This is a genomic window from Micromonospora sp. C95, from assembly GCF_018070465.1.
GTDB lineage: Bacteria > Actinomycetota > Actinomycetes > Mycobacteriales > Micromonosporaceae > Micromonospora.
In genome coordinates, this window is record NZ_JAGPXT010000020.1 from 55877 (window position 1) to 112143 (window position 56267).

A 56267-nucleotide genomic window follows, 5' to 3' on the forward strand; every position below is an offset into this window, starting at 1 on the left:
AAGGCGGGCGGCCGACCGGCGACGCCGCCGGGGCACCGGTGATTGAGCCGACGCGGCGACCCAACCGGGGCGATGTGGGCTGAACGTCCCGTTTGCTGGACCTGGTCGAGCCCAGCTGGCAGGTCGGTTTGGCGACGGCGTGCAGGCGGGCGTACACTTTCTGATCGGCGCGCAGCGTCCACTCCGTCATGCCCACCAGCGCTTCGGTGGGTCGCGGAGCCGCGGCTGGCGCGGGAAGCCTGATCTTGGTCAAGCACCCGTGTAAGACGTTGTGAGCCGTCCGGAGTAACCGACGTCAGGACAGCGGAGGACATGCCGAAAAAAGACGGAGCCATCGAGATCGAAGGTCGGGTCATCGAGCCCCTGCCGAACGCCATGTTCCGGGTGGAGCTCGCCAACGGCCACAAGGTGCTGGCTCACATCAGCGGCAAGATGCGGCAGCACTACATCCGCATCCTGCCGGAGGATCGGGTCGTCGTCGAGTTGTCGCCGTACGACCTGACCCGCGGGCGCATCGTCTACCGCTACAAGTAAGCCTGACGGCGGCCGGGAAACGTCCCGTGTCCGTCTTCGACGTCCGGTGTCGCGCCTCGCGACGCCGGGCCAGATGGGAAGTAAGGCAACCGTGAAGGTCAAGCCGAGCGTCAAGAGGATCTGCAACAAGTGCCGGGTGATCCGCCGGCACGGCCGGGTCATGGTCATCTGCACCGACCCGCGCCACAAGCAGCGCCAGGGCTAACCAGCCCACACATCACACATGCTCGTCCCAGCCGCGAGCGGTACGCAGCGCGTACTCAATCGTGGTTGACCCCCGGTCGAAGGCCGGGGCCCGCTCGGGCAGCGACCGATCCCGGTCGCCGGTGCCATTGGCGCCGGAGGGACAGGGACGGCCGGTAGCGGGGTGGGACGGGTCCACACCTTCGCCAGCACACCACGAGGAGTACGCCCGCACATGGCACGTCTAGTCGGCGTCGATCTTCCCCGCGAGAAGCGGATGGAGATCGCGCTCACCTACATCTTCGGCGTGGGCCGCACCCGCGCCCTGGCGACGCTCAGCGCTACCGGCATCTCGCCGGACAAGCGCGTCCGGGACCTCACGGACGAGGAGCTGGTCCAGCTCCGCAACCACATCGAGGCCAACTACAAGGTTGAAGGCGACCTGCGCCGCGAGGTCGCCGCTGACATCCGCCGCAAGGTCGAGATCGGCTGCTACGCCGGCATCCGGCACCGCCGGGGCCTGCCCGTGCGTGGCCAGCGGACCAAGACCAACGCGCGGACCCGCAAGGGCCCGAAGCGGACCGTGGCCGGCAAGAAGAAGCCCGGCAAGAAGTAGTTCTTTCAACCGGAATTCTGGTCGTTCTCCGTCGAGGTAGGCCGGACTCCTACCGGAACCGGTGTCTACGAAATCAACGGGGCGAGAAGCCAGAACCCATTCAGGAGCGCACAGACTTATGCCACCGAAGGCTCGTGCCGGGGCCGCCGTCAAGAAGGTCCGGCGCAAGGAACGCAAGAACGTCGCCCACGGGCAGGCGCACATCAAGAGCACCTTCAACAACACCATCGTCTCGATCACCGATCCGACTGGTGCCGTCATCTCCTGGGCCTCCTCCGGCCAGGTGGGCTTCAAGGGCTCCCGCAAGTCGACTCCGTTCGCCGCGCAGCTCGCCGCCGAGGCCGCCGCGCGTCGGGCCATGGAGCACGGCATGCGCAAGGTCGACGTGTTCGTCAAGGGCCCCGGCTCCGGCCGGGAGACCGCCATCCGTTCGCTGCAGGCCGTGGGCCTTGAGGTCGGGCAGATCTCCGACGTCACCCCGCAGCCGCACAACGGGTGCCGTCCGCCGAAGCGTCGTCGGGTCTGAGAGGTAGAGAGAGATGGCTCGTTACACCGGTGCTGACTGCCGCCGTTGCCGGCGGGAGAAGATGAAGCTGTTCCTCAAGGGCAGCAAGTGCGATGGTCCGAAGTGCCCGTTCGAGTCCCGGCCGTTCCCGCCCGGGCAGCACGGCCGCGGCCGCACGAAGGAGACGGAGTACCTGCTCCAGCTCCGTGAGAAGCAGAAGGCCCGCCGTGTCTACGGGGTGCTTGAGAAGCAGTTCCGCGGCTACTACGAGGAAGCCGTGAGCAAGAAGGCCAAGACGGGCGAGGTGCTGCTGCAGATCCTCGAGTCGCGGCTGGACAACGTGGTCTACCGGGCCGGCTACGCCAAGTCCCGGGACATGGCCCGTCAGCTGGTCAAGCACGGCCACTTCACGGTGAACGGCAAGAAGGTCGACATCCCGTCGTACCGCATCAAGGAGCACGACATCGTCGAGGTCCGGGTCAAGAGCAAGGAGCTCACCCCGTTCATCGTGGCCCAGGCCGAGGCCGGCTCCAAGACCGTTCCGGCCTGGCTGGAGGCGATCCCCAGCCAGATGAAGATCCTGGTGCACTCGCTCCCGGCCCGACAGGTGATCGACACCCAGGTCCAGGAGCAGTTGATCGTCGAGCTCTACTCCAAGTAGGGCTCGTTGCGGTGGCCCGCCCGGTCGGGCGGGCCACCGGAACAGTTTGTGTCGTGGGCGTCATATGGCGGGCGCCCCGGAAGAGAAGAGAAGACATGCTCATCAGCCAGCGACCGACCCTCTCCGAGGAGTCGATCAACGAGACCCGGTCCCGGTTCACCATCGAGCCGCTGGAGCCGGGCTTTGGCTACACCCTGGGCAACTCGCTGCGGCGTACGCTGCTGTCGTCGATCCCGGGTGCGGCTGTCACCTCGATCAAGATCGACGGTGTGCTGCACGAGTTCACCACGATCCCCGGGGTCAAGGAGGACGTGGTCGAGCTTGTCATGAACATCAAGGAGCTCTGCGTCAGCTCCGAGCACGACGAGCCGGTCAGCATGTACCTGCGTAAGCAGGGGCCGGGCGACGTGACCGCCGGCGACATCCAGCCGCCGGCCGGTGTCTCCGTGCACAACCCGGACCTGAAGCTGGCCACCCTCAACGGCAAGGGCCGGCTCGACATGGAGCTGACCGTCGAGCGGGGGCGTGGCTACGTCACGGCGGCGCAGAACAAGCAGGCGGGCGCGGAGATCGGCCGGATCCCGGTCGACTCGATCTACTCCCCGGTGCTCAAGGTGACCTACCGCGTCGAGGCGACCCGGGTCGAGCAGCGGACGGACTTCGACCGGCTGATCATCGACGTCGAGACCAAGCCGTCGATGGGGCCGCGTACCGCACTGGCCTCGGCCGGTTCGACGCTTGTGGAGCTGTTCGGGCTGGCCCGTGAGCTGGACGAGACCGCTGAGGGCATCGACATCGGCCCGTCTCCGCAGGACGCGCAGCTGGCGGCGGACCTGGCCCTGCCGATCGAGGAGCTGGACCTGACCGTCCGCTCCTACAACTGCCTCAAGCGCGAGGGCATCAACTCCGTTGGTGAGCTCATCGGGCGTACCGAGGCCGACCTCCTCGATATAAGGAACTTCGGTCAGAAGTCGATCGACGAGGTCAAGATGAAGCTCGCCGGGATGGGTCTCGGGCTGAAGGACTCGGCTCCGAACTTCGACCCGGCGCACGTCGTGGACGCCTTCGGCGAGGCCGACTACGACACCGACGACTACCGCGAGACCGAGCAGCTCTAGTCCGCGCTGCCGCCACACCTGAGGAGCACCAAGCATGCCCACGCCCACCAAGGGCCCCCGCCTCGGCGGCAGCCCCGCGCACGAGCGGCTGATGCTGGCCAACCTGGCCACCGCGCTGTTCCAGCACGGCAAAATCCAGACCACCGAGACCAAGGCCCGGCGGCTGCGTCCGCTCGCCGAGCAGCTGATCACCAAGGCGAAGCGGGGCGACCTCGCGTCGCGCCGACGGGTGCTGACCGTGGTCAAGGACAAGGACGTGGTGTACGCCCTGTTCGACCAGATCGCGCCGCGGTACGCCACCCGCAACGGCGGCTACACCCGGATCGTGAAGACCGGTCCGCGCAAGGGCGACGCCGCGCCGATGGCGATCATCGAGCTGGTCGAGGAGCTTCAGGTCGCCGAGCCGAAGGCGAACAAGAAGACCGCCGGTCGCAAGGCCGCCCAGCAGGACAAGGTCGAGGCGCTGGCGCCGGCCGACGAGGCCCCGGCGGCCCGGTCGGCCGACCAGGACGCCGAGCCGCCGCAGTCGGCCTCCGGTGACACCGCCGCCGCCCGCGAGGACAGCGACCTGGCCACCGAGGAAGACAAGGCCTGATCCAGGCCGGCTGGACAGGCTCTGAGGCCGTTGTCGGGCCCGGCATCCCCACGGGGGTGCCGGGCCCGACTCGTCGAGGAGGTACCACGTGGACGAGCGCACCCGGGTGCGACTGGACGTCGCGTACGACGGCACGGCCTTCTCCGGCTGGGCCGCGCAGCCGGGGCGACGCACGGTCGCGGGAGTGCTCGTCGAGACGCTGGATCTGGTGCTCGGCGCCGGCATCGCTACCGGCTTGACCGTTGCCGGTCGTACCGACGCGGGGGTACATGCCAGCGGGCAGGTCTGCCACCTTGACCTGCCCGGCGATGTCTGGCGGGCGTACGAGGAGCGGCTGTTGCGCCGGCTGGCCCGGCTGCTCCCGACGGATGTGCGGGTGCGGGCGATGGTTGCGGTGCCGGACAGCTTCGACGCCCGTTTCTCGGCGACCTTCCGCCGCTACGAGTACCGGGTGACCGACGCGCCGTGGGGGTGCGATCCACTGCGCCGGCACGAGATCCTGGCCTGGCCCCGGGCACTCGACCTGGACCTGCTCACCACCGCGGCGGCCGGACTGGTCGGCGAGCACGACTTCGCCGCGTACTGCCGGCGCAAGGAGAACGCCACCACGCTGCGGGAGGTGACCAGGTTGGACTGGCGGCGGGACGCCGACGGGATCCTGGTCGCCACCGTGCAGGCCGACGCGTTCTGTCAGGCGATGGTCCGCAGCCTGGTCGGCGCCATGCTGGTCGCCGGCGACGGTCGCCGACCGGTACGGTGGCCGGCCGACCTGCTGGCCCGTCGGGAACGGGCCAGCGAGGTGACCGTGGCACCGGCGCACGGGCTGACCCTGGTGGCAGTCGGCTACCCGGACGATCCCGCCGGGTACGCGCGCCGGGCCGAGGCGACCCGACGGCTACGGGTGCCCGCCGAGAGTTGAACCATCGGCCGCGTCACCCGTCGTCGACGGTCGGTCAGTCCTCGGTGGACTCGTCCTGGTTGCCGGTGTCGTCGGTGGGTTCCTCGGTCGGCTGACCTGCCGTCCCGCCGTTGGCACGCCGCTCCAGCACGCCCTGGTTGAGGTGCTGTTCGAGCATGTCGAAGAGGATCTCGCGGACCCCGGTGTCACCGGAGCGGATGGTGGCACCGTCGGTGCGGGCGACCACCGCATAGGCGATGTAGTGGCCGCGTACCTGCCAGCCGACCCGGGCCGGTGCGGTGGCGACGACCTCGGTGCCGTCGCCCGCCGACATGCCGCGGAAGCGGCCCTGCCGCTCGTCGAGCAACTGGCGGATCCGGTCCCGGGCCCGCTCGGCACTGGACCGGTCGGTGAGGTTGAACAGCCCCGTGGTGACCAGGTGGTCGCCGTCCGGTGCGCGGAGGGTGGCCCGGACGACCTGGTTGCAGCCGAGCCGGACCAGCAGGTCCGAGACCTCCCCGGTGGCGGCCACCGGGCAACTGGCGCTGGACTGGGTGCGGAGCACCTCGTAGCCGTTCCCGCCGTCGCCAACGGTGAGCGTGCTGGCGGGGAAGACCTCGCGGGCGGTGAGCGGCGCCTGGTCGGTGTCCCGCGAATCGAGGTCGCTGGCCTCGGCGGGCACCGTGCCGCGGGTGGTGTCCGGTGCGGCGCTGGGTCCGGCCTGCTGTCCGATCAGGGTCCGACCGTCCAGCAGGGTGGCGGCGGTGAGACCGCAGAGAGCGAGCAGCACCAGCGCCGCGGCGCCGCCGACCAGCACCTGCCACGCGCGACCGCCACCTCGGCGGGGCGGCGGCGCGACGGTCGTCGTGCCCGGCTCCGGCGGTGCCGCCGCCACGCCGACCGGCGTCGGTTCGTCGGGCGCGGCCGGCGCCGGGTCGTACCGTGGTGCCGGTTCCTGCTGTGTGTCGGGAAACGCCGCCCGTGGCGGCGCCGACGACGGCAGCATGATCTGGTTCGGGCGGGCCAGCGACGGGGTGGGGAAGCGCGACGGGGACGGCCCGGCCGGGGGCGGCGGGCCGGGCTGGGGCAGAGCGCCCTCGGGCTCGTCGTCCCGGTACGGGACGTATGCGTCCTCATCGGAGTCGTACCGATACACCATGTCGTCCAGAGTAGGGATTTTTATCCCTTTAGTAGGTATTTCGCGCAAATGCAGTTGATGACCGTGTCGGCGCGACCACGGCGGCCGTACCTTCGGCCCGATCCGCACGCGGTGCGAGAATGTCCGGCGTGACCGGGGAGCACTACTTCACCGCCGAGCCGAACGCGCCTGCCCAGGCGCGCGAGGTGCAGTTCACCGTCGCCGGCCGCGACTACACCCTCGCCTCGGCGTCCGGGGTCTTCTCGGCCACCCGCCTCGACCCGGGCACCGCGGTGCTGCTGCGCAAGGCCGAGCTACCCGGCATCGCCACCACCGGCGACCTGCTCGACCTCGGTTGCGGGTTCGGCCCGATCACCTGCGTACTCGCCACCGTCGCGGCCACGGCGACGACCTGGGCGGTGGACGTGAACGAGCGGGCGCGCCAGCTGACAGCCGAGAACGCCGCCCGGCTCGGGCTGTCCGACCGGGTACGGGTGACGGCACCCGAGGAGGTGCCCGCCGACCTCCGCTTCGCCCAGATCTGGTCCAACCCGCCGATCCGGATCGGTAAGGACGAGCTGCACCAGATGCTGCTGCGCTGGCTGCCCCGGCTCGCCCCGGCCGGGGTGGCCTGGCTCGTGGTGGCCCGCCACCTCGGCGGTGACTCGTTGCAGTCCTGGCTGGTCGAGCAGGGCTGGCAGGTGGCTCGACACGCCAGCCAGAAGGGTTTCCGGGTGTTGCGCGTCACCCGTTGACCGGGTAATCGGTTGGCCCGCCGCGCCGGCTCAGGCAGGATGCCCGCGTGGGATACGTGGACGTGGCGGCGGTCGGGCATGTCCTGCCGGACGGGCGGGAACTCTTCGCCGACGTGTCGTTCCGGGTCGGTGAGGGCGCCAAGGTGGCGCTGGTCGGGCCGAACGGTGCGGGCAAGACGACGTTGCTGCGGATGGTCGCCGGTGACCTGCCGGTGTCCACCGGCGCGATCGCGCGTACCGGCGGGCTGGGCGTCATGCGCCAGTTCATCGGCATGATCGGCGACGAGTCGACGCTGGCCGACCTGGCCCTGTCGCTCGCGCCGCCGCCGCTGCGCGACGCCGGGCGCCGGCTGGCCGAGACCGAGGCGGCCATGCGCGACGCCGAACTGCGCGGCAAGTACAGCACCGCCGCCGGCAAGGCCCAACTGGCGTACGCCGACGCGCTGGCGGCCTGGGGGGAGACCGGCGGGTACGACGCCGAGGTGCTCTTCGACACCGTCGCCACAATCGTCCTCGATCTGCCCTGGGACACCGCCCGGCAGCGCCTGGTCCGGACCCTCTCCGGCGGGCAGCAGAAGCGCTTCGCGCTGGAGTTGTTGCTGCGTGGCCCCGACGAGGTGCTGCTGCTCGACGAGCCGGACAACTTCCTCGACGTGCCCGGTAAGCGTTGGCTGGAGGCGCGGCTGCGGGAGTCGGCCAAGTCGGTGCTCTACGTCTCGCACGACCGGGAGCTGCTGGCGCACACCGCCGACCGGGTGGTAGCGGTGGAGGGCGGCAGCGCCTGGGTGCATCCCGGCGGCTTCGCCAGCTGGCACGCGGCACGAGTGTCCCGGCACGACCGCCTCGACGAGCAGCGCAAGCGGTGGGACGAGGAGCACCAGAAGCTGCGCGAGCTGATGCTGATGTACAAGCAGAAGGCCGCGTACAACTCCGGGATGGCCTCGCGCTACCAGGCGGCGCAGACCCGGTTGCGCAAGTTCGAGGAGGCCGGGCCGCCGCCCGTACCCCCGAAGGAGCAGGACATCCGGATGCGGCTGGCCGGCGGACGGACCGGCAAGCGCGCCCTGGTCTGCGAGCAGCTGGAGCTGGACGGCCTTACCTATCCGTTCGACCTGGAGCTGTGGTACGGCGACCGGCTCGCGGTGCTCGGCGCCAACGGCACCGGCAAGTCGCACTTCCTGCGGCTGCTGGCCCGGGGTGGCACGGACCCGGACCCGGCGAACGGCCCGGTCGACGGTGCGGCGGCGCTCGCCCCGGTGGCGCACGACGGCATGGCCCGGCTCGGCGCGCGGGTCCGACCCGGTCACTTCTCCCAGACCCACGACCGGCCCGAGTTGATGGCGCGGACGCTCGTGGAGATCCTCTGGCGGGGCGACGAACACCGGGCTGGCATGGACCGGCACGCGGCCATGGCGGCGCTGTCCCGGTACGAGCTGGCGGGGCAGGGGGATCAGCGCTTCGGCACCCTCTCCGGCGGGCAGCAGGCCCGCTTTCTGGTGCTGCTGCTGGAGCTGTCCGGCGCGACCATGCTGCTGCTCGACGAGCCCACCGACAACCTCGACCTGGCCTCGGCCGAGGCGCTGGAGGCCGGACTCACCGCGTTTGCCGGCACGGTGGTGGCGGTCACCCACGACCGCTGGTTCACCCGCACTTTCGACCGCTTCCTGCTGTTCCGCGGCGACGGCGAGGTGGTCGAGACCGACGAGCCGGTCTGGGACGTGGCCTGACCCGTAGCCGGCCGCGGTCGGCCCTGCGACCAGCCGACGAGGCGACATATGGTGATCTGGTGAGTGAGATGACCTATCGCCGGTTGGGCGACTCCGGGCTCGTGGTGTCCGTCGTGGGGATCGGCTGCAACAACTTCGGCCGCAAACTCGACCCGGACGGCACGCGCGCGGTGGTCGACGCGGCCCTCGACGCCGGGATCAATTTCTTCGACACCGCCGACATCTACGGCGAGCCGCACGGCGCGTCGGAGGCGCAGCTCGGCGCGGCCCTCAAGGGCCGCCGGGACGACGTGGTGCTGGCGACCAAGTTCGGCATGTCGATGGCCGGCAGCAACGGCCGCGACTTCGGGGTACGCGGCTCGCGTCGCTACGTGATCCGGGCGGTCGAGGCGTCGCTGCGTCGGTTGGGCACCGACTACATCGACCTGTACCAGTTCCATGAGCCGGACCCGGGTACCCCGATCGACGAGACGCTGTCCGCGCTGGACGACCTGGTCCGCGCCGGCAAGGTGCGGTACCTCGGCAACTCCAACTTCGCCGGCTGGCAGATCGCCGACGCCGACTGGACGGCGAAGACCCGGGGATTCGCCCGGTTCGTCAGTGCGCAGAACCACTACAGCCTGCTCAACCGGGACGCCGAGATCGAGGTGCTGCCGGCCTGCGACCGGTTCGGGCTGGGCATGCTGCCGTTCTTCCCGCTGGCCAACGGGCTGCTCACCGGCAAGTACAAGCGGGATGAGGCGCCGCCGGCCGGCAGTCGCCTGGCCGGGGGCGGGCGGTACGCCCAGCGGCTCGCCGCCGCCGACTGGGACACCATCGAGGGCATCGAGGCGTACGCCGCGCAGCGGGGTGTGCCGATGCTGCACGTGGCGATCGGTGGGCTGGCCGCCCAACCGGCGGTCACCTCGGTCATCGCCGGAGCCACCACACCCGAGCAGGTACGCGCCAACGCCGAAGCCGGCACCTGGCACCCCACCGAGGAGGACCTGAAGGCGCTCCGCACGGTCCTCGACAGCTGACCCCGTGCCTTGCCCCTTGCGTTGATCATGAGGTTGACGGCGAAGTCGATCTTCGAAGTTGCCGCCAACCTCATGATCAACGGGGCTGTGTGGAGGGGCCCCGCCCGGCAGGTGCCGGGCGGGGCCGTGGGGTTACAGGTTGCGGTTGGGGGCCAGGCGGGTGGGGTCGCCGCCGAGGCGGCCGGCGCCCTTGACGGACTCGCCGTCGTTGGCCTTGACGCCCGTCTTGCTGGCCGTGCCACCGAGCCGGACGATCATGGCGTCGGCGTCCCGGATCAGCACGTCCCGGATCTCCGCCTCGCCGACCAGTTCGGCGTCACCGGCCAACGTCCGGAACGCGGTGAGCTGTTTGATCGCCCGCTTGTCGTTGCCGCTCGCCTCCGCCGTACGGGCGTTGGAGAGCCGCTTCGACAACTGGTTGTACGCCTTGTTGCCGAGTCGGCCCGTCGCCTTGAACCGGTCCAGCAGGTTCTGCATGTCCCGGAACGAGGTGGTGACGAAGAAGCGGACCGTGGTGGTGGTGTCGTTGCCCGCCTTGTCGGTCGCCGTGACGGTCAGCTCGTGCATGCCCAGCGGCAGCTCGTACATCGCCTGGAGGGTGCCGCTGAGGTAGGGACGGTCGTCGAGCCGGCCGACCACGGTCGCGATGCCCGAGGTCGGGTCGACCGCCTGCCAGGACACCCGGACGTCCTGGCTGTCGCCGTAGAGCTGGCCGTCGGCGATGCCGGAGACCAACAGGGTCGGCTTGGTGCCGTCGATGCGTACCACCGCCGCCTTCAGCGTCTCGGCGTTGCCGGCGGTGTCGGTGGCCCGGTAGAGCAACTCGTGGTCCCCGTCGCCACTGATCTCGACCGGCTCGGTGTACGGTGTCCAGTCGCCGCCGTCCAGCGACCACTCCAGCAGCGCCACCCCGGAACCGGCGTCGGTCGAGGTGAGCACCACCGGGACGGTGCCGTCGTGCCAGCCCTCGTCGTTCGCCGGGGCGAACGTCGCGGTGCTGACCGGCGCGGTGGCGTCGATCCGGACGGTGACCGCCTTCGTCTCCTCCACGTTGCCGGCCTCGTCGACGGAGCGGAACCGCAGCTCGTGCTCGCCGTCCCCGGCCACCGCCACCGGTGCGGTGTAGGCGGTCCACTCGGTGGCGTCATCGAGCTGGTACTCGGTGCGCGCCACCCCGCTGCCGCCGTCCTCGTCGGCGGCGGTCAGGGTGACCGTCGCCGGGCCGGTGAGCCAACCCTCGACCGGGGTGCCGGACACCTCGGCCGTGGTGACCGGCGCGGTGTCGTCGTCCGGTCCGGTCTCGGTGGAGAACCGGAAGTAGTCGAACGACGCCGACTTCGAGGCGGTCTGGTTGCCACTGAGGGTGAACAGGCCCACCTTCGGGGTAGCCCCGACGGCCGCGTTGGTCAGTTCGGTCAGGGCCGTCCAGGTGGTGCCGTCGGCCGAGTACGACCCGGTGTAGGTGTCACCGGTGCGGACCAGCCGCAGATACCACTCGGCCGAGGTCAGGTTCTCCGCACCCGGCTGTGGATCCTGGATCGTCCCGTCGATCTCGCTGCGCAGCTCGATCCGTCGGGACACCGGCTGGCCGGCCTGGTTGTCCACCACGAAGTCGAACTTCACGTAGTTGTCGTCGTCGCCGTACACGATCAGGCCGGCCTGCTGGTACTGCTCGTCCAGCAGACTGCCGTCGATCTTGGTCTCCATCGTCCAGTCGCCGCTCGGCGTGTTCTGGAGGATGAAGTTCGTCGGATCGGTGTTGTTGGTGCCGTAGATGTCACCGTTGGGCACGTCGATGTGCAACGAGCCACCGCTGACCCGGTAGGCGCTCAGGTCCTCCCGGAGGATCGCGTTCCACCGGCACTTGTCCAGCGAGATGCCGGTGAACTCGTCGGACGGGTCGACCGGGCCGGCCGGCTCGTCCGGAATCACCTGGAACCAGTCGAACGCGGCCTCCACCACGGGTGCGTCGGTGCCCCCGTTGAGTGCGAACAGGCCGATCCGCGGGTTCTCGATGCCCTCCAACGCGGCGGAGCGACCGACCGGGGTGAAGGTCTGGCCGTCGGCCGAGAGCGCGGCGGTCAGGCTGGTGCCGTCGCTGCTCACCCGCAGGTAGACGGTGTCACCCGCCGGTGCGTCGGTGCTGTCGTCACCCTCGTTGCGCGGGGTGCCGGCGGTCTCCCGGATGAACTCCACCCGGCGGCTGCCGTTGTAGAGCAGGTCCAGCTTGGCGTAGTTCTCGTCGTCGCCGTAGACCAGCAGGCCGGCCTGCTGGTAGTTGGCCGTCACCGGCAGGGTGACCTTCGTGGTCGCCTGCCAGGCTCCCGACGGTGCCGGCTGGAGCACCAGGTTGGTGGCGTCGTTACGGCTGCCGTAGAGGTCACCGGCCTCGGTGGGCAGTCGCAGCGCGCCGTCGGAGACGGACAGGAGCTGGTTCTCCCGCACCACGCTGGTCCACCGGTCGCGGTCGAGCGTGTCGTCGTCGAAGTTGTCCGAACGTGCCCCGAGGCACGACGTGTTCGGCGAGTCGACCCGGACCGGCACGGTCGCGTACGACCGGGCACCACGGCTGTCGGTCACCGTCAGGGTGGCGGTGAAGTTGCCGGGTGCGGTGTACGTGTGCTCGGCCTGGAGCGTGTCCGCCGTGCCGCCGTCACCGAACTCCCACTCGTACGTCAGCGGCGTGTCGCCCTCGGGATCGGTGGCGGTGCCGCCGAACGCGATGGTGAGCGGCGCGGTGCCGGTGGCCGGAGTGGCGGTGGCGGTGACCGCCGGCGGTGCGTTGTCGGTGACGCCCTTGCCGACGAAGTCCGCCCAGTTGACGTTGAACAGCGATCCCTCGCCGCCCGCCGGGTCCTGGGCGACGAAGTACAGCGAACCGCTCGCCGCACCGGTCACCGGTGCGGTGACGTCGGTGTAGGTCTGCCAGTCGCCGGTACCCGGCACGGTCGCCGAGGCGACCACCGGGCCGTCGACCGCGCCGGCCCGCACCTCGATCACGCCGCCGCTGGTCGCCGAGGCGACCCGGAAGCGGATCTCGTCGATCTCGGTCAGGTCGGCCGGTACCACCGACCACCAGTCGCCGTCCTCGATGGCACCGATGTTCTGGCCGCCGCCGGCGGAGTCGCCGGTGGTCTCACGCACCACCCCGGCGTCACCGCCGCCGGTGCCGTCCTCGGTCCGGCCGGTCGCGGTGAAGTATTCGGCCTGCTTGCGCTTGGGCTGGAGGATCTCGATCGCCCGGCCGGTCAGCGGGTCGGCCCCACCGGAGCCGCCCTGGTCGGTGTAGGTCGCCTCGAAGACGGTGAAGACGTTCGCCTCGGCACCGTGTCCGGCGGCGAGCTGGGTCTGCACCGTGCCGGTGCAGCCGGTGTGCTGCTCCAGCGGGTGGGCGTGCTCGTCGTGGCCGAGCAGCACCTGGAGCTGGACGTCGTCGCAGTCGACCTCCCCGTCCTCCGGGTCGGTCACCGTGATCGTGTACTTGACCTGGTCGCCCCAGTCGAAGAAGCCGCCGTCCGGCGGGAACTCGATGGTCACGGTCGGTGCGGTGTTGCCCACCGTGATCGGCACGTTCGCCACCGCCGTACGACCCTTGGGGTTGGTGACGGTGAGCTGGGCGGTGTAGTTGCCCGCCTCGGCGTACGTGTGGGTGGGGTTGGCCTCGGTGGAGGTGCCACCGTCGCCGAACGTCCAGGCGTAGGTGAGCGTGCCCCCGTCGGGGTCGCGCGAACCGGCGCTGGAGAAGGTGACCTCCAGCGGTGCCTGCCCAGAGGTGGGCTCGGCGTTGGCCACCGCGATCGGCGCCCGGTCACCGGCAATGTAGTCGATCCGGTAGACACCGGAGTTGTCGTTGTTGCCGCCGAAGCCGCTGCCCCACTCGATCAGGTACATCGCACCGTCCGGACCGAACTCGAAGTCCATCGGGCGGATGAAGGACATCCCGGTGAGCAACTGGTTGATGTCGACCAGTTCGGTGCCGTCCGCGGAGACCTGCATCGTGTACATCTTCGACTGGTTCCACTCGCCGAGCAGCGCCTTGCCGTCGTAGTACGCCGGCCACTTACGGTCCGAGTCGAGGTCGGCGTCGTACCGGTAGACCGGGCCGCCCATCGGCGCGCCGCCGCCCCCGATCTCCGGGTAGCGCGGGTCACCGCCGTAGCCGTAGTCGACGGTGGCCGGGATGGCCGGCGGGAGGTTGGTCAGGCCGGTGTTGTTCGGCGAGTTGTTCACCACGGCGGCGCAGTCGAACTTCGGTCCACTCGGGCCGGAGGGGAACTGGTAGTCGTTGTAGGCCTCGTTGGTGCCCGTGCAGTACGGCCAGCCGTAGTTGCCCGGTTCGGCGACGATGTTCCACTCCACCAGGCCCTCGGGGCCACGGTCCGGGTTGTCCGACGAGGCGTCCGGGCCGTAGTCGGCGACGTAGAGGGTGTCGGTGGCCGGGTCGATGCCGATCCGGAACGGGTTACGGAAGCCCATCGCGTAGATCTCGGGCCGGGTCTGCTCCGTGCCCGGCGGGAAGAGGTTGCCCTCCGGGATGGTGTACGTCCCGTCGTCCTCCGGGTGGATCCGGATCACCTTGCCGCGCAGGTCGTTGGTGTTGCCGGAGGTGCGCTGCGCGTCGTAGTCGGCGCGTCCGGGCCGCTCGTCGATCGGGGTGTAAGCGTCCGAGGAGAACGGGTTCGTGTTGTCCCCGGTGGCCAGGTAGAGGTTGCCATCGGAGTCGAACGTCATGGTGCCGCCGGCGTGGCAGCAGGTGTTGCGTTGGGTGTCGACCTGGAGCACGACCTCCTCGGTGGCCGCGTCGATCGAGTCACCGCTCACCGTGAACCGGGAGAGCAGGTTGCGTGCCACCCCGTCGTTCGGGGCGTAGTAGAGGTAGACCCAGTTGTTGGTGGCGAAGTCCGGGTCGAGCCGGATGCCGATCAGGCCGTCCTCGTTGCCGGTGAACACGTCGAGGTCGATCGCGGTGACCGTGTTGCCGGTGTCCGGCTTGACGATCTGCACCCGGCCGTCGCGCTCGATGTAGAAGACCCGGCCGTCGGGCGCGATGTCCAGCTCCATCGGGTTGCTGGTGTTGCTGTCCAGCGTCACCTTCTCGAAGCTGGCGGTCAGCGACGCCCCGCAGTCGGCACCCTGGATCCCGGCCGCGGTGCGGATGCCGCCGAGCAGGTGGGTGCGGAAGCCCGGTTCGGCGTACGACTCGTCGGTGTGGCCGCCGCCGGTGTACCAGGCCCGGCCGCCGTCGTAGTCCTGGCACCAGGCGATCGGGTGGTCGTGCCCCATCGCGCCGGAACCCGCGTTGTAGCTGGTCTCGTCCAGGGTGGCCAGCACGTGCACCGAACCGCGCGGGTTGGTGCGGTAGTTGTACCACTCGTCGAACCGGGACCATTGCCCCGGCAGGTGGGCGGTGGAGGGGTGAGCCGGGTCCTCCACCTTGACCGTGGCCTGCTGGTTGGCCGGGTGGCTGTTGAAGTACGCCCCCACCAGTTCGCCGTACCAGGCCCAGCTGTACTCGGTGTCGGCGGCGGCGTGGATGCCGGCGTAGCCGCCACCGGCCTGGATGTAGCGCTCGAACGCCGCCTGCTGGTCGGCGGTCAGCACGTCTCCGGTGGTGGAGAGCCAGATGACCGCCCGGTACTGAGCGAGGTTCGCGTCGGTGAAGGCGGCGCCGTCCTCAGTGGTGTCGACGGTGAAACCGTGCTCGACGCCGAGCTCCTGGATGGCGGCGATGCCGGTGGGGATGGAGGCGTGCCGGAAGCCGGCGGTCTTGGAGAAGACCAGCACCGAGAACGTCTCGGCGGCGGCCTCCGGAACCGCCTGGGCGACGGGGGCGGGCGCGGCTTGGGCGGCTGGGGCCGCGAAAAGCATGCTCGCGGCAAGGCCGAGCGAGAGAATTGCAGCTGTCAGGGGTACGCGGGCACGAGGTGGTCGGGGCACTCCGGTCTCCTTTGTCCTTGCTGGACAGGGGGCGCGGGGTCGGCCCGCCGAAGACCGTCCCGGATGGAGCCGAGCGGAAGTGCCGTGCCAGGGCCTTCGTTTCGGCATTATGACGAGTCGCTGAACAAATTAGTTCCGGTGCAACGATTGATGGCAAGGCTTCAATAGATAACGTTTCGGTAAATCGAGGTGACATTCCCGCACAGTCCTCCCAAACCACCACGAGCGCCGGCCCGCACCTCCGGGCGGAGGTGCGGGCCGGCATCTGTGGTTGGCTCGGCCGGCCGACTACCCGGGGGTGAGCCGGAAGTAGTCGAACGCGGCCGTCTTCGAGGCGGTCTGGTTGGCGCCGAGAGTGAACAGGCCCACCCTCGGGGTCGCCCCGACCGCGGTGCTCGTCAACGTCTGCAGGGTCGTCCAACTCGTGCCGTCGGCCGAGTACGCGGCGGTGAAGGTGTTTCCGCTGCGTGCCAGCCGCAGGTGCCAGATGCCCTGGGTCAGGCCGGTCGCCTGCGGCTGTGTACTCTGCACCGCCCCGCCGACCTCGCTGCGGAACTCGATCCGTCGCGAGACCGTCTGACCTGCCGCGTTGTCCGTCACATAGTCGAACTTGAGATAGTTGTCGTCGTCGGCGTACACCAGCAGACCCGCCTGCTGGTACTGCTCGTTGAACAGACTGCCGTCGACCCGGGTCTGCATGGTCCAGTTCCCGGTCGGGCTGTTCTGGAGGATGAAGTTCGTCGGCCCGGTGTTGCCGGTGCCGTAGATGTCACCGTTCGGCACGTCGATGCGCAGCGCGCCGTCGGTGATCCGGTACCGGGTCGAGTCCTCCCGTACGACGGCGTTCCACCGGCACTTCTCCAGGCTGTCGCCGGTGAACTCGTCCGAGGGCGCGACGACCCCCGTGGTGACATCCGGGGTGATCCGGAACCAGTCGAACTGAGCGTTGATCACCGGCGCGGTGGTGCCCCCGTTGAGCGCGAAGAGGCCGATCCGGGGGTTGCTGATCCCGGCCAGCGCGGCGGACCGGCCGACCGCGGTGAAGGTCTGGCCGTCGGTCGAGTAGGCGGCGGTCAGGTTCGTCCCGTCGCTTGTCAGTCGAAGATGGATGGTGTCGCCGGTGGGAGCAGCGGTGGAGTCCGTGCTCTCGTTGCGGGGCGTCCCGGCGCTCTCCCTGATGAACTCGACCCGGCGGCCGCCGCCGTAGAGCAGGTCCAGCTTGGCGTAGTTGTCGTCGTCGCCGTAGATGAGCAGACCGGCCTGCTGATAGTCGGCCCGGGCCGCCAGGGTGACCCGGGTGGTCGCCTGCCAGGCACCGCTGGGTGCGGGCTGGAGCACCAGGTTGGTGGCGTCGTTACGGGTGCCGTACAGGTCACCCGCCGCGGTGGGCAGCCGCAGCGATCCGTCGGCGAGGGAGTACGACTCGGTCCCGCGCACCACGCCGGTCCACCGCTGACGATCCAGCGAGCTGCCGGTGAACTCGTCGGACCGCTGTGCTCCCGGCTCGGCCTGGCAGGGGTTGCCCGCCCCGTCGACCCGGATCGGCACGCTGGCCTGCCCGCGCGCACCCCGGCTGTCGGTGACCGTCAGGGTGGCGGTGTAGCTGCCCGGCGTGGTGTAGGTGTGGCTGGCGTTGAGCGTGTTCGCGGTCGCTCCGTCACCGAAGTCCCAGGCGTACGTCAGGGGGGTGTCCCCGTCCGGGTCGGTCGCCGTACCGGTGAAGGTGACCGCCAACGGCCCGGTCCCGCTGGTCGGGGTGGCCGAGGCGGTGACCGTCGGCGGGGCGTTGCCGCTCACGCCGGGGCCGACGAAGTCCATCCAGTTGACGTTGAACAGGGTGCCGGAGCCGCCGTTCGGATCCCGGGCCACGAAGTACAACGCGCCCTCCGCCGCGGCGCCGTTGGGGATCTGCGCGGTGACGTCGGTGTACGTCTGCCACCCTCCGGTGCCGGTCACGGCGGCGGTGGTGATCAGTGGTCCGTCCGCGGCTCCGGCGCGTACCTCGATCCGGCCACCGGAGGTGGCCGAGGCGACCCGGAACCGGATCGAGGTGAGGCCGGTCAGGCTGGCCGGACTGACCGACCACCAGTCGCCGTCCTCGATGAAGCCGATGTTCTGTCCACCGCCGGCGGTGTCACCGGTGGTCTCCCGCTCCACCCCGGCGGTGCCGCCCCCGGTGGCACCCGCCACCCGTCCGGTGGCGGAGTAGTACTCGGCCTCCTTGCGTTTCGGCTGTAGGACCACGAGCGCCCGGCCGGTCTGTGGCTCGGCCCCGTCGGCTCCGCCCTGGTCGGTGTAGGTCGCCTCCAGCACGGTGAAGACGTTCGCCTCCGCCCCGTGGCCGTCGGCGAGCTGGGTCTGCACCGTGCCGGTGCAGCCGGTGTGCCGCTCCAGCGGGTGGGCGTGCTCGTCGTGGCCGAGCAGGACCTGGAGTTCGACCTCGTCGCAGTCGATCGTCCCGTCCTCCGGGTCGGTGACCTTGATGGTGTAGGCGACCTGGTCACCCCAGGCGAAGAAGCCACCGTCCGGCGGGAACTCGATGGTCACCGTCGGTGCCGTGTTGCCGACGGTGATCGGCACGTTCGCCACCGCGCTCCGCCCCGCCGGATTGGTCACCCGCAGTTGCGCGGTGTAGCTGCCCGACTGGGCGTACGTGTGGGTCGGGTTGGCCTGGGTGGAGGTGCCGCCGTCGCCGAACGTCCAGGCGTAGGTGAGTGCTCCGCCGTCGGGGTCGCGTGAGCCGGCGCTGGAGAAGGTGACGGCCAGCGGCGGCGCTCCGGAGGTGGGGTTCGCCGAGGCGACCGCGACGGGGGCGCGGGCACCTGCGGTGTAGTCGATGCGGTAGACGCCGGAGTTGTCGTTGTTGCCGCCGAAGCCGCTGCCCCACTCGATCAGGTACAGCGCGCCGTCGGGGCCGAACTCGAAGTCCATCGGCCGGACGAAGGTCATCTGGTCGAGGATCCGGTTGATGTCGACAAGGGACTTGCCGTCCCGGGTGACCTGCATGGTGTACATCCGCGACTGGTTCCACTCGCCGAACATGGCCTTGCCGTCGAAGTACGCCGGCCACTGGCGGCTCGACGAGATCGTCGGGTCGAACCGGTAGACCGGGCCGGCCATTGGCGCGCCGCCGCCGCCGATCTCCGGGAAACGGCTGTTGCCGCCGTAGCCGTAGTCGACCGTGGCCGGGATGGCCGCCGGCAGGTTGGTCAGACCTGTGTTGTTGGGGGAGTTGTTCACCGGCGCGGAGCAGTTGAACTTCGCCCCGCTCGGACCGGACGGGAACTGGTAGTCGTTGTACGCCTGATTGTTGCCGTGGCAGTACGGCCAGCCGAAGTTGCCGGGCCGGTCGACGATGTTCCACTCCACCAGGCCCTCCGGGCCCCGGTTCGCGTTCGTGGTGGTGGCGTCCGGGCCGTAGTCGGCGACGTAGAGCACGTTGGTGACCGGGTCGATGCCGATCCGGAACGGGTTGCGCAGGCCCATCGCGTAGATCTCCGGCCGGGTCCGCGCGGTGCCCGGTGCGAAGAGGTTTCCGGCCGGGATGGTGTACGTGCCGTCGGCCTGCGGCCGGATCCGGAGCACCTTGCCGCGCAGGTCGTTGGTGTTGCCGGCGGTGCGCTGCGAGTCGTAGTCCGACCGGCCGGAGCGCTCGTCCAACGGGCTGTAGCCACCGGACTCGAAGGGGTTGGTGTTGTCCCCGGTGGCCAGGTACAGGTTGCCGGCCGAGTCGAAGGTCATCGTGCCGCCCATGTGGCAGCAGGTGTTGCGCTGGGTGGGCACCTCCAGCACGACCCGCTCGCTCGACGGGCCGATCGTGTCCCCGGTGACGGTGAACCGGGACAGGTGGTTGCGGGAGCCGCCCGCGCTCGGGGCGTAGTAGAGCCAGACCCACCCGTTGCTGGCGAAGTCGGGGTCGAGTCGGATGCCCAGCAGGCCGTCCTCGTTGCCGGCGAAGACGCTCAGCCGTAGCGCGGTGACCGTCTGGCCGGTGTCCGGCTTGATGATCTGCACGCGACCGTCGCGCTCGATGTAGAACACCCGGCCGTCGGGCGCGATGTCCATCTCCATCGGGTTGCTGGTGTTGCTGTCCAGCGTCACCTTCTCGAAGCTGGCCGCCCGGCCGGCACCGCAGTCGGCGTGCACGGCTCCGGCCGCGGTCTGGATACCACCGAGGAGGTGTTGCCGGAACTCGGCGTTGGTGAAGGACTCCTGGGTGTGCCCGCCACCGGTGTACCAGGACCGCCCGCCGTCGAAGTTCTGGCACCAGGCGATCGGGTGGTCCTGTCCCATCGCCCCGCTACCCGGGCTGTAGCTGCGCTCGTCCAGCGAGGCCAGCACCTGCACCTGACGGGCCCGGGGGTTGGTGCGGAAGTTGTACCACTCGTCGTAGCGGGACCACCGCTCCGGCAGGTGCCGGGTCGACTCGTGGGTGGTGTCCTCCACCTTCACCGTGGCCGTCTGGTTGGCGGGGTGGTTGTTGAAGTAGGCGCCGACCAACTGGCCGTACCAGGCCCAGTCGTATTCGGTGTCGGATGCGGCGTGCACGCCGACGTATCCGCCACCGGCGCGGATGTAGCGCTCGAAGGCCGCCTGCTGGCTGGCGTTGAGCACGTCACCGGTGGTGGACAACCAGATGACCGCCTGGAACCTGGCGAGGTTGGTGTCGGTGAAGGCGGCGCCGTCCTCGGTGGTGGTGACGGTGAACCCGTTCGCCGTGCCGAGTTGCTGGATCGCACTGATGCCGGCCGGGATCGAGTCGTGCCGGAATCCGGCGGTCTTGGAGAAGACCAGGACGGAGAACGGCTCCGCCGCCGCCGCGGCGACGGTGGGGCGGGCGGCCCGCGCGGCGGCGGGACCGATGATCGGGGTGGGTGCGGCGGTCAGGATGAGTACGAAGGCGAGTAGCGCCACGGTCACTGCGGCGAGCGGCGCTCGCCGCCGACTGGGTCGGGGCACGAGGATCTCCTCTGTCCGTGGGACGGTTCGGAGTGGACGGCGGTGTCACTCCCGTCGGTCCGACCGCCCATACCTGACGAGTGAGGTCTGGGTGCCGACTAGCCGATCCGATCACTCAATTTGCGTTAGTGAATCTAGTTTCGAGCAAGGTGAACCCTTGTAACGTTTTGGTAACGAGGTCATTTTCTATTGGTGTGAGTCGCTGCATATCGGGGCCTTTTCCGGCCGCCGTGCTGCCGCGAGTCCGTTCAGCAGGCCGTGGCGGAGTCGGCATGACCGGGTGGCCCTCGCCGCCACCGGCGGCGCAGGACGGGCTTGGCGGAACCGGCGAAACGACGTACGGTGACACCCAACGAACCCACGGGAGCCCGGTGTACCGGGCTGAGAGGGGGGCTGTGAGCCCCCGACCGTCGAACCTGATCCGGGTAATGCCGGCGCAGGGAGGAGTGTTGCCGTGCCGTCCCTGGGACGACTGCATCTGATCACCGACACCCGACCCGGGCGGGATGCACTCGCCGTGCTGCGTGCCGTGCTGCCGGTGGCCCACGCCGAACTCGTGGTGCAGGTCCGGGTCGCGGACACCGCGACCGACCGGCAGGCGTACGAACTGACCCGGCAGGTTCTTGCCCACTGCGCACCGTACGGGGTGCCCTGCCTGGTCAACGACCGACTGCACGTGGCACTGGCCACCGACGCCGCCGGTGGTCACGTCGGTGCCGACGATCTACCCGTGGCGGCTGCCCGGCAGGTGCTCGGCCCGGCGGCGGTGCTGGGTGCCACCGCGCGGGAGCCGGCAACCGCGCTGGCCGCGGTCACCGCGGGGGCGAGCTACCTGGGCGTGGGGCCGTGCCGCGTCACCGCCACGAAGGACGGGCTGCCACCGCCGATCGGTGTCGCCGGTGTCCGGGCGGTGGTCGAGGCGGTCGAGGTACCGGTGATCGCCATCGGTGGGGTGACGGCGGCGGACGTGCCCGAGTTGCGGGCCGCCGGTGCGTACGGGGTGGCGGTGGTTGGTGCGCTCTCCGGAGCCACCGATCCCGCCCGCGCCGCCGGCGAACTGGTTCGGGCGCTGACATGTTGACCGGTAGCCCCGCCACCACCGGGGTGGTACCGCAGCGCCGGCCCGAGGTGGCCGTCGTGGGGGGCGGGCCGATCGGGTGGGCGGTCGCCTGGCGGTGCGCGGCGCGCGGGTTGCGGGTGGTCGTGCACGATCCGGCGCCCGGGTCGGGTGCCTCGCACGTGGCCGCCGGGATGCTGGCGCCGGTCGCCGAGGCGTACTTCGGCGAGCGGGAACTGACCGGCCTGCTGACCGAGTCGGCCGGGCGTTGGCCCGGGTTCGCCGCCGAACTGGCCGAGGCGACCGGCACCGACATCGGCTACCGGACCGAGGGCACCCTGATGGTCGGGCTGACCGCCGACGACCTCGCCGAGGCGCGCCGGCTCTGGGCGTACCAGCAGGGGCTGGGGTTGCCGGTGACACCGCTGCGCCCGTCGCAGTTGCGCGCGCGCGAGCGGGCGCTGGCGCCCCGGGTGCGCGGCGGCGCGCTCGCCGCCACCGACCACCAGGTCGACCCGCGCCGGCTGGTGCCGGCGCTGCGGCTGGCGGCGGAACGCGCGGGCGCGGTGCTGGTCGCCGAGCCGGTGCGCCGGTTGTCCGACGTCGACGCGGGCGTGACAGTGGTCGCCGCCGGCTGCGGCAGCGCGGCCCTGACCGGCCTGCCGGTCCGTCCGGTGAAGGGAGAGGTGCTGCGGCTGCGTGCGCCGGATGGCGGGCCGCCAGGCTTTCGGCACGTCATCCGGGGGTACGCCGACGGCGAGCACGTCTACCTGGTGCCACGGGACAACGGCGAGGTGGTCGTCGGCGCGACCGTCGAGGAGCGCTCCGACCTGAGCGTCTGCGCCGGAGCGGTGCTGCGGCTGCTGCGGGCCGCCGTCGACCTGCTACCCGAGATCGCCGAGTACGACCTGGTGGAGACCTTGGCGGGGCTGCGCCCCGGCACGCCGGACAACGCCCCGATCCTGGGGCCGTTGCCGGGGCACCCGGATGTGCTGGTGGCCACCGGTCACCACCGGCACGGCATCGTGCTGACCCCGGTCACCGCGGACCTGATCACCGATCTGATCACCGGCGGCGGCAGCCCGCATGCCCTGCTCTCTCCCTTCCGGCCGGACCGGTTCGCCGACCCGTCGGCCGTCGTTAGCTCGGCTGCCGCCGCTGGCAACCTTTCGCATCCGACGGAGGACGACTCGTGGAACTGACGGTGAACGGTGCCGGGCGCAGCCTGCCGGACGGGTTGACGGTGGCCGAACTGGTCCGCGACGTCACCGGCCAGCAGCGCGGTGTGGCGGTGGCGGTCAACGGCGAGGTGGTGCCGCGTACCGGCTGGCCGGCGACGGTGCTGCGCGGCGGTGACCGGGTCGAGGTGCTCAGCGCCGCCCAGGGCGGGTGAACGGGATGGACGACCAGGCGACCGGCTTCGAGCTGGGCGGTGTGCGGTTCACCTCCCGACTGATCCTCGGTACCGGCGGGGCGGCCAACCTGCACGTGCTGGAGCAGGCGATCCGGGCGTCCGGCACCGAGCTGGTAACCCTGGCGCTGCGCCGGGTGGAGACGGTGCCCGGCGGGCCCGGCGGTCTGCTGGAGCTGCTCGACCGGTGCGGCGTACGGCTGCTGCCCAACACGGCCGGCTGCTACACGGCGGGCGAGGCGGTCAAGGTGGCTCGGCTGGCCCGGGATGCGTTCGAGACCGACTGGGTCAAGCTGGAGGTGATCGGCGACGAGCGGACGCTGCTGCCCGACGGGGTGGAACTGCTGCGGGCCGCCGAGGAACTCGTCGACGACGGGTTCACCGTGCTGCCGTACACCTCCGACGATCCGGTGCTGGCGCGGCGGCTGGCCGACGTCGGCTGCGCGGCGGTGATGCCGGCCGGCGCGCCGATCGGCTCCGGCCTGGGGATCAACAATCCGCACCACATCCGGCTCATCCGGCAGGACGTCGGCGTGCCGGTGATCCTGGACGCGGGCATCGGCACCGCCTCGGACGCGGCGCTGGCCATGGAGCTGGGCTGCGACGCGGTGCTGCTCGCCAGCGCGGTGACCCGGGCCGCCGACCCGGTGGCCATGGCCACCGCGATGCGGTACGCGATCGCCGCCGGCCACCTCGCCCGCAGCGCCGGCCGCATCCCCCGCCGCTTCCACGCCCTGCCTTCCACCCCCGACGAAGGCCGCCCCGACCTATGACCGGGCGGACTGATCTTGTGAATCTTGGCCCGGGAGCGCCCCTCCAGGGGCCGGTTCGTACCAAGATCCAAGTGCCTTCGGGGGTTGTGCTGCTTACCGATCGGCGGGTGGCTCGGGGTGGGCTGGTGGAGGTGGTGGCGGCGGCCGTGGCGGGGGGAGTGCGGTGGGTGGTGCTACGGGAGAAGGATCTGCCGCGCGTCGAGCGCCTCGCCCTCGCCGCCGAGCTGCGATCGATCCTCACCGAGGCCGGCGGAACCCTTGTCGTCGGCGGCCCCGACCCGCTGGTGGCCGGCGATCAGGGCCGCACTCCGATCGCGCTGCACCTGCCGGCGGCCGGCCCGTACCCGCCGCCCGCCGCCGACCTGATCGGCCGCTCCTGCCACGATGCGTCGGAACTACGCCGCCTCACCACCGAGGACTACGTCACCCTCTCGCCGATCTTCCCCACCCGGACCAAGCCGGGCTACGGCCCACCCCTGCTTCCCGCAGGTCTGGCCGAGCTGATCCGGCGGAGCCCCGTGCCGGCGCTGGCCCTCGGCGGCATCGAGACCCCCGCCCAGGTGCACGCCTGCGTCCAGGCCGGAGCCTGCGGAGTGGCCGTCCTCGGCACCATCATGCGCGCCCAGGACCCACACCAGACCACCGCCACCCTCACCGCCGCCTTCCACGCCACACCCCCTCCGACCCCCTCAAGCCGGCACGTTCCGGTGGGGGATGACCACGACGGGGCTGCGGCCGACCGTGCCCACGCAGGGATCAAGCCTGACCGCCCGGAGTGGGCCCGGACGACCCTGAGCCCTCCAAGCCGGCACGTTCCGGTGGGGGATGACCACGACGGGGCTGCGGCCGACCGTGCCCACGCAGGGATCAAGCCTGACCGCCCGGAGTGGGCACGGTCGGCCGCAGCCCTAAACCGCAACCACAACCACAACCACAACCACAAGACAACCCCAGACCAAGAGGAACTGCCGTGACCCCCACCACCGTGCTCACCGTCGCCGGTTCCGACTCCGGCGGCGGCGCCGGCATCCAGGCCGACCTGAAGGTCTTCGCCGCGCTCGGCGCGTACGGCACGAGCGTGCTGACGGCGGTCACCGCGCAGAACACCCGGGGCGTCGACGCGGTGCTGCCGCTGCCCCCGCGACTGGTCACCGATCAGCTCGACAGCGTGCTGTCGGACTTCGCGGTACGGGCGGTCAAGACCGGGATGCTGGGCAGCCCGGCCGTGGCGGCCGCGATCGCCGACGCGGCGGCGGCCGGCCGGCTGCCGCAGCTGGTCGTCGACCCGGTCCTGGTGGCCACCAGCGGGCACCAGCTCGGCGTGGTGGAGGCGGTGGAGCGGTTGCTGCCGTACGCCCGGGTGGCCACACCGAACAGCGCGGAGGCCGCCGCGCTCACCGGGACGGCGGTGACCGACGTGGCGGAGATGACTGCGGCGGCGCGGGCGCTGGCGGCCGGTGGACCGGAGTGGGTGATCGTCACCGGCGGCGACGTGGACACCGGCGCGGAGGCGGTTGACGTGCTGCACGGCCCGCAGGGGACGACGCTGCTGCGTGCCCCACGGGTGCCGACCAGGCACACCCACGGCACCGGTTGCTCGTTCTCGGCGGCCGTGACGGTGCGGCTGGCGCTTGGCGATTCGGTGCCGGCGGCGGTCGGGGCCGCCAAGGAGTACGTCACCCGGGCGCTGACCGGCGCGCGGGACTGGGAACTGGGCGCGGGCCGTGGACCGATGGACCACTTCGGCTGGTCCGCCTGATCAGGGAGGCTGTCATGCAGGCATGTCGTCACAAGGTGTACGTCGAGGGATCACGGCCGGACATCCGGGTGCCATTCGCGGAGGTGGAGCTGACCGGGGACAACCCACCGGTACGGCTCTACGACACCTCGGGTCCGGGCTCTGATCCGGAGGTGGGGCTGGCACCGCTGCGGGGACCGTGGATCGCCGAGCGGGCCGACGTGGCGCCGGTACGCGGTGCCGGAACCCCACTGGCCGGCTCGGACGGTAAGCGGCCGACGCAGCTCGGGTACGCCCGCGCCGGTGTCGTCACGCCGGAGATGGAGTTCGTGGCGATCCGGGAGGGGATGGCGCCGGAGTTCGTCCGGGACGAGATCGCGGCCGGTCGGGCCGTGTTGCCGCTGAACATCAACCATCCGGAGTGCGAGCCGGCGATCATCGGCAAGGCGTTCCTGGTCAAGGTCAACGCGAACATCGGCACCTCGGCGGTGAGTTCCTCGGTGGCCGAGGAGGTGGAGAAGCTCACCTGGGCCACCCGGTGGGGCGCGGACACCGTGATGGATCTGTCCACCGGCAAGCGGATCCACGAGACCCGCGAGGCGATCGTGCGCAACTCGCCGGTGCCGATCGGCACCGTGCCGATCTACCAGGCGCTGGAGAAGGTCGGCGGTGATCCGGTCAAGCTGAGCTGGGAGGTGTTCCGGGACACGGTGATCGAGCAGGCCGAGCAGGGCGTGGACTACATGACGGTGCACGCCGGGGTGCTGCTGCCGTACGTCCCGCTGGCGGTGGACCGGGTGACCGGGATCGTGTCGCGCGGTGGCTCGATCATGGCGGCCTGGTGCCTGGCGCACCACGAGGAGAACTTCCTCTACACCAACTTCCGTGAGCTGTGCGAGATCCTGGCCCGCTACGACGTGACGTTCTCCCTCGGTGACGGCCTGCGGCCCGGGTCGATCGCGGACGCCAACGACGAGGCACAGTTCGCTGAGCTGCGAACCCTCGGCGAGCTGACGAAGATCGCCTGGGAGTACGACGTGCAGGTGATGATCGAGGGTCCGGGGCACGTGCCGATGCACAAGATCAAGGAGAACGTCGATCTTCAGCAGGAGTGGTGCCACGAGGCACCCTTCTACACGCTCGGTCCGCTGACCACCGACATCGCGCCCGCGTACGACCACATCACCTCGGCCATCGGAGCCGCGATGATCGGCATGTTCGGCACCGCGATGCTCTGTTACGTCACGCCGAAGGAGCACCTCGGGCTGCCGGACCGCGACGATGTGAAGGCCGGGGTGATCGCGTACAAGATCGCGGCGCACGCGGCCGACCTGGCGAAGGGACATCCGGGAGCGCAGGCCTGGGACGACGCGCTGTCGAAGGCACGGTTCGAGTTCCGCTGGGAGGACCAGTTCAACCTCTCGCTGGACCCGGAGACCGCACGGTCGTACCACGACGCGACGCTGCCCGCCGAGCCGGCGAAGACGGCGCACTTCTGCTCGATGTGCGGGCCGAAGTTCTGCTCCATGAAGATCACTCAGGACCTGAAGGAGTACGCCGCCCGCGGCATGCAGGACAAGTCCGACGAGTTCCTCGCCTCCGGCGGACGGGTCTACCTGCCGCTGGCCTGACCGGTCGGGACGGGCGGAGCGAGTGAGCCTTGAGCGCCTCATGTCACTCGGACATGAGGCGCTCGACCCTTGCCGCTCGCGGCAGTTGACGACGGTGAAGACCCCGGACGAGGGCGCGGTGGAACCGACGAATCCTGGTGCGCGGGTGGCGCCTCGACGTCGGTGGCCTCAGCGTCGGTGGTGCCGCCCGGTCGAGCGCAGGGAGCGGCGTGTTCCCTTCGGCGGGGTGGGTTCGTCGTCGTCGAGCGGTCGGCTGAGCCCGGCGACCCAGTCGACGTACTCCTCGTCCTGTGCCGGCAGCGGTTCGTCCTGCTCGGTCGCGGCATTCTCCGCCGACCGGGACCTGCCGCGTCGGAACAGTCCACGTCGGCCCTTCTCCGCCTCGCCGTCCGGTTGGACGTCCTCGGCCCGGGCGGCGGGCGGCTTCGTGAACGCGGCGGTGAGGTCACGGGCGGTGGCCGCCGGCTCGATGGAGACTTCCGAGGTCTCGGGGAGGGCCGCTGAGCTGCCAGGAGTCGATGGCGCGTCGGGCCCGACCGTGGCCCGGGTGAGATCGGGCAACATGAACCGCTGCCGCGGCGGTGCCTCCGGCGACATTCCCTCCGCCGATCGGCCTCCGGCATCATGCGTTGGCGTTGGCGTTGGCGTTGGCGTTGGCGTTGGCGTGGCCTGCGGCGTGGTGGGCGGCGGGTCCGCCGACGGGTTCGGGGACCGGGGCGTGGGGGCACGGCGGGGCGTCGGAGTCCTGTCGCCGGAAGCGACCGGCGCCTCGGTCTCCACCGTGGTGGGTGCCGCCTGAGGCAGGTCGCTGCCGTCGCCCACCGGTGCCGGCTCGGTCGATGCCCCGGGCTGCCCGTCGCTCCCCGCCCCCGGCTGCTCGTCGAATTCCGAGCCGGCGGTCTCACCCGTCGGCTCGCCGTTCTGCGCCCGCTCGCCGGTGTGGCTGTCCTCGTTGGTCGACAACACCGAAGCGGCCCCGGTTCGCCGCCCGGCTTCGGCCGCTGGCTCGGCGGTGTCGGTTCGTCGCGCGGCGTCGCCCGCTGGCTCGGGAGCATCGGCTCGGCTCCCGGCGTCGTCGAGCCGTGCGGCACCGGCGTCGACCGGGCCGGTGCGGTCGGCACCGTTGCCATCGCCTGCGCTGTCGGCGGAGCGTACGCCGCCGGGCGGCTGCCCACCGACGCCGGTCCTCGCTGCGGCTGTCGTCGGTGCGGTGCCGGCGGCGGCCGGGCCGCGGGTAACCGCACCGCCGGTGGTCGGCGTGGCCGTGGCGGCGGACGGGTTGGTGTGTGCGATCGGCCAGTGCCAGTGTGGCGGTGAGCCGTCCGACGTGACGACGGCCCGGGGACCGTCGTCGGAGCGGGTTCCTGCGGTGGACCGGTCGGTCTCGGTGCCGTCGTCGACCACCACGACCGGGCGCGCCGAGGTGGCTGCCGGGTCGGCCGGTGCGCCGGCCGACCCGGGCAGCGCGGGGGTCGTCGGCAACGGTTGCAGAATTGCGGTCGGTTCGATGGCGGTGCCGCTGGTGGGCGTGGCGGCCCGGTGGGTGAGCCGGCCGGTTACCGGCCAGGGCAGCAGTGCTGCCGCGGCCGACCCGAGCGCGCCGACCACCACCGCGATCAGCGCGGCGTAGTAGGGGGTCAACTGGTACCGATCGCCGGTGTCACCGGGGCCGGCGGCCAGGTAGGCGAACGCCACCAGCACCGGTCCGGCGATCCCACTGGGCCCGCTGACCAGTGCGGGATGGCCGCGCCACCGGGCCACCGTCGCGGTCGCCGCGCCGGCCAGCAGCGTCACCATCGGCAGGATCAGCAGCGCCAGTCGCTGCGCGGTGTCGGCGGCGAGCCAGGCCGGCTCCAGCACGCCGAGGCGTACCGGGGCCAGCGGTCCACTCGCCCCCAGCGACGGGATCACGGACAGTAACGCGAGGAACCAGACCGTCGCGGCCACCGCCGCCATGTTCCAGGCGAACGGCGGTCGGACCAGGACGGCCAGCGCGGCGCCGGCACCGACCACCGCGCCGAGCCCGGCGCAGATGGCCACGGCCCACACCGGGTCGACCGAGACGAGTTCGGCGTTGCGGGCCGGCTGCATGCACAGCGGTGCCACCACCGTGGCACCCAGCGCGGCGCTGCCCGCGACCGCCAGTTGCCGGCCGGTGCCGGTGAGCTGCCCACCGTGGCGGGCCAGCCGCTCGGTGAGCACCGCGCCGATCACCGCGGCGTTCGTGGCGAACCAGCCGGCCCAGACGAGCTGGGCCGGCCACTGGTTGATGCTCGCGCCGGTGAAGCTTCCGGTGAGTCGGACGATGCCGAAGCCGAAGGCGAGGCCGAGCTGACCGGCGCCGGCAAGCAGGCTGACGCCGAACGCGGTGAACAGTAGTCGGCTCGATGTCCGATGGGCCATGACCGGCACGTTACGGTCCGTCGCCACCGATCGCCACCGGCACGCCGTGGACGGACGTACGACCTGCTCGCGGCGGGTCTACTTGAGCTCGACCAGCCGGGCCAGGTATGTCGTGTCGCCGACGTTTGTGAGCATGTGCACCGCCCCCGGATCGCGATAGACCACCCCACCGGTCGGCTCGTCCGCGTCGATCTTGACACCGTCGACCGTCTGCACGACGTTCTTCGCGCCCTGGACGGCCACCACCAGATAGGGGTGGTCGTGCCGGTGCAGCGGCTGGCGCTCACCGGGCTCCAGCCGAATGTGCCAGACCCGTACCCGGTCGTTCTCGAAGACGATCTCCTGCCCCACCGGGCCGAGCACGGGTGCGGAGCCGGGCGTGACAGCGTCCGCTGGCGTTTCGGTCATCGGGTTCCGTCCACGTGGGGGAGCACCTCGGCGGCGATCAGCTCCAGGTGCTCCAGGTCGGTGAGGTCGATCAGGCGTAGATGCACCCGGGTGGCGCCGATCGCCGCGAACTCGCCGATCCGGTCGACCAGTTGCTGCGGTGAGCCGACCACCGGGTCCTCCGGCGGTAGGGCGCTCTTGACGTGCAGCGGCGCCGCTCTCCGTCGGGCCTCGCTGTCGGTACGCCCGATCGCCACCACGATGCCGGCGGAGAGCGTCAACGGCCGACGCCCGCTGCCGGCGCGGTCGACCCGCTGACTCGCCTCCTGGACCCGCTCGTACGCCTCGCGGGCCTGTTCGACGCTGGTGAAGGGAACGTTGAACTCGTCGGCGTACCGGGCGGCCAGCTCCGGGGTGCGCTTGGGACCGCGCCCTCCGACGATCACCGGCGGGCCCGGAATCTGCACCGGTTTGGGCAGCGCCGGCGAATCAGTGAGCCGGTAGTGGTCCCCGACGTAGCTGAACGTCCCGCCGGACGGGGTGCGCCACAGCCCGGTGATCACTTCGAGCTGTTCGGCGAGCCGGTCGAATCGTTCGCTGGTGCCGGGGAACGGGATGCCGTACGAGATGTGCTCCCGGGCGTACCAGCCGGTGCCGATGCCCAGCTCGACCCGACCGCCGCTCATCTGGTCGACCTGCGCCACCATCACCGCGAGCGGGCCGGGCAGCCGGAACGTCGCCGAGGTGACCAGGGTGCCCAGCCGGATCCGGCTGGTTTCCCGAGCGAGCGCCGCCAGGGTCAGCCAGGCGTCGGTCGGGCCGGGTAGGGCCGGTTCGTCGCCCATGGCCTGGTAGTGGTCGGCGCGGAGGAAGGCGTCGAAGCCGCCCTGTTCGGCGAGCCGGGCGAAGCGGAGCTGGTCGTCGTAGGTGGCACCCCGGTGCGGCTCGGTGAAGACAGCCACCCGCATGTTCATCGTCCCTCCGTACCGGCTGCTGCCGGCTGGTCGCGTTCCATCAGCAGTTCGTGCAGGTCGGCACTGACCCGGGCGACGTCGGCCAGGTGGGCGTTGCGACCCAGCGTGCGCGGACGCGGAATGGTCACGTCGACGACCTTGCGGACCCGGCCGGGGCGTGGGCTGAGCACCACCACCCGATCGGCGAGGAGCACCGCCTCGTCGATGGAGTGGGTGACGAAGACGACGGTCGCGCCGTTGCGCATGTGGACCCGCTGGAGTTCGCCGGCGAGTTCCTCGCGGGTGAGCGCGTCGAGCGCGGAGAAGGGCTCGTCCATCAGCATGACCCGGGGGTCGCCGATCAGCGACCGGCACAGCGCGACCCGTTGCTGCATGCCACCGGAGAGTTCGTGCGGCAGTCGCTTCTCGAAGCCGGACAGCCCGGCCACGTCGAGCAGGTCCCGGGCCCGGTCGCGGTGCGCGGCCCGCTTCCAGCCGAAGACCTCCACCGGCAGCAGGACGTTGTCCAACACGCTGCGCCAGGGCAGCAGGGCCGGCCGCTGGAACAGCATGGCGATGTCCCGGCGCGGTCCGGTGACCGGCTTGCCGTCCACGGTGACCTCGCCGGAGGTGACCGGGATCAGACCGGAGATCAGCCGCAGCAGAGTGGACTTGCCGCATCCGGAGCGGCCGAGTACCGCGACGAACTCACCCTCGGCGACGTCGAGGTCGATGCCCCGCAACGCCTCGACCCGGCCGGCGCGGCCGTCGAAGGTGCGCGACACCTCGGAGAGTCGGATCATCGCCGACGGGCCTCCCCCTGAGTGGAAAGTCAGGAACTGGCAAAGGCTATCGGCCTCGGTCCCGTATCGCACCGTCCGGGGTGGACATCACTTTGTATCCGTTCCGCAACCCGGTACGCCTGGCGTCGCAAAGGTGGGGTTCTCGTACGCTGTGCCCGCGAGAGTCCCCCTCGATACGCGGTGTCGGCTTCCATCCGGCTGCCGGTGCCGCACCGACAACTCCCTTCCGGCGGCCCGACGCCCCGGTTGGAAAGGACAAGGTGCACTGATGAGAAGGCTGACCCGTACGGTCGCCGCGGCCACGATGGCCACCGCGCTCGCCCTGGTCTCCGCGTGCAGCAGCGGCTCGGACGACGCAGACGGCAACGACGTCGGCTCGTCCCTGGAGCAGGTGACGTACCTCACCTCGTTCGGCAACTTCGGGCGCGACGCCTACGCCTGGGTGGCCAAGGAGAAGGGCTACTTCAAGGACGCCGGCTTCGACGTCGAGATCAAGCCGGGGCAGGGCACCGGCTCCGTGATCCAGACGGTCGTCGGCGGTCAGGCGCATTTCGGCCCGATCGACCTGACCGGTGGGCTGCTCCAGCTCGGCAACGGTGACGCCAAGGACTTCGTCGCGGTGGCCGCGATCCAGCAGCGCACCATGGCGGCCATCGCCACCGTCGACGGCACGGGCATCACCACCCCGAAGGACCTGGAGGGCAAGACTCTCGCCGACACCCCCGGCTCGGTGGTCCGCAACCTCTTCCCGACGTACGCCCGGATGGCCGGCATCGACTACACCAAGGTGAAGTGGGTCAACGGCGAGGCGCAGACCCTGATGGGCACGCTGGCCTCCGGTTCCGTCGACGGCATCGGCCAGTTCGTGGTCGGCCAGCCGACCATCGAGGCGGTGACCAAGAAGAAGGCCGTGCTGCTGCCGTACAGCAACGTGATGCAGGACCTCTACGGCAACGTGCTGATCACCTCGAAGCAGTACGCCACCGAGAAGCCCGAGCAGGTCAAGAAGTTCACCGAGGCGCTACTCAAGGGCCTGGAGTACGCCCTGGCGAACCCGCAGGAAGCGGCCGAGATCCTGGCCAAGAACGCCGAGGCGGTCGTTCCCGCCGCAGCCGCCGCCGAGCTGCAGTTGATGGCCGGATACGTCCGCTCCAGCAACTCCGGCACCGCGCTGGGCACGCTGGACAGCGGCCGGGTCGCCAAGAGCATCGCGATCCTGCGTGGCGCCGGCGCCCTGAAGTCGGATCTCACCCCCGACCAGATCATCGACTTCAACCTGGCGCCGAAGGCCTGAGGCCGTTCGGTACCGCACGGAGTACGCCGCACCGCGTTCGCCGGTGCGGCGTACTCCACTCCCCGCCCGTGACGATTCGCCGAACCGCAGGAGGATCCGATGACCGACGTCCGTCCACGGCAGCCGGAGGCGACGCTCGCGCCCGAGCAGTCCCCGGCCGCACCGCGTGGTCGACGCCTGCGAGCCGGTGGTCTGCGCTCGGGCACGACGGCCGCGCTGCTACCGGCCGCCGGGCTGCTGGTCGCGCTCGGCCTCTGGTGGCTGGTGGCCCGGCTGGAGCTGATCCATCCGGCCGCCCTGCCGCCGCCCGGTGACGTGCTCGCGGCGTTCGCCGACCGGCCGGCCCGGCTGCTGGAGCACACCGCCGCCACCACCGGCGAGATCCTGCTCGGCTTCGCGCTCTCCGCGGTGGCCGGGGTGCTGATCGGCCTGGCGCTGGCGGCCTCCCGGACGGTCGAGCGGATGTTCACCCCGCTGCTGGTCGCGGTCAACGCCGTGCCGAAGATCACCCTGGGCCCGCTGCTGGTGGTGGCGCTCGGCTGGGGTCAGAAGCCGATCCTCACCATGGTCTTCCTGCTCTGCTTCTTCCCGATCGTGTTGTCCACCGCGACCGGGCTGACCACCACTCCGGCCGAACTCGCCGAACTGGTGCGGTCCTGGAACGCCTCCCGTTGGCAGGCGTTCCGCAAGGTCCGCTTCCCCGCCGCGCTTCCGCAGATCTTCGTCGGCCTCAAGGTCGCCATGCCGCTCGCCGCGATCGGTGCCGTGATCGGTGAGTTCCAGGCCGGTGAGGGCGGCCTCGGCTACGTGATCCAGCAGTACGCCGGCATCGGCGACACCGCGACCGCGTGGGCCGCCATCATCCTGGTCGCCCTGGTCAGCATCGTGCTCTACGCCGCGCTGGTGCTCGTCGAGCGGCGCAGCCTGCCCTGGCTGCGGGAGACCACCTCCAGCCGCTGACCACACCAGCCACCCAAGAGATCACACCCAACGATGACGGTCAGTCGTCCCCCCGTTCGCAGGTGTGGCCGCACCGCGACCGGCGGAGGGATCAAGCCTGACCGCCCGGAGCCGGTCGCGGTGCGGCCACACCCACCGCAGCCGGCGACGACCGATCAGCCGGCCAGACGCCACCGGCCGTTGCGGGCGATCAGGGTCGTCAGCGCCTGCGGCATCAGCCCGGAGTGGTTGTCCGGCGTCATCCGGATCGGACCGGTCAGGCCGTCCAGCTGGGACGTCTCCAGCACGTCGCGGAGGCGGTCCCGGTCGACCTCGCCGACGGGGCCGCCGGCCCGCAGCTCCGCGTCGGCGATGAGCTGGATCGCGTCTGCGGCGAACGAGGCGGAGCCGTGGTAGCCGCCGTACCGGGCGGTGTAGTCCTGGAACCATTGACGGCGGGCGGCCTTCGCGGGGGTGGTGGCGATGACGTCGTCGATCACCATCGTCTGGGTGAAGACCAGGGTGGCCCGTTCGGCCGACCGGGCGGCCGAGCCGAGGAAGAGGTCGCCGGCGGCCGAGGCGTCGAGGAACAGGGCACCTGTGTAGTCGGCCCGCTCCACCGCGCTGGCGGCGAGCATCGCCTGTTCCGGCGGGGTCCAGATGACCAGGGCGTCGGGATCGGCCCCGGTCAGTCTGCCGGCCTGCCCGTCCAGTTCCGTGTCGGTGCCACGGACGGACGCCTCGGCCAGCACCCGGATGTCGACCTTGTCGAACTCGCGGCGCAGCGCGGCGGCGCCCTCCTGGCCGTAGGCGTCGTCGCTGCGCAGGAGCCCGACCGTGTCGATGTTGCGGCGGCGCAGTTCGACGGTGAGGGCCGCGGCGTTGTCGGCGGCGTTCGGGGCCAGTTTGAACATGTAGCGGCGTTCCGCGACGGGGTTCACCACGGCGCCGGCCGCAGCGAGTGCCACGGTCGGGATCCGGTTCTCATCGACCGTGCGCACCGCACCGACTGCGCATTCGTTGCAGCCGCCCATGATGATGGCGGTCACTCGCTTATCGTTGCTGAAGTCGACGATGTTCCGCAGTGACTCACTGGCGTCGGAGCGGTTGTCCTTGAACAATAGTTCGACCGTACGGCCGTTGAGTGCGCCCGAGGCGTTCAACTGATCGCGCTTCAGTTCCAGGGCCTGCCGGTACGCCTTGCCGACCCCGGCCGAGGCACCGGAGAGTTCCAGGTCGGCAGCGATCACGATCGGGCTCGTGTCCTGCTCGTCCCCGCCGAACTGGCAGCCTGCGAGGGTGGTGGCGAGCAGGGTCGACACGAGCGCCGTGGCGGTCGCGGAGCGGAAGGGGGTCAACTGGGTCCTCCTGATGCGGCACGGGCGGGGCCCGGTCACCGGCGGCTCGTCCGTCCACTGTGGATAATGAGACGGCCCTGCCGTACCGTGTGTGCGAAGCCTGCAAAACCTTGCCAATGCCGGGCGCTGCGGTCAAGCGGGTCAGCGAGAACGTTTCGGGACACCGATCCCACATGTTGGTGTAACCAAATGTTTTCAAATGCTCACTGTGGCGACACGTGTGGCCACTCTGGAGTTACATGCCCTGTTCAGGGGCGCTGTGGAAATGTAGGTATTAGTTGACCGGATCACGGGTTGCGTGCCGTCCGACCGTTTCCTGCCCTCCTGCGGCTTCCCAAACACGATCTCGTCTGATGAAATCGCGGCCGTGCCGCGCGTGGCGCCGGCTGTCGCTCGGCGCCCGGGTCGGCGGTTCTGGCGGGAAGAAAACGACGGAGGCGATGTCGTGAGCACCGGACCGACGGCCCTGCCCGCCAGTGGTGACGCCGCGCAGAGGAACGGCGGTCGACTGCCCCGGCTGCGCGACGCCCGGATCCGGTCCAAGCTGGCGCTGATTCTCGTGGTTCCGGTGGCGGCGGTCATCGCCCTGGCCACGGTCCGACTGGTCTCCGTCGGCGAGGGTGCCTACGACGCGAGTCAGTCCCGCGCACTCACGGCGCTGTCCATCGACGTCTCCGCGCTGACCAACGACCTGCACGCCGAACGGATGGCGGCGGCGGCCTACCTCGCCGCACCGCAACAGCGGGCCGACGCGTACAACCTGCGGGTCCGCGAGACCCAGCAGCGGATCGACGAGTACCGCGCGGAGCGGGCCCGGGTCGGCGATGCGCCCCCGGCGATCCGCGACCGGCTCACGGCCATCGACGCGCACCTGGACACCCTCGACGGCACCCGGCAGGAGGTGCTCGCCCGCGAGCAGATGGAGGTCGCCGAGGCAGTGCTGCGCTACGGCGTGGTTCTCGACGACCTGGTCGCCTACGGCGACGGGCTGGCCCAGTTGCCCGGCGGCGAGGAGGTCGGTGACACCCGCCGGGCGGTCGCCGCCTTCGCCCGGGCGAAGGCGGCCGTCGCCGAGGAAGAGGCGGTCGCGTTCACGGCACTCAGCGCCGGCCGGCTGGACAACGAGCAGTTCTCCACCTTCGTGGCCACCCTCACCGGGCAGCAGGAGGCGCTGGTGGCCTTCTCGCTCGCCGCCGACCCGGTGCAGCGCGCCTTGGTCGAGAGCACCGTCTCCGGTGACGCGGTGGTGCTGGCCGACCGGATCGCCACCGACCTCAGCCGCTCGGTGAACCAGCGTGCGCCGTTCACCGCGCAGGAGGCCACGGCTGCGATCGGCGCGGTGAACGAGCTGATGCGGTGGGCCGAGATCGAGCTGGAGAACCGCCTGCTGGCCCAGGCCGAGCAGGCCCGCTCGGACGTCATCCGGCAGGCCGTGGTCGAGACCACATTGGTGCTGCTCACCCTGATCATCGCGGTGACCCTGGCCGTGGTGCTGGCCCGCTCGCTCAACCACTCCCTGCGCCGGCTGCGGGAGGGCGCGCTCTCGGTGGCCAACCGCGACCTGCCCGAGGCGGTGCGTCGGCTCCAGGGAATGGGCAACGTCAGCGACGGCAGCGTCGACGAGATCGTTCGCGAGGTACGTGACCCGATTCAGCTCAACAACCGCGACGAGGTGGGACAGGTCGCCCTGGCCTTCAACGTCGTGCACCGGGAGGCGGTCCGGGTCGCGGCCGAACAGGCGGCCCTGCGGACCAGTGTCTCGGCGATGTTCCTCAACCTGGCCCGCCGCAGTCAGACCCTGGTCGACCGCATGATCGGCGAGCTGGACGCGATCGAGCGCGGTGAGGAGGACCCGAAGCGGCTCGCGCAGCTCTTCGAACTCGACCACCTCGCCACCCGGATGCGCCGGAACGACGAGAACCTGCTCGTGCTGGCGGGGGCCGACTCGGCCGTGCCGCGCCGCGACGACGCCCTGCTCGTGGACGTGTTGCGGGCCGCACAATCCGAGGTGGAGCTCTACAACCGGATCGAGTTCGGCACCGTCGACACCGACGTGTCCGTGGCGGCCCACGCGGTGAACGACGTGGTGCGGCTGGTGGCCGAGCTGCTCGACAACGCCACCCGCTTCTCGCCGCCCAACACCACGGTGGTGGCCGACGGACGGCGCATTCGGGACTACGTGCTCATCCAGATCGAGGACCGTGGTCTCGGCCTCTCCGACGAGCAGTTGGACTCGCTCAACCGCCGACTCGCCGCGCCCTCCGCGGTCGACGTCGCGGCATTCCGCCTGATGGGTCTGGCGGTGGTGAGCCGGCTCGCGGCCCGCTACGGCATTCGGGTCGAGCTGCGTCGCAACGTCGAGGGCGGCACTGTCGCGCAGGTCACCCTGCCCGCCGCCACCGTGGTGCTGCCCAGCCTGCGCGGCCGCGACCAGGCGATCACCCGACCCCGGCAGCCGCTCGCGGTCGAGCAGAACCCGCTCGCGTCGGTCGGCCACGGCGACCCGGCCGGGGGGACGGGGCGCGGCAACACCGCGACCCTCGTCGACCGGTGGCACAACGGCACGTCCCCCGGTACGCCCTGGCCGGGAGCGGAGGCGGCCCCTGCCGACCCGCCGCCGCCCCGGACGCCGCCGCCGGCCTTCAACGGGTTCAACGCGGGTTCGCCCACGGTCGCGCAACCCACCCTCGACCCGCTACCGCCCCGAGGCACCGGAAACCACGGCCAGCACGCCGATCCCGGCCTGCCGGTGGGACCGGTCGCCGGTGCGGGCGGCACGGCACCGGCGGGATTCGCCCCGGCCGCCGGCCAGCACGCCGGTGGCGACGATCTCGACGGCTCCGGGTTCCGTGGGCTGGGCGCCAGCCTGGCCGCCACCGCACCACCCCCGACCCGTCCGATCACCGTGCCACCCGAACAGTCCTCCGATTCGCCGATCTTCCGCGAGATGGAGGCGGTCTGGTTCCGCTCGCACGGCAACGACGTCACCACGATCTTCAGCCGACCGCAGTTCGACGAGCCGGCCCCGCAGGCGGTCGCCACCCCACCGGCACCCCCTGTCGAGCCCACCAGGGGACGGAGTCCGTTGCCAACCCGCACGCCGGGTGCGGCCGCCGCCGCGACACCTGAGCCGCCACCGTCGTACACTTTCTCGTCCGCCAGCACGGCTGGTCCGGCGCCGAGCGCGCCGCCGACCTCGCCCGCGCCGCCACCGCCGTCCACGTCACCGCCGTCCACCCGGCAGCCCGAAACCGGCCAGCCGGAGGACGACGCCTGGCGGACGGCGGCCGACGAGGGCTGGTCTCGGGCCAGCCGGGCGGCCGAGCCCACTCCCGCCGGCACGACCCGGTCGGGGCTGCCCAAGCGGGTACCCCAGGCACAGCTCGTGCCCGGTGGCATCGAGCCGCGCGGCGGGCGTGAGCACGGCCGCCGGACCCCCGACGAAGTACGCGGACTGCTGTCGGCATACCACCGTGGTGTCCAGCGCGGTCGGACGGCTGGAGTGAGTCAGAACAGCACCTCGATCAAGGAGACGAGCCGATGAACAGGCCAGCGGCCATACAGGACATGGGTTGGCTGCTCAGCAACTTCGCCGACAGCGTGGCAGGCATCGCCCACGTCGTGGCGGTGTCCGCGGACGGGCTGTTGCTCGCCTCCTCCCGGGACCTGCCGGCGGACCGGGCGGATCAGCTCGCCGCGATCACCTCCGGCGTGGTGAGCCTGACCGAGGGCGCCGCGCGGATGTTCAGCGCCGGCGGCGTCTTGCAGACAGTTATCGAGATGGACAGCGGCTACCTGTTCCTGATGTCCATCAGCGACGGATCGTCGATGGCGGTGCTCGCGGCGCGTAGCTGCGACGTCGGCCAGGTGGGCTACGAGATGGCACTGCTTGTGGAACGGGTCGGTGCGGCGTTGGTACCGCTGCCCCGGGACGCGGTGCGGTCGTAACCGGTGCACCGGACCGGCGGAAGGCGGAGGAGGTGATCGCGGATGGATCGGCAGCGTGACCCACGGGGTGCGCTGGTGCGGCCGTACGCGGTCACCCGGGGCAGGACCGAGCCGTTGCAGGACATCGCCCTGGAAGCGGTGTTGGTGGCCAGCCCCACGCAGATCGCCGAGTCACGTTTCGCCGGGCACGACAAGCATCGCATCGCCATGGTCTGCGAGGGGCGACCCGAGTCGCTGGCGGAGATCGCCGCGTACACCCGGCTACCGCTGGGTGTCGCCCGGGTGCTGGTCGCCGACATGGTGGCCGAAGGCCTACTGACGCTACAGACGGCCGCTCCCGCCACAGGTTACGAGGAGCGGATGGAAATGCTGGGAAGGGTGCTGAGTGGACTTCGCGAGCTATGACCCCGCCGGGGCCCGCCAGAGCCGGGGAATCATCTCCGCGAAGATCGTCGTCGCGGGTGGCTTCGGTGTCGGCAAGACCACGCTTGTCGGTGCGATCTCCGAGATCACACCGCTGACCACCGAGGCGGTGATGACCTCGGCCGGCGTCGGCATCGACGACCCGTCCAAGGTGCCGGGCAAGGAGACCACCACGGTCGCCATGGACTTCGGCCGGATCACCATGGCGCAGGATCTGATCCTGTACCTCTTCGGCACGCCTGGGCAGACCCGGTTCTGGTTCATGTGGGACGAGATCATCCGAGGCGCGGTGGGCGCCGCGGTGCTGGTGGACACCCGCCGGATCACCGACGCGTTCGCCCCGCTCGACTACTTCGAGAACCGCAACCTGCCGTACGTGGTGGCGCTCAACCGGTTCGACGGCGCACCCCAGTACGAGCTGGACGAGGTGCGCGAGGCGTTGGCCATCTCGCCGGACGTGCCGTTGGTGATGACCGACGCGCGGCAGCGTGAGCCGGTCAAGCAGGTCCTGGTGACCGTCGTCGAGCACGCCATGGCGCGCCTGCAGGCCGAGCACGACCGCGGCTTCCCGACCCCGGTCGGGTAGGCGGTGTCCCGCCGGCCCGGTCGCGGCCGGGCCGGCGGGCTCAGTCGACGCGCAGCCGGTAGCCGCGTTTGACCACCGTCTGCACGACACGTGGCGCCTTCAGGCCGGCCCGTAGCCGGGCCACCGCCATCTCCACCGCGTGCTCGTCGGCGCCGCGCGGCAGCGTCCGCAACAGGGCGGTACGCGACAGCACCCGGCCCGGCGTCTGCGCCAGCGCCCGCAGCACCGCCATCGGCGCCGGGGCCAGCGGTCGCAGCTCGCCGTCGACCACCGCCGCGTGGCCGCGCAGGGTGAGCAGGTGTCCGGCGACCTTGATGGTCACGGTGCGGCGGGGCAGTTCGTCGACGATGGTGCGGACCAGCGCGCCGAGCCGGGCCCGGCTCGGCGCGCTCACCGGCACCCCGCGTCGGACCAGCGGCTCGGCGGTGACCTGTCCGACGCAACTGGCCAGCACGTCGGTGCGCAGCGCGTCCAGCACCGCCTCCGTGCGATCGCCGGAGGCGCGCAGCAGCGCCTCCACCGCCGGTGCCGAGGTGAAGGTGACCGCGTCGACAAGCCGCCCCGCCACCAGGTCGACCAGCCGGTGCAGCGGCGCGGGATCGGTCGGTGGGGCCCAGCGGTAGACCGGGATCTCGATGACCGTGGCGCCGGCCTCCTCCAGCGCGCGGGTGCACTCCGGTTGCCGCTCGCCGTGCAACTGCATGGCGATCACCTGACCGGACACGCCCCGCTGACGCAGGTGGTCGACCACCTCGTCGCAGCTCTCCGAGGCGGGTGACCACTGGTCGAACAGACCCGCGGCCCGGATCGCCCCCCGGGCCTTCGGGCCCCGGGCCACCACGTACGCGTCACCGAGGATCCCGCGCAGCGGCTCGGCGAGCCCCCAACCCTCGGCGGCCTCCAGCCAGCCGCGCATCCCGATGCCGGTGTTCGCCATCAGGATGTCGGGCGGCCGTTCCAGGCAGGCACGGGTGGCCTCGCGCAGCTCGGTGTCGTCCGCGAGCGGCACGATCCGCAGGGCGGGGGCGAGCACCACCCGGGCGCCCCGCCGTTGGAGCAGCGCGGCGAGTTCGTCCCGCCGCCGGTCGGCGGTCACCCCGATGGTGAAGCCGGCCAGTTCCTCGCGCATCAGCCCTCCTGTCGCAGCCGCACCTCGACCATGCCGTTGTGGCAACGGATCTGGTGCCGAGCGACCGAAACGCCCGGCAGGTCGAGACAGTCCCCCGTGCGCAGGTCGTACACCTGCTTGTGCAGCGGCGACGCGACCGTCGGCACCTCGCCCCGGCTGCCCACGATGCCGCGGGAGAGCACGTACGCCCCGGAGACCGGGTCGAGGTTGTCGATCGCGTACAGCCCGTCCGCGGTCCGGAAGATCGCCACCTGCACCCCGGCGACGAGGGCGGCGACGCCCCGGTCCGGGTCCAGGCGATCAAACGGGCAGACGGTGACCCAGCTCAGTGCCGTCGCGGCGGTCATCGACGCACCTCCGGCAGGCCGAGCGCGACCGGTTGACGGCCCTGCGCGCCGGACGGATGCCCACCGACGGGTACCGGTTGTCCGCGTTCGGTGACGAAGGTGATCGACGGGTCGGGCACCTCCGGCGCGTTGACGAAGGAGGTGAACCGGCGCAGCCGGTCCGCGTCGGCCAGGACGTCGCGCCACTCGTCCGAGTAGGACACCACGTGCCGGGCCATCGCGGCGTCGAGTTCGGCGCAGAGGCCGAGCGAGTCGTCCACGATCACCGCCCGGAGATGGTCCAGGCCACCGTCCATCGCTTCGATCCAGGCGGCGGTGCGTTGCAGCCGGTCGGCGGTGCGGATGTAGTACATCAGGAACCTGTCGATCAGCGTGACCAGCGCCTCCGTGGACAGGTCGGTGGCGAACAGGTCGGCGTGCCGGGGCCGGAAGCCACCGTTGCCGCCGACGTAGAGGTTCCATCCCGTCTCGGTGGCGATCACACCGAAGTCCTTGCTGCGCGCCTCGGCGCATTCCCGGGCGCAGCCGGAGACCGCCGACTTGATCTTGTGTGGGGCGCGCAGGCCCCGGTAGCGCAGCTCCAGGGCGACGGCCAGGCCGACCGAGTCCTGCACCCCGTAGCGGCACCAGGTGGAGCCGACGCACGACTTCACCGTGCGCAGCGCCTTGCCGTACGCGTGCCCGGACTCGAACCCGGCATCCACCAGCCGGCGCCAGATCTGCGGGAGCTGGTCGACGCGGGCGCCGAACAGGTCGATCCGCTGCCCGCCGGTGATCTTCGTGTAGAGGTTGAAGTCGCGGGCCACCTCGCCGATGACGATCAGCTTCTCCGGGGTGATCTCCCCGCCCGGTATCCGGGGCACCACCGAGTAGCTGCCGTCGCGTTGCAGATTCGCCAGGAAGTGGTCGTTGGTGTCCTGCAACGAGGCCTGCTCGCCGTCGAGGATGTGGCCGTTGCCGAGCGAGGCGAGGATCGAGGCGACGACCGGTTTGCAGATGTCGCAGCCGCGGCCCCGGCCGTGCTCGGCGATCAGCCGGGAGAACGTCCGGATGCCGCGTACCCGGACGATGTCGAACAGCTCCTGCCGGCTGACGTCGAAGTGCTCGCAGAGCGCCTTCGACTGGACCACGCCGGCCGCGTCGAGCAACTGCTTCAGCATTGGTACGCAGGAACCGCAGCTCGTACCGGCCCGGGTGCACGCCTTCAGGGCGGCCACGTCGGCGCAGCCGTCCGCGATCGCCGTGTCGATGTCCCCCCGGGTCACCGCGTTGCAGGAGCAGACCTGGGCGGTCGCGGGCAAGGCACCAGCCGTGGCGCCCACCGCTTCGTCGCCGGCCAGCAGGGCCAGCGGTGCGGCCGGCAGCGGCCCGCCGACGCTTGCGCGCAGCGTCGGGTACGCGCTGGCGTCGCCGACCAGCACCCCGCCGAGCAGCGTCGCGGCGTCGTCGGAGAGGACCAGCTTGGCGTACACCCGGGCGGCGGGGTCGGTCCAGGTGACGTCCAGGCACCCGGGCGTCGCACCGTGCGCGTCGCCGAACGAGGCGACGTCGACGCCGAGCAGCTTGAGCTTGGTGGCGGTGTCCGCGCCCGGGAAGGTCGCCTCGCCGCCGACCAGCCGGTCGGCCACCACCTCGGCCATCGCGTAGCCGGGGGCGACCAGGCCGTAGCAGGTGCCGTCGACCGCCGCGCACTCGCCGACCGCGTAGATCCGCTCGTCCGTGCTCCGGCAGGCGGAGTCGACCAGGACCCCGCCGCGTGGACCGATGTCGAGCCCGGCCGCCCGGGCCAGCTCGTCGCGCGGTCGGATGCCGGCGGCCACCACCACCAGGTCGGCGTCGAGCACCGCGCCGTCGGCGAGTTCCAGGGCGGCCACCGCTCCGTCCGCGTCGGGCCGCAGCGCGGTGGTCGCCACGCCCAGGTGGCAGGCCACGTCCAGGTCCTCGACGTAGCGGCGGAGCATCGCGCCACCGGCGGTGTCCACCTGCACCGGCATCAGCCGCGGAGCGAACTCCACCACGCTGGTGGTCAGCCCGAGCAGGCGCAGCGCGTTCGCCGCCTCCAGGCCGAGCAGCCCGCCGCCGATCACCGCGCCGGTGCGGCGGTCCTTCGCGTACCGGCGGATGGCGGCGAGGTCGTCAAGGGTCCGGTAGACGAAGACACCGGCCAGGTCCGCCCCCGGCACCGGCGGCACGAACGGGTACGACCCGGTGGCGAACACCAGGACGTCGTACGGGTGCTCGCCGGTGGTCGTGGTCACCACCCGGCGGTCCCGGTCCACGCCGGTGACCGGCTCGCCGAGGCGCAACTCCACGCCGTCGTGTGCGGTGTGCAGGTTCAGGTCCTGCTCGTCGGCACCGTCGAAGTACGCCGAGAGCCGCACCCGGTCGTACGCGGGCCGGCTCTCCTCGGCGAGCACCGTGACCCGCCAGCGTTGCTGTGGGTCGCGGGCCCGCAGCGCGTCCACGAACCGCTGGCCGACCATGCCGTTGCCGATGACGACCACGTTGCCGCCGGTCATCGCCCCACCTCCACGGGATCCGTTCTGGACAACCAGTCGACGATGCCGGCGACCGCGTCGCGGCAGCTGCCGCAACCGGTGCTGGCCCGGGTCGCCGCGACGACGGCGTCGACCGTGCGGGCTCCGTCCCGCCAGCAGCGCACGAGGGCACCCTTGCTCACCGTGTTGCACTGGCAGACCGTGGCCGCGTCCGGCATCAGCGCCGGTGACGCGGCGGGTGCCGCGACGGCCCCGCCGACGGCCCGGCCGAGCAGTAGCGCCCGCCGGTCGGTGGGCACCGGGTGGCCACGGTCGAACAGCTGGATCACCGTGCCCACCGAGGGGTTGTCGCCGAGCAGGATCGCGGCGGCCAACCGATCGTCGTGAATGCGCAGCCGGGCGTACGTGCCTCGGGCCGGGTCGGCGAAAGTCAACTCCTCGCCGGGGCCCTCCGTCGGGTCGCCCATCGCGGCGAGGTCGATGCCGGCCGCCTTGAGTCGGGTGACCACCGGTCGCGGCCGGTACCGGGCCTGTGGATCCTGCCCGGTCACCAGTTGGGCCACCACCCGCGCCTGCGCCCAGGCCGGCGCCACCAGCCCGGTGAGCGTGCCGTCGTGCTGCGCGCAGTCACCGATCGCGGAGATCCGCTCGTCGCTGGTGCGCAACCGGTCGTCGACCAGCACCCCCCGTTGCACGGCCAGACCGGCTGCGGTGGCGAGGGCGGTGTCGGGGCGTACGCCGCAGGTGAGCACCAGCAGGTCGGCGTCGAGCGACCGACCGTCGGACAACTCCAGCCGTACCCCTGCGACGTCGGCGCGTACTGCGGTCGGCTCCACCGCGACATGGGTGGTCACACCGAGATCGGCGAGCGTACCGGCGAGCATCGCCCCGGCGGCCGGGTCGAGTTGACGGTCCATCAGGTACGGCACCCGGTGCACCACACCCACGTCGAGCCCGCGCAGCGCCAGCCCCCGGGCCGCCTCCAGGCCGAGCAGCCCGCCGCCGAGCACCAGCGCGCGCCGGGCGGTGCCGGCGACGGCGAGGATGCGTCGGCAGTCGTCCAGGGTGCGGAACGGGATCACCCGCTCCGGCAGGTGTGCCGGGTCGAGCCCGGGCAGCGCGGGCACCACGGCCCGGCTGCCGGTGGCGAGGACCAGGTGGTCGTAGGGGATCCGGTCGCCGTCGTCGGTGCGTACCTGACCGGTGGCCCGGTCGATCGCGCTCACGGTCACCCCGGTACGCAGGTCGACACCGCGTCCGGCGACCTCCGCCAGCTCCACATCCGACTCGCCGATCTTGCCGGTGAGCAGGGTGGACAGCATGATCCGGTTGTACGCGGGGTGCGGTTCCGCGCCGAGCACGGTGACCTTCAGGTCCTCGCCACGGGCGTGCAGCTCCGCCGCGACCCGGGCACCGGCCATTCCGTTGCCGACCACCACGACCCGCTCGCTGTGCCCGGTCATGCCCGCTCCACCCGTACCGCGCAGATCTTGAACTCCGGCATCCCGGATACCGGGTCGACGGCGTCGTTGGTGACGGAGTTCGCCCGCGCCGGCCCACCCCAGTGGAACGGTGCGAAGACGGTGTCCGCCCGGATGCCCGGGCTCAGCCGGGCCGGTGCCTGGAACTCGCCCCGCCGCGAGAGCACCCGTACCGGCTCGCCGTCGCTGACGCCCAGCCGCTCGGCGAGATCCGGGTGCAGCTCCACGAACGCCTCGGGCGCGGCCCGGCGCAGCGCGGCCACCCGGCGCGTCTGGGTTCCGGACTGGTACTGCGCGAGCACCCGGCCGGTGGTGAAGTGCAGCGGGTAGTCGGCGCAGACCTCCTCGGCCGCCGGCCGGTGCTCCACCGGGTGGAACCGGGCCAGCCCGTCGGGAGTGGCGAAGCGCTCGGTGAAGAGTCGGGGCGAGTCGGGCCCGTCGTCGTCGGGGCACGGCCAGAAGACGCCGTCGGTGGCGTCGATCCGGTCCCAGCTGATCCCGGCGTAGTCGGCGAGGCCGCCGGCCGAGGCCCGGCGCAGCTCGGCGAAGACCACGCGCGGGTCCGCCGCCTCCGCTTCGCCCGGTCGGCCGCTTTCCGCCTCGCCCGGTCGGCCGCCCGCCGTCGAGCCGGTGCACCGCTCGCGCACCGGGCGGTCAGCAGATGTCGTTCCTCGCATCCGCACGGAGAGATCGGCCAGGATCTCCAGGTCGGTGCGGACGCCCGCCGGAGGCGGACGGAGTGCCCGACGGCGCAGCACCCGCCCTTCCAGGTTCGTCATCGTGCCGTCCTCCTCGGCCCACTGGGCGGTGGGCAGCACCACGTCGGCCAGCGCTGCCGTCTCGGAGAGCAGGAAGTCGGCGACGACAAGCAGGTCCAGGTCGCGCAGGCGACCCTCGACCCGGGCGGCGCGGGGCGCGGAGACCACCGGGTTCGAGCCGAACACCAACAACGCCCGGGGCCCCTGGTCAGTGCCGAGCGAGTCGAGCAACTGGTACGCCGGCACGCCCGGCCCGGGCAGCTCGTCGGCCGGCACCCCCCAGACCCGCGCGACGTGGGCCCGGGCCTCGAGGTCGTCGATCTTGCGGTACCCGGGGAGCTGGTCGGCCTTCTGCCCGTGCTCCCGGCCGCCCTGGCCGTTGCCCTGCCCGGTCAGGCAGCCGTAGCCGGAGCCGGCGCGGCCGGGCAGACCGAGCGCGAGGGCGAGGTTGACGAAACCGGTGACGGTGTCGACACCCTTGGCGTGCTGCTCGGCGCCGCGGGCGGTGAGGATGATCGCCCGTTCGGCGGTGCCGAGGGCTCGCGCGGTTTCCTCCAGGTCGGCCACGGGCACGCCGGAGAGTGCCTCGGCCCGCGCCGGCCACCAGCCCGCCACGGTGCGGCGCACCGCGGTGAATCCGGTGGTACGGGTGGCGACGTAGTCACCGTCGACGTATCCCTCGGTCAGGGCGATGTGCAGCAGGGCGTTGGCCACCGCCAGGTCGGTGCCGGGCAGCGGTTGCAGGTGCAGGTCGGCCTGCCGGGCGGTGGCGGTCACCCTGGGGTCGATCACGATCAGCTTGCCGCCCCGCTCCCGGTGCTCGGTCAGCCAGCGCACCAGTGGCGGCATGGTCTCCGCCGGGTTCGCGCCGACCAGCAGCAGGGTGTCCGCCCGACCCAGGTCGGACAGCGGGAACGGCAGCCCCCGGTCCACGCCGAAGGCCCGCATGCCGGCGGCTGCCGCCGAGGACATGCAGAACCGTCCGTTGTAGTCGATGTGCCGGGTGCCCAGCGCCACCCGGGCGAACCGGCCCAACGCGTACGCCTTCTCGTTGGTGAGCCCGCCGCCGCCGAAGACGGCGACCGCGTCGCGGCCGTGCCGCTCCTGCACGTCGCGAAGGCCGGTGGTGATCCGGTCCAGCGCGGCTTCCCAGGTGGCCGGGCGCAGCTCGCCGGTGGCCGGGTCGCGCAGCAGGGGAGTGGTCAACCGTTCCGGGTGGCTGAGCAGCTCGGCCGAGGTCCAGCCCTTCTGGCAGAGGCCGCCCCGGTTGGTGGGAAACTGGCGAGGTAGCACGCTCACCGCGTCGTCCTCCTCGCGCAGGACCATCCCACACTGGAGGGCGCAGTACGGGCAGTGGGTCGCCACCTCCCGGGGCTCGCGCCCCGGTCGCGTCGCCGGCCGTGCACCGTCTGTCATGTCGGCAAAGCGTGCCGTTGGGCAGTTTCCGGTCCGCGTCCCGTTTGTTTCGGTCCTGTCAAGAGCCGCTCACACCGCACCTCGGCTGGGGGATGGCTCGCGAGGTCTACAATGTGGAACGGATATCCTGGATTGTGGGAGGCTGGCATGAGCGTTGCTCAGGCGTTCGACGCGGCGGCGGGTGGCTACGACGCCGCCCGCCGCAGGCTCGTGCCCTGCTTCGACGCGTTCTACAGCACGGCCGTCGAGGTGGCCGCGCCACCGTTGCGGGCCGCCCTGGCAGCGGGGCGTACGCCCGAGGTGCTCGATCTCGGCGCCGGGACCGGCCTCCTGTCGTCGCTGCTCTCCGCCGCCGTGCCCGGCGTGCGGCTGACCCTGGTGGACGCCGCGCCGCAGATGCTGGCCGTCGCCGCCGAGCGGTTGGCCGGTCGGGGCGTCGCGCACCGGGTGGTGGTGGCCGACCTGGTTGATCCGTTGCCCGCCGGGCGGTACGACGCCGTGGTCAGCGCGCTGGCCATTCACCACCTGGACGACTCCGCCAAGCGCGACCTCTACCGTCGGGCGGCCGCGGCGTTGGTGCCCGGCGGAGTCTTCGTCAACGCCGAACAGGTCGCCGGCCCGACGCCGGAACTGGACCGGCGTTACCACGACGTCTGGCTGGCACAGGTCGCGGCGCTCGGTTCCGATTCCGCCGAGATCGCGGCTGCCGAACAACGGATGGCCTACGACCGCCCGGCACCTGTGTCGGAGCAGTGCCGTTGGCTGACCGAGGTGGGCCTGGTGAACGTGGACTGCTACTTCAAGGCGTGGCGCTTCGCCGTCATCGGCGGCCACCTGCCGGGCTGAACCGGCGCCCCGAGGTCGCAGCCGCCTGCCAGCGGGTCTGCTGCCTGTCATGCCGAGCCGTCGGGTGCCGTATCGATCTGTTGTACGCCCTGTCGAGCTGAATCGTTTGTGCTCTCGCAGCCCCGGCCCCCGGCCCCCGGCCCCCTCGGCCCCCGGCCCTCGGCCCCCGGCCCGGACAGGACCAGTCGAGGGCGGATGCGAGGTTGGGTGCCGGCGCTGCCGTCGTCGCCGATCGCAGGGGCAGTGCGGCGGCCGGTGGCGATCCGTCGGCGCTATCAGCTCGACAGCACCGCCAGGGGAATCTTCGGGCTGGGCTGCGGTGGTCCGGCGGGCGAGGCACACTTCGGGGATGACTGGGAGTCATACCAGCGGGTAGTCTGCCGGTATGACAGCCAAGGTGACTCTGTCGTTCGCCGACGACACGATCGCGGATGCCCGGCGGTTCGCCAAGCGGGAAGGGCTCTCGCTCTCCGCCTGGATGGACCAGGCGGCCCGGGAGAAGGCGCTGCGCGAGGTCTTCGCCGCGCACGCCGCGGCGGTCGGCCGGGCCGGGCTGGATCTGGAATCCGCCTCGCTGGCCGATGCCCAGGAGGTCGGCATGGTCGACGACCTGCTCTTCGGTGGTCCACCACGTGCTGCGTAGGGGCGAGGTCTGGCGGATCGAAGGGGCCCGGGAGCGCCTCGGTCTGGTGGTCAGTTCCGATGTCTACAACTCCACGGCGGTGCCCATCGTGATCGTGACCGAGGTGGTGGAGGCAGCGCTGCTGCGCGACTCGCCACTTGCGGTGTCGATGGGCGACCGGGTGGTGATGCCGGACCGGATCTCCTCGCCGATGAAAAAGTGGTTCACCGAGTGCGTGGACGTCGCCGACGCGGAGACGATGCGGCGGGTGGACCGGGCGTTGCGCATTCTTCAGCAGCTCTGAGCCGCCCCGTTCCTCACCGCCGTCGTCGGCACGTGGTGCGATCCCCGTTGCCGGGCCGACCCGAACGGCGAACGCCGCGGTAACGGCGGCTCCCTAGCTTCTGCGGCATGACCACCACGAGCGAGCAGCCAACGGTAATCGAAGAGGAGAGCCTGGACCGCCGACCGGGTCGGTGGATCGGGCACTGGGCACCGGAGGATCCGGCCTTCTGGCGGCGGATCGGTCGCGGGGTCGCCCAACGCAACCTGATCTGGTCGATCTTCGCGGAGCACATCGGCTTCTCCGTGTGGTTGCTCTGGAGCATCGTCGTCGTCCGGCTCGGCGACGCCGGATGGCAGCTGACCACCAGTCAGGCGCTCTGGTTGACCGCCGTGCCCAGCGGGGTCGGCGCACTGCTGCGACTGCCGTACACCTTTGCCGTGCCGGTCTTCGGCGGTCGCAACTGGACCGTCATCTCCGCGCTACTGCTGATCGTGCCCTGCGCCGGACTGGCCTGGGCGGTCGAGCATCCGGAGATCGGCTTCGTGTCGTTGCTGCTGATCGCCGCCACGGCCGGCTTCGGCGGTGGCAACTTCGCCTCCAGCATGGCCAACATCTCCTTCTTCTATCCGGAGCGGGAGAAGGGGTGGGCATTGGGGCTCAACGCGGCCGGCGGCAACATCGGGGTGGCCGTCGTGCAGTTCGTGGTCCCCCAGGTGATCGTGCTGGGCGGCGGGCTCGCGCTGGCCCGGGCCGGTCTGATGTACATCCCGCTGGCGGTGATCGCCGCCGTCTGCGCGTACCTGTTCATGGACAACCTGGTCGAGGCGAAGGCCGACGTGGGGCCGGTCTGGTCGTCGCTGCGACACCGCGACACCTGGATCATGTCGCTGCTGTACATCGGTACCTTCGGCTCGTTCATCGGCTACTCGGCGGCCTTCCCCACCCTGCTCAACTCGGTGTTCGGCCGGCCGGACGTCGCACTGGCCTGGGCGTTCCTCGGTGCGGGAGTGGGCTCGCTCTGCCGGCCCTTCGGCGGCCGCCTGTCCGACCTCGTCGGCGGGGCCCGGGTCACGGTGGCCAGCTTCGTGCTGATGGCGCTCGGTGCCCTGGGCGCGCTCTGGTCGGTCGAACAACGCAGCATGGGCCTGTTCTTCGTGGCGTTCCTGCTGCTCTTCGTGGCCACCGGGGTGGGCAACGGCTCGACCTACCGGATGATCAGCAGGATCTTCCAGGTCAAGGGCGAGGAACAGGGCGGCACGCCGGAGATGATGCTGGCGATGCGCCGGCAGGCCGCCGGTGCCCTGGGCATCATCTCCGCGGTCGGTGCCTTCGGCGGTTTCCTGGTGCCGATCTGTTACGCCTGGGCCCGGTCGACCTACGGGGGCATCCAGCCAGCGCTGCGCTTCTACGTGGGATTCTTCCTGGTGCTGCTCGTGATCACCTGGGTCGCGTACCTGCGCCCCGGCAGTCGGATGGCCCGCGCCGGGGTGTGACGGCCGTCATGTCGACCTCCGCGCGCCCCGCCGGCCGGACCCCGTTTTGACCGGCCGGCGGGGCTGCGGGTATCGTTGCCTGCTGTTGTACGACATCTGTGGGCGTGCCGCCTGAGGTACGCTTGGTCGTTCGTGCGCGCTGGTCCGGCTGGGATGTCCTGGTCACCTCGGCGCGCTACCCCAGACCGACGACGAGACAAGGTAGACCTGTGCGTACGTACAGCCCGAAGCCGGGTGAGATCGAGCGTCAGTGGCACGTCATCGACGCCTCTGATGTCGTGCTGGGCCGCCTGGCCACCCACGCCGCCACGCTGCTGCGGGGCAAGCACAAGCCGACTTTCGCGCCGCACGTCGACACGGGCGACTTCGTCGTCGTCGTGAACGCGGGCAAGGTCGCGCTGACCGGCAACAAGCGCCAGCAGAAGATCGCTTACCGGCACTCCGGTTACCCGGGTGGCCTGAAGCAGGTCGGCTACGAGGAGCTGCTGGCCAAGCGTCCCGAGCGGGCCATCGAGCTGGCGGTGAAGGGGATGCTCCCGCACAACAAGCTCGGCCGTCAGCTCATCAAGAAGCTGAAGGTCTACGCCGGTGCCGAGCACCCGCACGGCGCGCAGCAGCCGGTGCCGTTCGAGATCAAGCAGATCGCGCAGTGAGCGCGGGCGAAGGAAGCAGCATGACCGACATCACCGCCACCGAGGTCGCCCCTGAGGCCACCGAGGCGCCGGCGCCCGTCGCGCGCGCGCCTCGTGGTGACCGCCCGATCCAGACCGTGGGTCGGCGCAAGGAGGCCATCGTCCGGGTGCGCATCGTGCCGGGCACCGGCAAGATCACCTGCAACGGGCGTGACCTGGAGGCGTACTTCCCGAGCAAGGTGCACCAGCAGCTGATCAAGGATCCGCTGGTGACCGCCGAGAAGCCCGAGGCGTTCGACGTCATCGCCAACCTGCGTGGCGGCGGCACCACCGGCCAGGCCGGTGCGCTGCGGCTCGCCATCGCCCGGGCGCTGATCGTCAGCGAGCCCGACGACCGCCCGGCGCTGAAGAAGGCCGGCTTCCTGACCCGGGACGCCCGGGTCAAGGAGAGCAAGAAGTACGGCCTCAAGAAGGCCCGTAAGGCTCCCCAGTACTCGAAGCGCTGATCTCCAGCCGCACCTTGTACTTCTGACGGACGGCCGGTCCGCCTCCCCGACGGGGAGGTGGGCCGGCCGTTTCCGTTGCCGCACGACAGGGCATTTCTCCTAGCATCGGCATTTCATCGGAGGTTTGTGGGTATGGGCCGGTTGTTCGGCACGGACGGCGTACGCGGGCGGGCGAACGCCGACCTCACTCCGGAGTTGGCGCTCTCGGTGGCCGTCGCGGCCGCCCACACCCTCGCCGAGTCGGATCGTGGCCGCGCTCCACTTGCCGTGGTGGGCCGGGACACCCGGGCCAGCGGCGAGATGCTGGAGGCCGCCGTGGTGGCCGGCCTGACCAGTGCGGGCGCGACGGTGATCAGGGTCGGCGTGCTACCCACCCCGGCGGTGGCGTTCCTCACCGCGGAGGCCAAGGCGGACCTCGGCGTGATGCTGTCGGCCTCCCACAACCCGATGCCGGACAACGGGATCAAGCTGTTCGCCGCGGGCGGGCACAAGCTGCCCGACGAGATCGAGATGCGGATCGAGGCGGCGATCGAGGCCAACGCCACCACCGCCTGGCAGCGCCCGGTCGGCGCGGGGGTGGGCCGGGTGCACGACCTGCTCGACGGCGCGAGCCACTACGTGCAGCACGTCGCCGGAACGGCGCCCCACCGCCTCGACGGGATCAAGGTCGTGGTCGACTGCGCCAACGGCGCCGCCGCCGAGGTGGCCCCGGCGGTCTACCGGGAGGCCGGTGCCGAGGTCATCGCGATAAACGCCGAGCCGGACGGGCTCAACATCAACGACGAGTGCGGCTCCAACCACATCGCGGCGCTGCGCCAGGCGGTGGTGGAGCACGGGGCGCATCTCGGCATCGCGCACGACGGTGACGCCGACCGGTGCGTGGCGGTCAGCGCCGACGGCGAGGAGGTCGACGGCGACCAGGTGATGGCGATCCTGGCGCTGGCCATGCGGGAAGCCGGCACGCTGACCGGGGACACCCTGGTCGCCACCGTGATGAGCAACCTCGGTCTGCGCCTGGCCATGTCCGCGGCGGGCATCCGGCTGGTCGAGACCAAGGTCGGTGACCGGTACGTGCTTGAGGAACTGCGGGCCTCCGGGCTCGCCCTCGGCGGAGAGCAGAGCGGGCACATCGTCATGCCGGCGTACGCGACCACCGGCGACGGCGTCCTCACCGGGCTGCACCTGATGGCCCGGATGGCGGCCACCGGTCGCTCCCTGGCCGACCTCGCCAGCGTGGTCACCAAGCTTCCCCAGGTGCTGATCAACGTGCCGGTCGGTGACCGCACCGTCGGTGCCGCCGCACCGGCGGTACGCGCCGAGGTCGAGCGGGCCGAGGTCGAGCTGGGCGAGACCGGCCGGGTACTGCTGCGCCCGTCGGGTACCGAACCACTGGTCCGGGTGATGGTCGAGGCCGCCACCGAGCAGACTGCCCGTGAGGTCGCCGAGCGCATCGCCGCCCACGTCCGCACCGCCAGCCCGGCCTGATCCGCCACGGGGCCTCCCCCCATGAGGTCGCGCGCCGTGGAACGATAGCGCCCGGCCGCCAAAGGGCGGATGCGTGTCCCACGGGGGTGAGTGTGTCCTATCCGGATTCGCCTGATGCCGTCAGCCAGGCCGCCGGCGGCGCGCCGGCGGTGACGCCGCAGAGCTGGCTCGGAGCTCGCTGGGGTCGCCTGATCGCGATCATGATCGCGGTGGGGTTGGCCGTCGGTTCCGTGGCGGCGCCGTGGTCCGAGGTGACGCTCAGAGTGCTGGGTCGCACCAGAGACAACACGCTCGTCCACCAGGAGTCGACCACCGGGCTGGCCGTCACCGAGATCGACGGGTGGGGCTGGGCGTACCTGCTCGTGCTGGTGCCGCTGGTGCTGCTGGCAATTGCCTCGGTGGTGTTGCCCGGGTACGTGGGACGGGCCGCCGCCGTCGCGGCCGGCGCCGCCCTGCTGGCCATGTCCACGGTTCTGGTCGGCGCCGCCTACCACCTGTCGTCGGGACCGGACGAGGGTGCCGCCCGCTGGGCCGACGTCGTCCGCCGGCTGGCGCCGATCCTGGATCCGGACTACGGGTCCATCTGGTTCGGTTACGACAGCCCCGGCCTGGCGTGCGCGGTGCTCGCCGTCGCGACCCTCGCCGCGGTCGTGCTGACCAGCTGGTGGCCGGGCTCCGGCCGGGTCGCCGTCGCGTCGGCCGCCACCATCGCGCTGCTCGCCGGCATCGCACTGCCCTGGGTCACCGTGTACGGTGCCACCGCGAACGAGGTGGACCGGCGCAACGCCTGGTGGCCCACCTTCGGTGCCACATCGGTGCTCGTCGTGGTCGGCACCGTGGCCCTGGCCGCCCTGACCTGGTGGGTGGCGCTGCGCCGGTCGACCCGGGGGCGGCTGCCACTGGTGCTGGTCGGGGTGCCGGCGGCCTTCGCGCTCTTCCTCGCCTACGACTACGTCGGAATGGATCCGGAGGATTGGCAGGACGCCGCCGAACGCGCCCGCTACCTCGCGGTCATCCACGATGTCCGGTCCGCCGCCGAACTGGCGCAGATGGCGCCCGCGCTGTTCCTCATCGCGATGGTGCTCGCCTGGTCGGCGGCGCGGCGGCGGGCCCGGGCCGCACGGTCACCGGTGGTCGCGGTGCCGGCCGAAACCGGCCCGGCCCCCGGTCCGGGCTGACGGCGCGTCGGTCACCGGACCTCGGGCAGCCGGCGCAGCCGGGTCACCGCCTCGGCCAGCACCTCGTGGCGTTTGCAGAAGGCGAACCGGATCAGCCGCCGACCGGCCTCGGGATCGTCGTAGAAGACCTGGGTGGGTACCGCCACCACGCCGGAGCGCTCGGGCAGCGTGCGGCAGAAGTCGACGCCGTCGGTGCCGCCGAGAGCGGTGATGTCGGCGGTGACGAAGTAGGTGCCCTCCGGGGTGTACACGTCGAACCCGGCCGCGGTCAGCCCGTCGATCAGTTGGTCGCGGCGGGCCTGTAGGTCGGCCCGGAAGGCGGTGAAGTAGTCGTCGGGCAGGGCGAGGGCCACCGCCACCGCGGGTTGCAGGGGCGCGGCGTTGACGTAGGTGAGGAACTGTTTGACCCGCAGTACCGCCGAGACCAACGTTGCCGGCCCGCTGGCCCAGCCCACCTTCCAGCCGGTGCAGGAGAAGGTCTTGCCGGCCGAGGAGATCCGCAGGGTGCGCTCGCGCATCCCGGGCAGCGTGGCCAGCGGTACGTGCCCGCTGGCGGCGTCGGTGAAGGCCAGGTGCTCGTACACCTCGTCGGTGACCGCGTACGTGTCGTGCTCCTGGCAGAGTTCGGCGACCAGGGCCAGCTCGTCCGGGGTGAACACCTTGCCGGTCGGGTTGTGCGGCGAGTTCACCAGCACGAGTCGGGTACGCGCGCCGAACGCCGCCCGCAGTTCGGCCGGGTCGAAGGCGTACCGCCCGTCGGTCTCGGGACGCAGGGTGACCGGTCGCCGGATCGCGCCGGCCAGGGCGATCGAGGCGGCGTACGAGTCGTAGTAGGGCTCGAAACAGATCACCTCGTCGCCGGGCTCGCACAGGGCGAGGATGGCCGAGGCGACGGCCTCGGTGGCTCCGGCGGTCACCACCACCTCGCCGTCCGGGTCGTAGTCCAGCCCCCAGAAGCGGCGCTGGTGCGCCGCCACGGCCGCCCGTAGTTCGGGGACGCCGGGGCCGGGCGGGTACTGGTTGCGGCCGGCGGCCAGGGCCTGCGCCGCGGCGGCGAGCATCTCGGGCGGGCCGTCGGTGTCCGGGAAACCCTGCCCGAGGTTCACCGCGCCGGTACGCAGCGCGAGAGCGGACATCTCGGCGAAGATCGTCGTCCCGAACGGGCGCATCCGGGCCACCAGCGGGTCGACATCGCGGCTCGTCACGCCCGTCAGGGTACGGGGGTGATCTGCCCGCCCGCC

At 71.4% G+C, this 56267-nt stretch carries 45 protein-coding genes, 1 pseudogene and 1 riboswitch; of the genes and pseudogenes, 32 read left to right on the forward strand and 14 right to left on the reverse strand.

Going from position 1 to position 56267, the window contains the following annotated elements; genetic code table 11:
- Nucleotides 1–312: 312 nt before the first annotated feature.
- The 8 genes from infA (at nucleotide 313) to truA (ending at nucleotide 5131) form a co-directional block, all read left to right on the forward strand.
- Nucleotides 313–534, forward strand: a complete 222-nt coding sequence (gene infA / locus KBX00_RS21165; protein WP_007073013.1) for a translation initiation factor IF-1 — start codon at nucleotides 313–315, stop codon at nucleotides 532–534.
- Between the two features lie 91 nt (nucleotides 535–625).
- Nucleotides 626–739 carry a 50S ribosomal protein L36 gene (gene rpmJ / locus KBX00_RS21170; protein WP_012184307.1) on the forward strand — a complete coding sequence of 38 codons (114 nt, stop codon included), beginning with the start codon at nucleotides 626–628 and terminating at the stop codon, nucleotides 737–739.
- 213 nt (nucleotides 740–952) lie between these two features.
- Nucleotides 953–1333: a 30S ribosomal protein S13 gene (gene rpsM / locus KBX00_RS21175; protein WP_210829584.1), complete on the forward strand. Its 381-nt coding sequence runs from the start codon at nucleotides 953–955 to the stop codon at nucleotides 1331–1333.
- A 118-nt stretch (nucleotides 1334–1451) separates the two neighbouring features.
- Nucleotides 1452–1859, forward strand: coding sequence for a 30S ribosomal protein S11 (gene rpsK, locus KBX00_RS21180; RefSeq protein ID WP_013288613.1), 408 nt, complete (start codon nucleotides 1452–1454; stop codon nucleotides 1857–1859).
- A 13-nt stretch (nucleotides 1860–1872) separates the two neighbouring features.
- Entirely contained in the window at nucleotides 1873–2499 is a 627-nt protein-coding gene (gene rpsD / locus KBX00_RS21185; protein WP_210829586.1) for a 30S ribosomal protein S4, read from the forward strand.
- Between the two features lie 95 nt (nucleotides 2500–2594).
- Nucleotides 2595–3617 carry a DNA-directed RNA polymerase subunit alpha gene (locus KBX00_RS21190; protein ID WP_013735931.1) on the forward strand — a complete coding sequence of 341 codons (1023 nt, stop codon included), beginning with the start codon at nucleotides 2595–2597 and terminating at the stop codon, nucleotides 3615–3617.
- A 34-nt stretch (nucleotides 3618–3651) separates the two neighbouring features.
- Entirely contained in the window at nucleotides 3652–4212 is a 561-nt protein-coding gene (gene rplQ / locus KBX00_RS21195; protein ID WP_210829589.1) for a 50S ribosomal protein L17, read from the forward strand.
- 88 nt (nucleotides 4213–4300) lie between these two features.
- Nucleotides 4301–5131 (forward strand): tRNA pseudouridine(38-40) synthase TruA, encoded by an 831-nt coding sequence (gene truA / locus KBX00_RS21200; RefSeq protein ID WP_210829591.1) that lies wholly within the window; start codon nucleotides 4301–4303, stop codon nucleotides 5129–5131.
- Nucleotides 5132–5165: 34 nt separating this feature from the next.
- Here truA and KBX00_RS21205 read toward each other — a convergent pair whose 3' ends face one another.
- On the reverse strand, nucleotides 5166–6269 hold the full coding sequence (locus KBX00_RS21205) for a hypothetical protein (RefSeq protein WP_210829593.1): 1104 nt from the start codon (nucleotides 6267–6269) through the stop codon (nucleotides 5166–5168).
- A 128-nt stretch (nucleotides 6270–6397) separates the two neighbouring features.
- Between KBX00_RS21205 and KBX00_RS21210 the strand changes: the two genes are divergently transcribed.
- The 3 genes from KBX00_RS21210 to KBX00_RS21220 all read left to right on the forward strand — a co-directional run bounded on the left by KBX00_RS21210 (nucleotide 6398) and on the right by KBX00_RS21220 (nucleotide 9749).
- Entirely contained in the window at nucleotides 6398–7003 is a 606-nt protein-coding gene (locus KBX00_RS21210) for a class I SAM-dependent methyltransferase (RefSeq protein ID WP_210829595.1), read from the forward strand.
- Nucleotides 7004–7050: 47 nt separating this feature from the next.
- Nucleotides 7051–8730, forward strand: a complete 1680-nt coding sequence (locus tag KBX00_RS21215; protein ID WP_210829596.1) for an ABC-F family ATP-binding cassette domain-containing protein — start codon at nucleotides 7051–7053, stop codon at nucleotides 8728–8730.
- Between the two features lie 68 nt (nucleotides 8731–8798).
- A complete protein-coding gene (locus KBX00_RS21220) occupies nucleotides 8799–9749 on the forward strand; it encodes an aldo/keto reductase (protein ID WP_210829662.1) in 951 nt (316 codons plus the stop codon).
- A gap of 132 nt (nucleotides 9750–9881) precedes the next feature.
- Here the strand turns inward: KBX00_RS21220 and KBX00_RS21225 are convergent, their stop codons facing one another.
- Nucleotides 9882–15617 (reverse strand): ThuA domain-containing protein, encoded by a 5736-nt coding sequence (locus KBX00_RS21225; protein ID WP_301548332.1) that lies wholly within the window; start codon nucleotides 15615–15617, stop codon nucleotides 9882–9884.
- Between the two features lie 357 nt (nucleotides 15618–15974).
- Nucleotides 15975–20645 carry a ThuA domain-containing protein gene (locus KBX00_RS21230; protein WP_210829600.1) on the reverse strand — a complete coding sequence of 1557 codons (4671 nt, stop codon included), beginning with the start codon at nucleotides 20643–20645 and terminating at the stop codon, nucleotides 15975–15977.
- A gap of 350 nt (nucleotides 20646–20995) precedes the next feature.
- Nucleotides 20996–21105: riboswitch (TPP riboswitch) on the forward strand.
- Here KBX00_RS21230 and KBX00_RS21235 point away from each other — a divergent pair.
- From KBX00_RS21235 to thiC, 7 genes and pseudogenes are all read left to right on the forward strand, one after another.
- On the forward strand, nucleotides 21100–21726 hold the full coding sequence (locus tag KBX00_RS21235) for a thiamine phosphate synthase (RefSeq protein WP_210829602.1): 627 nt from the start codon (nucleotides 21100–21102) through the stop codon (nucleotides 21724–21726). (Overlaps the previous riboswitch by 6 nt.)
- Complete coding sequence (gene thiO, locus KBX00_RS21240; RefSeq protein ID WP_210829604.1) at nucleotides 21720–22904, forward strand: glycine oxidase ThiO; 1185 nt, start codon at nucleotides 21720–21722, stop codon at nucleotides 22902–22904. The genes KBX00_RS21235 and thiO overlap by 7 nt, the downstream gene beginning before the upstream one ends.
- Nucleotides 22895–23095 (forward strand): sulfur carrier protein ThiS, encoded by a 201-nt coding sequence (thiS, locus tag KBX00_RS21245; RefSeq protein WP_210829606.1) that lies wholly within the window; start codon nucleotides 22895–22897, stop codon nucleotides 23093–23095. The genes thiO and thiS overlap by 10 nt, the downstream gene beginning before the upstream one ends.
- Nucleotides 23096–23100: 5 nt before the next feature.
- Nucleotides 23101–23886, forward strand: a complete 786-nt coding sequence (locus KBX00_RS21250; protein WP_210829608.1) for a thiazole synthase — start codon at nucleotides 23101–23103, stop codon at nucleotides 23884–23886.
- A gap of 65 nt (nucleotides 23887–23951) precedes the next feature.
- Nucleotides 23952–24557: pseudogene (locus tag KBX00_RS29425) on the forward strand (thiamine phosphate synthase); the annotation flags it as partial.
- A 299-nt stretch (nucleotides 24558–24856) separates the two neighbouring features.
- The gene (gene thiD, locus KBX00_RS21260) at nucleotides 24857–25645 is read left to right on the forward strand and encodes a bifunctional hydroxymethylpyrimidine kinase/phosphomethylpyrimidine kinase (protein WP_210829610.1); all 789 of its coding nucleotides are present in this window, start codon (nucleotides 24857–24859) and stop codon (nucleotides 25643–25645) included.
- 14 nt (nucleotides 25646–25659) lie between these two features.
- The gene (gene thiC, locus KBX00_RS21265) at nucleotides 25660–27255 is read left to right on the forward strand and encodes a phosphomethylpyrimidine synthase ThiC (protein WP_210829612.1); all 1596 of its coding nucleotides are present in this window, start codon (nucleotides 25660–25662) and stop codon (nucleotides 27253–27255) included.
- A gap of 168 nt (nucleotides 27256–27423) precedes the next feature.
- Here the strand turns inward: thiC and KBX00_RS21270 are convergent, their stop codons facing one another.
- The 4 genes from KBX00_RS21270 to KBX00_RS21285 all read right to left on the reverse strand — a co-directional run bounded on the left by KBX00_RS21270 (nucleotide 27424) and on the right by KBX00_RS21285 (nucleotide 31801).
- Nucleotides 27424–29658 carry a hypothetical protein gene (locus tag KBX00_RS21270; protein WP_210829614.1) on the reverse strand — a complete coding sequence of 745 codons (2235 nt, stop codon included), beginning with the start codon at nucleotides 29656–29658 and terminating at the stop codon, nucleotides 27424–27426.
- A 78-nt stretch (nucleotides 29659–29736) separates the two neighbouring features.
- On the reverse strand, nucleotides 29737–30066 hold the full coding sequence (locus tag KBX00_RS21275; RefSeq protein WP_210829616.1) for a cupin: 330 nt from the start codon (nucleotides 30064–30066) through the stop codon (nucleotides 29737–29739).
- Complete coding sequence (locus KBX00_RS21280; RefSeq protein ID WP_210829666.1) at nucleotides 30063–31013, reverse strand: LLM class F420-dependent oxidoreductase; 951 nt, start codon at nucleotides 31011–31013, stop codon at nucleotides 30063–30065. The genes KBX00_RS21275 and KBX00_RS21280 overlap by 4 nt, the downstream gene beginning before the upstream one ends.
- A gap of 2 nt (nucleotides 31014–31015) precedes the next feature.
- Complete coding sequence (locus KBX00_RS21285; RefSeq protein WP_210829618.1) at nucleotides 31016–31801, reverse strand: ABC transporter ATP-binding protein; 786 nt, start codon at nucleotides 31799–31801, stop codon at nucleotides 31016–31018.
- Between the two features lie 268 nt (nucleotides 31802–32069).
- Here KBX00_RS21285 and KBX00_RS21290 point away from each other — a divergent pair, with 268 nt between their 5' ends.
- On the forward strand, nucleotides 32070–33095 hold the full coding sequence (locus tag KBX00_RS21290) for an ABC transporter substrate-binding protein (RefSeq protein WP_164447862.1): 1026 nt from the start codon (nucleotides 32070–32072) through the stop codon (nucleotides 33093–33095).
- Nucleotides 33096–33194: 99 nt separating this feature from the next.
- On the forward strand, nucleotides 33195–34055 hold the full coding sequence (locus KBX00_RS21295; protein ID WP_210829620.1) for an ABC transporter permease: 861 nt from the start codon (nucleotides 33195–33197) through the stop codon (nucleotides 34053–34055).
- A gap of 155 nt (nucleotides 34056–34210) precedes the next feature.
- Here KBX00_RS21295 and KBX00_RS21300 read toward each other — a convergent pair whose 3' ends face one another.
- Nucleotides 34211–35392: an ABC transporter substrate-binding protein gene (locus KBX00_RS21300; RefSeq protein ID WP_210829622.1), complete on the reverse strand. Its 1182-nt coding sequence runs from the start codon at nucleotides 35390–35392 to the stop codon at nucleotides 34211–34213.
- A 445-nt stretch (nucleotides 35393–35837) separates the two neighbouring features.
- Here KBX00_RS21300 and KBX00_RS21305 point away from each other — a divergent pair, with 445 nt between their 5' ends.
- Genes KBX00_RS21305 through KBX00_RS21320 form a run of 4 tightly spaced genes read left to right on the forward strand, consistent with a single transcriptional unit; the run spans nucleotide 35838 to nucleotide 40349 of the window.
- Nucleotides 35838–38936, forward strand: coding sequence for a sensor histidine kinase (locus tag KBX00_RS21305; protein WP_210829624.1), 3099 nt, complete (start codon nucleotides 35838–35840; stop codon nucleotides 38934–38936).
- Nucleotides 38933–39340 carry a roadblock/LC7 domain-containing protein gene (locus KBX00_RS21310; protein ID WP_093403659.1) on the forward strand — a complete coding sequence of 136 codons (408 nt, stop codon included), beginning with the start codon at nucleotides 38933–38935 and terminating at the stop codon, nucleotides 39338–39340. Before KBX00_RS21305 ends, KBX00_RS21310 begins: the two co-directional genes overlap by 4 nt.
- A gap of 42 nt (nucleotides 39341–39382) precedes the next feature.
- Nucleotides 39383–39745: a DUF742 domain-containing protein gene (locus KBX00_RS21315; protein ID WP_099849651.1), complete on the forward strand. Its 363-nt coding sequence runs from the start codon at nucleotides 39383–39385 to the stop codon at nucleotides 39743–39745.
- Entirely contained in the window at nucleotides 39726–40349 is a 624-nt protein-coding gene (locus tag KBX00_RS21320; RefSeq protein ID WP_210829626.1) for an ATP/GTP-binding protein, read from the forward strand. The genes KBX00_RS21315 and KBX00_RS21320 overlap by 20 nt, the downstream gene beginning before the upstream one ends.
- Nucleotides 40350–40389: 40 nt before the next feature.
- Here the strand turns inward: KBX00_RS21320 and KBX00_RS21325 are convergent, their stop codons facing one another.
- From KBX00_RS21325 to KBX00_RS21345, 5 genes are read right to left on the reverse strand one after another with little or no spacing between them, the layout of a single operon-like run.
- On the reverse strand, nucleotides 40390–41478 hold the full coding sequence (locus tag KBX00_RS21325) for a uroporphyrinogen-III synthase (protein ID WP_210829628.1): 1089 nt from the start codon (nucleotides 41476–41478) through the stop codon (nucleotides 40390–40392).
- A complete protein-coding gene (nirD, locus tag KBX00_RS21330; protein WP_210829630.1) occupies nucleotides 41478–41825 on the reverse strand; it encodes a nitrite reductase small subunit NirD in 348 nt (115 codons plus the stop codon). Before nirD ends, KBX00_RS21325 begins: the two co-directional genes overlap by 1 nt.
- Nucleotides 41822–44344 (reverse strand): nitrite reductase large subunit NirB, encoded by a 2523-nt coding sequence (nirB, locus tag KBX00_RS21335; protein ID WP_210829633.1) that lies wholly within the window; start codon nucleotides 44342–44344, stop codon nucleotides 41822–41824. Before nirB ends, nirD begins: the two co-directional genes overlap by 4 nt.
- On the reverse strand, nucleotides 44341–45786 hold the full coding sequence (locus tag KBX00_RS21340) for an FAD-dependent oxidoreductase (protein WP_210829634.1): 1446 nt from the start codon (nucleotides 45784–45786) through the stop codon (nucleotides 44341–44343). The genes nirB and KBX00_RS21340 overlap by 4 nt, the downstream gene beginning before the upstream one ends.
- The gene (locus KBX00_RS21345) at nucleotides 45783–47978 is read right to left on the reverse strand and encodes a molybdopterin oxidoreductase family protein (protein WP_210829636.1); all 2196 of its coding nucleotides are present in this window, start codon (nucleotides 47976–47978) and stop codon (nucleotides 45783–45785) included. The genes KBX00_RS21340 and KBX00_RS21345 overlap by 4 nt, the downstream gene beginning before the upstream one ends.
- Before the next feature lie 147 nt (nucleotides 47979–48125).
- Here KBX00_RS21345 and KBX00_RS21350 point away from each other — a divergent pair, with 147 nt between their 5' ends.
- The 8 genes from KBX00_RS21350 to KBX00_RS21385 all read left to right on the forward strand — a co-directional run bounded on the left by KBX00_RS21350 (nucleotide 48126) and on the right by KBX00_RS21385 (nucleotide 55026).
- The gene (locus tag KBX00_RS21350; protein ID WP_210829638.1) at nucleotides 48126–48824 is read left to right on the forward strand and encodes a class I SAM-dependent methyltransferase; all 699 of its coding nucleotides are present in this window, start codon (nucleotides 48126–48128) and stop codon (nucleotides 48822–48824) included.
- A gap of 385 nt (nucleotides 48825–49209) precedes the next feature.
- Entirely contained in the window at nucleotides 49210–49467 is a 258-nt protein-coding gene (locus KBX00_RS21355) for a hypothetical protein (protein WP_210829640.1), read from the forward strand.
- On the forward strand, nucleotides 49445–49750 hold the full coding sequence (locus tag KBX00_RS21360) for a type II toxin-antitoxin system PemK/MazF family toxin (RefSeq protein WP_210829642.1): 306 nt from the start codon (nucleotides 49445–49447) through the stop codon (nucleotides 49748–49750). Before KBX00_RS21355 ends, KBX00_RS21360 begins: the two co-directional genes overlap by 23 nt.
- Nucleotides 49751–49857: 107 nt before the next feature.
- Nucleotides 49858–51225: a NarK family nitrate/nitrite MFS transporter gene (locus KBX00_RS21365; protein WP_210829644.1), complete on the forward strand. Its 1368-nt coding sequence runs from the start codon at nucleotides 49858–49860 to the stop codon at nucleotides 51223–51225.
- A gap of 209 nt (nucleotides 51226–51434) precedes the next feature.
- Entirely contained in the window at nucleotides 51435–51878 is a 444-nt protein-coding gene (gene rplM, locus KBX00_RS21370; RefSeq protein ID WP_093411456.1) for a 50S ribosomal protein L13, read from the forward strand.
- Nucleotides 51879–51898: 20 nt separating this feature from the next.
- Nucleotides 51899–52363, forward strand: a complete 465-nt coding sequence (rpsI, locus tag KBX00_RS21375; protein WP_018784602.1) for a 30S ribosomal protein S9 — start codon at nucleotides 51899–51901, stop codon at nucleotides 52361–52363.
- 132 nt (nucleotides 52364–52495) lie between these two features.
- Entirely contained in the window at nucleotides 52496–53848 is a 1353-nt protein-coding gene (gene glmM, locus KBX00_RS21380; protein ID WP_210829646.1) for a phosphoglucosamine mutase, read from the forward strand.
- Between the two features lie 92 nt (nucleotides 53849–53940).
- Nucleotides 53941–55026: a hypothetical protein gene (locus KBX00_RS21385; protein WP_210829648.1), complete on the forward strand. Its 1086-nt coding sequence runs from the start codon at nucleotides 53941–53943 to the stop codon at nucleotides 55024–55026.
- Nucleotides 55027–55037: 11 nt separating this feature from the next.
- Here KBX00_RS21385 and KBX00_RS21390 read toward each other — a convergent pair whose 3' ends face one another.
- Nucleotides 55038–56231, reverse strand: coding sequence for a pyridoxal phosphate-dependent aminotransferase (locus KBX00_RS21390; protein WP_210829650.1), 1194 nt, complete (start codon nucleotides 56229–56231; stop codon nucleotides 55038–55040).
- Nucleotides 56232–56267 lie beyond the last annotated feature (36 nt).

What these genes read in the sequence shown, in the direction of transcription:
- KBX00_RS21280 (WP_210829666.1), bottom strand. Translation starts at nt 31,013, where the DNA reads ATGCGGGTGGCTGTCTTCACCGAGCCGCACCGGGGTGCCACCTACGAC.
- rplQ (WP_210829589.1), top strand. Translation starts at nt 3,652, where the DNA reads ATGCCCACGCCCACCAAGGGCCCCCGCCTCGGCGGCAGCCCCGCGCAC.
- KBX00_RS21340 (WP_210829634.1), bottom strand. Translation starts at nt 45,786, where the DNA reads ATGACCGGGCACAGCGAGCGGGTCGTGGTGGTCGGCAACGGAATGGCC.
- KBX00_RS21315 (WP_099849651.1), top strand. Translation starts at nt 39,383, where the DNA reads ATGGATCGGCAGCGTGACCCACGGGGTGCGCTGGTGCGGCCGTACGCG.
- KBX00_RS21345 (WP_210829636.1), bottom strand. Translation starts at nt 47,978, where the DNA reads ATGACAGACGGTGCACGGCCGGCGACGCGACCGGGGCGCGAGCCCCGG.
- rpsM (WP_210829584.1), top strand. Translation starts at nt 953, where the DNA reads ATGGCACGTCTAGTCGGCGTCGATCTTCCCCGCGAGAAGCGGATGGAG.
- KBX00_RS21270 (WP_210829614.1), bottom strand. Translation starts at nt 29,658, where the DNA reads ATGGCCCATCGGACATCGAGCCGACTACTGTTCACCGCGTTCGGCGTC.
- glmM (WP_210829646.1), top strand. Translation starts at nt 52,496, where the DNA reads ATGGGCCGGTTGTTCGGCACGGACGGCGTACGCGGGCGGGCGAACGCC.
- KBX00_RS21275 (WP_210829616.1), bottom strand. Translation starts at nt 30,066, where the DNA reads ATGACCGAAACGCCAGCGGACGCTGTCACGCCCGGCTCCGCACCCGTG.
- thiC (WP_210829612.1), top strand. Translation starts at nt 25,660, where the DNA reads ATGCAGGCATGTCGTCACAAGGTGTACGTCGAGGGATCACGGCCGGAC.
- KBX00_RS21350 (WP_210829638.1), top strand. Translation starts at nt 48,126, where the DNA reads ATGAGCGTTGCTCAGGCGTTCGACGCGGCGGCGGGTGGCTACGACGCC.
- KBX00_RS21310 (WP_093403659.1), top strand. Translation starts at nt 38,933, where the DNA reads ATGAACAGGCCAGCGGCCATACAGGACATGGGTTGGCTGCTCAGCAAC.
- KBX00_RS21285 (WP_210829618.1), bottom strand. Translation starts at nt 31,801, where the DNA reads ATGATCCGACTCTCCGAGGTGTCGCGCACCTTCGACGGCCGCGCCGGC.
- KBX00_RS21225 (WP_301548332.1), bottom strand. Translation starts at nt 15,617, where the DNA reads ATGCTTTTCGCGGCCCCAGCCGCCCAAGCCGCGCCCGCCCCCGTCGCC.
- rpsD (WP_210829586.1), top strand. Translation starts at nt 1,873, where the DNA reads ATGGCTCGTTACACCGGTGCTGACTGCCGCCGTTGCCGGCGGGAGAAG.
- KBX00_RS21250 (WP_210829608.1), top strand. Translation starts at nt 23,101, where the DNA reads ATGGACGACCAGGCGACCGGCTTCGAGCTGGGCGGTGTGCGGTTCACC.
- nirD (WP_210829630.1), bottom strand. Translation starts at nt 41,825, where the DNA reads ATGACCGCCGCGACGGCACTGAGCTGGGTCACCGTCTGCCCGTTTGAT.
- KBX00_RS21290 (WP_164447862.1), top strand. Translation starts at nt 32,070, where the DNA reads ATGAGAAGGCTGACCCGTACGGTCGCCGCGGCCACGATGGCCACCGCG.
- KBX00_RS21220 (WP_210829662.1), top strand. Translation starts at nt 8,799, where the DNA reads ATGACCTATCGCCGGTTGGGCGACTCCGGGCTCGTGGTGTCCGTCGTG.
- KBX00_RS21295 (WP_210829620.1), top strand. Translation starts at nt 33,195, where the DNA reads ATGACCGACGTCCGTCCACGGCAGCCGGAGGCGACGCTCGCGCCCGAG.
- KBX00_RS21355 (WP_210829640.1), top strand. Translation starts at nt 49,210, where the DNA reads ATGACAGCCAAGGTGACTCTGTCGTTCGCCGACGACACGATCGCGGAT.
- KBX00_RS21205 (WP_210829593.1), bottom strand. Translation starts at nt 6,269, where the DNA reads ATGGTGTATCGGTACGACTCCGATGAGGACGCATACGTCCCGTACCGG.
- KBX00_RS21365 (WP_210829644.1), top strand. Translation starts at nt 49,858, where the DNA reads ATGACCACCACGAGCGAGCAGCCAACGGTAATCGAAGAGGAGAGCCTG.
- nirB (WP_210829633.1), bottom strand. Translation starts at nt 44,344, where the DNA reads ATGACCGGCGGCAACGTGGTCGTCATCGGCAACGGCATGGTCGGCCAG.
- thiO (WP_210829604.1), top strand. Translation starts at nt 21,720, where the DNA reads ATGTTGACCGGTAGCCCCGCCACCACCGGGGTGGTACCGCAGCGCCGG.
- KBX00_RS21190 (WP_013735931.1), top strand. Translation starts at nt 2,595, where the DNA reads ATGCTCATCAGCCAGCGACCGACCCTCTCCGAGGAGTCGATCAACGAG.
- rpsK (WP_013288613.1), top strand. Translation starts at nt 1,452, where the DNA reads ATGCCACCGAAGGCTCGTGCCGGGGCCGCCGTCAAGAAGGTCCGGCGC.
- rpsI (WP_018784602.1), top strand. Translation starts at nt 51,899, where the DNA reads ATGACCGACATCACCGCCACCGAGGTCGCCCCTGAGGCCACCGAGGCG.
- KBX00_RS21325 (WP_210829628.1), bottom strand. Translation starts at nt 41,478, where the DNA reads ATGCGCGAGGAACTGGCCGGCTTCACCATCGGGGTGACCGCCGACCGG.
- infA (WP_007073013.1), top strand. Translation starts at nt 313, where the DNA reads ATGCCGAAAAAAGACGGAGCCATCGAGATCGAAGGTCGGGTCATCGAG.